52 protein-coding genes, 1 tRNA gene, 1 pseudogene and 1 riboswitch (1 of these 55 running past the window's edge) are annotated in these 57,671 nt (G+C 48.9%); of the genes and pseudogenes, 27 read left to right on the top strand and 27 right to left on the bottom strand.

Going from position 1 to position 57,671, the window contains the following annotated elements; translation table 11 throughout:
* On the bottom strand, window positions 1-929 hold the 5' portion of the coding sequence (locus BUF15_RS20450; RefSeq protein ID WP_073615574.1) for a 3-deoxy-D-manno-octulosonic acid transferase. The gene continues 343 nt to the left of window position 1, outside the view; 929 of the gene's 1,272 nt are visible here — the first part of the coding sequence; it begins with the start codon at window positions 927-929; the stop codon falls past the left edge of the window.
* Window positions 930-1,071: 142 nt separating this feature from the next.
* On the opposite strand from BUF15_RS20450, the gene BUF15_RS20445 reads away from it, so the two are divergent.
* A complete protein-coding gene (locus BUF15_RS20445) occupies window positions 1,072-1,821 on the top strand; it encodes a 16S rRNA (uracil(1498)-N(3))-methyltransferase (protein ID WP_073615573.1) in 750 nt (249 codons plus the stop codon).
* A gap of 17 nt (window positions 1,822-1,838) precedes the next feature.
* Here the strand turns inward: BUF15_RS20445 and uvrC are convergent, their stop codons facing one another.
* Entirely contained in the window at window positions 1,839-3,650 is a 1,812-nt protein-coding gene (uvrC, locus tag BUF15_RS20440; protein WP_073615572.1) for an excinuclease ABC subunit UvrC, read from the bottom strand.
* Between the two features lie 185 nt (window positions 3,651-3,835).
* A riboswitch (cobalamin riboswitch) is annotated at window positions 3,836-4,051 on the top strand.
* A 102-nt stretch (window positions 4,052-4,153) separates the two neighbouring features.
* Between uvrC and thiC the strand changes: the two genes are divergently transcribed.
* A complete protein-coding gene (gene thiC, locus BUF15_RS20435) occupies window positions 4,154-5,488 on the top strand; it encodes a phosphomethylpyrimidine synthase ThiC (RefSeq protein WP_073615571.1) in 1,335 nt (444 codons plus the stop codon).
* 9 nt (window positions 5,489-5,497) lie between these two features.
* Here the strand turns inward: thiC and BUF15_RS20430 are convergent, their stop codons facing one another.
* The 8 genes from BUF15_RS20430 to BUF15_RS20395 form a co-directional block, all read right to left on the bottom strand.
* Window positions 5,498-7,096: an ABC transporter ATP-binding protein gene (locus BUF15_RS20430; RefSeq protein ID WP_073615570.1), complete on the bottom strand. Its 1,599-nt coding sequence runs from the start codon at window positions 7,094-7,096 to the stop codon at window positions 5,498-5,500.
* Between the two features lie 4 nt (window positions 7,097-7,100).
* Complete coding sequence (locus tag BUF15_RS20425; RefSeq protein ID WP_073615587.1) at window positions 7,101-7,379, bottom strand: acylphosphatase; 279 nt, start codon at window positions 7,377-7,379, stop codon at window positions 7,101-7,103.
* Window positions 7,380-7,513: 134 nt separating this feature from the next.
* Window positions 7,514-8,710, bottom strand: a complete 1,197-nt coding sequence (locus tag BUF15_RS20420; protein ID WP_073615569.1) for a diguanylate cyclase — start codon at window positions 8,708-8,710, stop codon at window positions 7,514-7,516.
* 242 nt (window positions 8,711-8,952) lie between these two features.
* Window positions 8,953-9,177, bottom strand: coding sequence for a MoaD/ThiS family protein (locus BUF15_RS20415; RefSeq protein ID WP_073615568.1), 225 nt, complete (start codon window positions 9,175-9,177; stop codon window positions 8,953-8,955).
* Window positions 9,177-10,904: an aldehyde ferredoxin oxidoreductase family protein gene (locus BUF15_RS20410; RefSeq protein WP_073615567.1), complete on the bottom strand. Its 1,728-nt coding sequence runs from the start codon at window positions 10,902-10,904 to the stop codon at window positions 9,177-9,179. The genes BUF15_RS20415 and BUF15_RS20410 overlap by 1 nt, the downstream gene beginning before the upstream one ends.
* Before the next feature lie 83 nt (window positions 10,905-10,987).
* A complete protein-coding gene (locus tag BUF15_RS20405; protein ID WP_234981235.1) occupies window positions 10,988-12,910 on the bottom strand; it encodes a molybdopterin biosynthesis protein in 1,923 nt (640 codons plus the stop codon).
* A gap of 2 nt (window positions 12,911-12,912) precedes the next feature.
* On the bottom strand, window positions 12,913-14,181 hold the full coding sequence (locus BUF15_RS20400; protein WP_084554287.1) for a molybdopterin molybdotransferase MoeA: 1,269 nt from the start codon (window positions 14,179-14,181) through the stop codon (window positions 12,913-12,915).
* A gap of 1 nt (window position 14,182) precedes the next feature.
* Window positions 14,183-14,779, bottom strand: coding sequence for a hypothetical protein (locus tag BUF15_RS20395; protein WP_143170803.1), 597 nt, complete (start codon window positions 14,777-14,779; stop codon window positions 14,183-14,185).
* 631 nt (window positions 14,780-15,410) lie between these two features.
* Between BUF15_RS20395 and gpmI the strand changes: the two genes are divergently transcribed.
* Together gpmI and yjgA are read left to right on the top strand one after the other, a co-directional pair.
* Window positions 15,411-17,042 (top strand): 2,3-bisphosphoglycerate-independent phosphoglycerate mutase, encoded by a 1,632-nt coding sequence (gene gpmI / locus BUF15_RS20390; protein WP_073615564.1) that lies wholly within the window; start codon window positions 15,411-15,413, stop codon window positions 17,040-17,042.
* 62 nt (window positions 17,043-17,104) lie between these two features.
* Window positions 17,105-17,653 (top strand): ribosome biogenesis factor YjgA, encoded by a 549-nt coding sequence (yjgA, locus tag BUF15_RS20385; RefSeq protein ID WP_073615563.1) that lies wholly within the window; start codon window positions 17,105-17,107, stop codon window positions 17,651-17,653.
* 43 nt (window positions 17,654-17,696) lie between these two features.
* Here yjgA and BUF15_RS20380 read toward each other — a convergent pair whose 3' ends face one another.
* Window positions 17,697-18,227 (bottom strand): C40 family peptidase, encoded by a 531-nt coding sequence (locus tag BUF15_RS20380; protein WP_073615585.1) that lies wholly within the window; start codon window positions 18,225-18,227, stop codon window positions 17,697-17,699.
* A gap of 187 nt (window positions 18,228-18,414) precedes the next feature.
* Between BUF15_RS20380 and BUF15_RS20375 the strand changes: the two genes are divergently transcribed.
* Window positions 18,415-18,834 (top strand): gamma-glutamylcyclotransferase family protein, encoded by a 420-nt coding sequence (locus tag BUF15_RS20375; RefSeq protein WP_073615562.1) that lies wholly within the window; start codon window positions 18,415-18,417, stop codon window positions 18,832-18,834.
* 132 nt (window positions 18,835-18,966) lie between these two features.
* Window positions 18,967-19,914 (top strand): NAD(P)-dependent oxidoreductase, encoded by a 948-nt coding sequence (locus tag BUF15_RS20370; protein ID WP_073615561.1) that lies wholly within the window; start codon window positions 18,967-18,969, stop codon window positions 19,912-19,914.
* A 124-nt stretch (window positions 19,915-20,038) separates the two neighbouring features.
* Here the strand turns inward: BUF15_RS20370 and BUF15_RS20365 are convergent, their stop codons facing one another.
* Window positions 20,039-20,728, bottom strand: a complete 690-nt coding sequence (locus BUF15_RS20365) for an SIMPL domain-containing protein (protein WP_073615560.1) — start codon at window positions 20,726-20,728, stop codon at window positions 20,039-20,041.
* Window positions 20,729-20,956: 228 nt separating this feature from the next.
* Between BUF15_RS20365 and BUF15_RS20360 the strand changes: the two genes are divergently transcribed.
* The 6 genes from BUF15_RS20360 (at window position 20,957) to BUF15_RS20335 (ending at window position 27,059) form a co-directional block, all read left to right on the top strand.
* A complete protein-coding gene (locus BUF15_RS20360) occupies window positions 20,957-21,172 on the top strand; it encodes a hypothetical protein (protein ID WP_073615559.1) in 216 nt (71 codons plus the stop codon).
* 22 nt (window positions 21,173-21,194) lie between these two features.
* Window positions 21,195-21,752 carry a cob(I)yrinic acid a,c-diamide adenosyltransferase gene (locus tag BUF15_RS20355; RefSeq protein WP_073615558.1) on the top strand — a complete coding sequence of 186 codons (558 nt, stop codon included), beginning with the start codon at window positions 21,195-21,197 and terminating at the stop codon, window positions 21,750-21,752.
* 70 nt (window positions 21,753-21,822) lie between these two features.
* Complete coding sequence (locus BUF15_RS20350; RefSeq protein ID WP_073615557.1) at window positions 21,823-23,817, top strand: sigma-54-dependent Fis family transcriptional regulator; 1,995 nt, start codon at window positions 21,823-21,825, stop codon at window positions 23,815-23,817.
* 331 nt (window positions 23,818-24,148) lie between these two features.
* On the top strand, window positions 24,149-25,990 hold the full coding sequence (locus BUF15_RS20345; RefSeq protein ID WP_073615556.1) for an aldehyde ferredoxin oxidoreductase family protein: 1,842 nt from the start codon (window positions 24,149-24,151) through the stop codon (window positions 25,988-25,990).
* A gap of 87 nt (window positions 25,991-26,077) precedes the next feature.
* Window positions 26,078-26,350 carry a MoaD/ThiS family protein gene (locus BUF15_RS20340; RefSeq protein ID WP_073615555.1) on the top strand — a complete coding sequence of 91 codons (273 nt, stop codon included), beginning with the start codon at window positions 26,078-26,080 and terminating at the stop codon, window positions 26,348-26,350.
* A 421-nt stretch (window positions 26,351-26,771) separates the two neighbouring features.
* The gene (locus BUF15_RS20335) at window positions 26,772-27,059 is read left to right on the top strand and encodes an integration host factor subunit alpha (protein WP_073615554.1); all 288 of its coding nucleotides are present in this window, start codon (window positions 26,772-26,774) and stop codon (window positions 27,057-27,059) included.
* Window positions 27,060-27,184: 125 nt separating this feature from the next.
* Here the strand turns inward: BUF15_RS20335 and BUF15_RS20330 are convergent, their stop codons facing one another.
* The 9 genes from BUF15_RS20330 to BUF15_RS20295 form a co-directional block, all read right to left on the bottom strand.
* Window positions 27,185-27,700 carry a hypothetical protein gene (locus BUF15_RS20330; RefSeq protein ID WP_073615553.1) on the bottom strand — a complete coding sequence of 172 codons (516 nt, stop codon included), beginning with the start codon at window positions 27,698-27,700 and terminating at the stop codon, window positions 27,185-27,187.
* A 221-nt stretch (window positions 27,701-27,921) separates the two neighbouring features.
* Window positions 27,922-28,152, bottom strand: a complete 231-nt coding sequence (locus BUF15_RS20325; protein WP_073615552.1) for an Rrf2 family transcriptional regulator — start codon at window positions 28,150-28,152, stop codon at window positions 27,922-27,924.
* 59 nt (window positions 28,153-28,211) lie between these two features.
* Complete coding sequence (locus tag BUF15_RS28125; protein ID WP_268753210.1) at window positions 28,212-28,343, bottom strand: hypothetical protein; 132 nt, start codon at window positions 28,341-28,343, stop codon at window positions 28,212-28,214.
* An 80-nt stretch (window positions 28,344-28,423) separates the two neighbouring features.
* Entirely contained in the window at window positions 28,424-30,130 is a 1,707-nt protein-coding gene (locus BUF15_RS20320; RefSeq protein WP_073615551.1) for an aldehyde ferredoxin oxidoreductase C-terminal domain-containing protein, read from the bottom strand.
* Window positions 30,131-30,418: 288 nt separating this feature from the next.
* Window positions 30,419-31,735 carry a TRAP transporter large permease gene (locus BUF15_RS20315; RefSeq protein WP_073615550.1) on the bottom strand — a complete coding sequence of 439 codons (1,317 nt, stop codon included), beginning with the start codon at window positions 31,733-31,735 and terminating at the stop codon, window positions 30,419-30,421.
* A complete protein-coding gene (locus tag BUF15_RS20310) occupies window positions 31,732-32,331 on the bottom strand; it encodes a TRAP transporter small permease (RefSeq protein ID WP_084554293.1) in 600 nt (199 codons plus the stop codon). Before BUF15_RS20310 ends, BUF15_RS20315 begins: the two co-directional genes overlap by 4 nt.
* 95 nt (window positions 32,332-32,426) lie before the next feature.
* A complete protein-coding gene (gene dctP / locus BUF15_RS20305) occupies window positions 32,427-33,440 on the bottom strand; it encodes a TRAP transporter substrate-binding protein DctP (RefSeq protein WP_200802438.1) in 1,014 nt (337 codons plus the stop codon).
* A gap of 196 nt (window positions 33,441-33,636) precedes the next feature.
* Window positions 33,637-34,548: a proline dehydrogenase family protein gene (locus BUF15_RS20300; RefSeq protein WP_073615549.1), complete on the bottom strand. Its 912-nt coding sequence runs from the start codon at window positions 34,546-34,548 to the stop codon at window positions 33,637-33,639.
* A gap of 482 nt (window positions 34,549-35,030) precedes the next feature.
* Window positions 35,031-36,806, bottom strand: coding sequence for a sigma 54-interacting transcriptional regulator (locus BUF15_RS20295; RefSeq protein ID WP_084554281.1), 1,776 nt, complete (start codon window positions 36,804-36,806; stop codon window positions 35,031-35,033).
* Between the two features lie 425 nt (window positions 36,807-37,231).
* On the opposite strand from BUF15_RS20295, the gene BUF15_RS20290 reads away from it, so the two are divergent.
* Window positions 37,232-38,431, top strand: a complete 1,200-nt coding sequence (locus BUF15_RS20290; RefSeq protein ID WP_073615548.1) for an aminotransferase-like domain-containing protein — start codon at window positions 37,232-37,234, stop codon at window positions 38,429-38,431.
* 69 nt (window positions 38,432-38,500) lie between these two features.
* Complete coding sequence (locus tag BUF15_RS20285; protein ID WP_073615547.1) at window positions 38,501-38,701, top strand: DUF2905 domain-containing protein; 201 nt, start codon at window positions 38,501-38,503, stop codon at window positions 38,699-38,701.
* A 105-nt stretch (window positions 38,702-38,806) separates the two neighbouring features.
* On the opposite strand, the gene folE2 is transcribed toward BUF15_RS20285, so the two are convergent.
* Window positions 38,807-39,544, bottom strand: coding sequence for a GTP cyclohydrolase FolE2 (folE2, locus tag BUF15_RS20280; RefSeq protein ID WP_073615546.1), 738 nt, complete (start codon window positions 39,542-39,544; stop codon window positions 38,807-38,809).
* 387 nt (window positions 39,545-39,931) lie between these two features.
* On the opposite strand from folE2, the gene BUF15_RS20270 reads away from it, so the two are divergent.
* The 5 genes and pseudogenes from BUF15_RS20270 (at window position 39,932) to BUF15_RS20250 (ending at window position 44,490) form a co-directional block, all read left to right on the top strand.
* Window positions 39,932-40,324 carry an RNA-binding S4 domain-containing protein gene (locus tag BUF15_RS20270; RefSeq protein ID WP_073615544.1) on the top strand — a complete coding sequence of 131 codons (393 nt, stop codon included), beginning with the start codon at window positions 39,932-39,934 and terminating at the stop codon, window positions 40,322-40,324.
* A 108-nt stretch (window positions 40,325-40,432) separates the two neighbouring features.
* Window positions 40,433-41,008, top strand: a pseudogene (locus BUF15_RS20265) (IMP cyclohydrolase); the annotation flags it as partial.
* A gap of 47 nt (window positions 41,009-41,055) precedes the next feature.
* Entirely contained in the window at window positions 41,056-41,637 is a 582-nt protein-coding gene (locus BUF15_RS20260; RefSeq protein WP_073615542.1) for a formyltransferase family protein, read from the top strand.
* Window positions 41,634-42,170: a bifunctional pyr operon transcriptional regulator/uracil phosphoribosyltransferase PyrR gene (pyrR, locus tag BUF15_RS20255; RefSeq protein ID WP_073615541.1), complete on the top strand. Its 537-nt coding sequence runs from the start codon at window positions 41,634-41,636 to the stop codon at window positions 42,168-42,170. The genes BUF15_RS20260 and pyrR overlap by 4 nt, the downstream gene beginning before the upstream one ends.
* An 85-nt stretch (window positions 42,171-42,255) precedes the next feature.
* The gene (locus BUF15_RS20250) at window positions 42,256-44,490 is read left to right on the top strand and encodes a peptidase U32 family protein (protein WP_073615540.1); all 2,235 of its coding nucleotides are present in this window, start codon (window positions 42,256-42,258) and stop codon (window positions 44,488-44,490) included.
* Window positions 44,491-44,579: 89 nt separating this feature from the next.
* Here the strand turns inward: BUF15_RS20250 and BUF15_RS20245 are convergent, their stop codons facing one another.
* Window positions 44,580-45,680 carry a cyclic nucleotide-binding domain-containing protein gene (locus BUF15_RS20245; RefSeq protein ID WP_073615539.1) on the bottom strand — a complete coding sequence of 367 codons (1,101 nt, stop codon included), beginning with the start codon at window positions 45,678-45,680 and terminating at the stop codon, window positions 44,580-44,582.
* A gap of 424 nt (window positions 45,681-46,104) precedes the next feature.
* Between BUF15_RS20245 and rpsT the strand changes: the two genes are divergently transcribed.
* The 6 genes from rpsT (at window position 46,105) to BUF15_RS20210 (ending at window position 51,346) form a co-directional block, all read left to right on the top strand.
* Window positions 46,105-46,377 (top strand): 30S ribosomal protein S20, encoded by a 273-nt coding sequence (gene rpsT, locus BUF15_RS20235; protein WP_073615537.1) that lies wholly within the window; start codon window positions 46,105-46,107, stop codon window positions 46,375-46,377.
* A gap of 197 nt (window positions 46,378-46,574) precedes the next feature.
* Complete coding sequence (trpE, locus tag BUF15_RS20230) at window positions 46,575-48,080, top strand: anthranilate synthase component I (RefSeq protein WP_073615536.1); 1,506 nt, start codon at window positions 46,575-46,577, stop codon at window positions 48,078-48,080.
* A 3-nt stretch (window positions 48,081-48,083) separates the two neighbouring features.
* Window positions 48,084-48,686 (top strand): anthranilate synthase component II, encoded by a 603-nt coding sequence (locus BUF15_RS20225; protein ID WP_073615535.1) that lies wholly within the window; start codon window positions 48,084-48,086, stop codon window positions 48,684-48,686.
* Between the two features lie 87 nt (window positions 48,687-48,773).
* Window positions 48,774-49,805 carry an anthranilate phosphoribosyltransferase gene (gene trpD / locus BUF15_RS20220; RefSeq protein WP_073615581.1) on the top strand — a complete coding sequence of 344 codons (1,032 nt, stop codon included), beginning with the start codon at window positions 48,774-48,776 and terminating at the stop codon, window positions 49,803-49,805.
* Between the two features lie 44 nt (window positions 49,806-49,849).
* Window positions 49,850-50,620, top strand: coding sequence for an indole-3-glycerol phosphate synthase TrpC (gene trpC, locus BUF15_RS20215; protein ID WP_073615534.1), 771 nt, complete (start codon window positions 49,850-49,852; stop codon window positions 50,618-50,620).
* Between the two features lie 57 nt (window positions 50,621-50,677).
* Entirely contained in the window at window positions 50,678-51,346 is a 669-nt protein-coding gene (locus BUF15_RS20210; protein ID WP_234981234.1) for a phosphoribosylanthranilate isomerase, read from the top strand.
* Window positions 51,347-51,380: 34 nt separating this feature from the next.
* Here BUF15_RS20210 and BUF15_RS20205 read toward each other — a convergent pair whose 3' ends face one another.
* Both BUF15_RS20205 and BUF15_RS20200 read right to left on the bottom strand, forming a co-directional pair.
* Entirely contained in the window at window positions 51,381-52,244 is an 864-nt protein-coding gene (locus tag BUF15_RS20205) for a septal ring lytic transglycosylase RlpA family protein (RefSeq protein WP_073615532.1), read from the bottom strand.
* 101 nt (window positions 52,245-52,345) lie between these two features.
* Window positions 52,346-53,800, bottom strand: a complete 1,455-nt coding sequence (locus BUF15_RS20200; protein ID WP_073615531.1) for a hypothetical protein — start codon at window positions 53,798-53,800, stop codon at window positions 52,346-52,348.
* Between the two features lie 140 nt (window positions 53,801-53,940).
* Here BUF15_RS20200 and BUF15_RS20195 point away from each other — a divergent pair.
* Window positions 53,941-54,016, top strand: a tRNA-Thr gene (locus BUF15_RS20195).
* 248 nt (window positions 54,017-54,264) lie between these two features.
* Here BUF15_RS20195 and BUF15_RS20190 read toward each other — a convergent pair.
* A complete protein-coding gene (locus BUF15_RS20190; RefSeq protein WP_073615530.1) occupies window positions 54,265-54,453 on the bottom strand; it encodes a hypothetical protein in 189 nt (62 codons plus the stop codon).
* A gap of 633 nt (window positions 54,454-55,086) precedes the next feature.
* Window positions 55,087-55,899: a flagellin N-terminal helical domain-containing protein gene (locus BUF15_RS20185; protein ID WP_073615529.1), complete on the bottom strand. Its 813-nt coding sequence runs from the start codon at window positions 55,897-55,899 to the stop codon at window positions 55,087-55,089.
* A 1,530-nt stretch (window positions 55,900-57,429) separates the two neighbouring features.
* On the opposite strand from BUF15_RS20185, the gene BUF15_RS27860 reads away from it, so the two are divergent.
* Window positions 57,430-57,671, top strand: a 242-nt coding sequence (locus tag BUF15_RS27860) for a hypothetical protein (protein WP_234981159.1), incomplete at its 3' end; no start/stop codon positions are given.

The raw sequence follows: 57,671 nt of genomic DNA, 5'->3' as shown, positions 1-57,671 counted from the left end.
GTATCCACAAGCAGATAGTCGTTGGGGATCAAGGTTTTGTCTGTCCGTTTTATGCCGTTGAGGTTGAGACTCTGTCCGAGTTTAAGTATCTCATTTGCTCGTTCGGGTTTCCGAGGGACAATGATGAGATAGAGTTCCGGATGATCTTGACGAATATGCTGATAGGCGGAGAACAGCGATTCCTCTTCACCGGGGTGGGTGGAGCCGGCAATAAAGAGCAATTTATCATTCGGCAGGAGCAGGGTGATGTCAGAGGCCGAAGAGGTCTGATATGGCAGGTCGTATTTCAGGTTGCCGAGGGTCTGCAATTTCTGAGGAGCTATGCCAAGTAACTCGAACTTTGCTTTTTCCTCTTCAGCCTGTAGGCAGATACGGTCAAAACGGCGAAACATCGGCAGGAAGAACCAGGAATGTTTTTTATAGGCTGAAAAGGATTTCTGTGATATACGCCCGTTGACGAGCAGTGCGGGGATGTCGTGACGGTGGAGAGAGGCCATCAAATTGGGCCAGAAATCTGTTTCCACAAGGATAAAGATATCCGGGCGGAGGGCTTGCAGGTACAGCTCTATCACTGGCAGCAGGTCGAGAGGCGAGGCAAGGATATGATCCGCAGTCGATTCCAGCAGGGTGTGAGCGACTTTTTCTCCGGTTGCGGTGGAGGCTGTGACGATTATCCGGCTGTCCGGGTATTGGTTCCGAATGCCGGTAATGAGTGGTACGGCTGAAGTAACTTCGCCTACCGAGAGGGCGTGAACCCAGAAGGTTCTCTTCGTGTTGTCTTTTGCACGCACTATATTTGTCAGCTCGCGACCAAGACGAGCCGAAATCCTGGTGCGGTATTTGGCCTTTGCCGCAACCATGACGAGCAGCGCCGGCCAGAAGAGAAGTAAAGCGGCAAATTGGGCTATATTGTAAAAGAATATGAGCAAACGATAAACCTCCTGAGGTGATGGCGGAACTTACCACACGGTGTATGATAAAAAAAGAGTGTGAAGTGTAGGAAATGGTGAAAGTGTACCACTTGGAGTTAATACATATCATACAGTTACAGAACCGACGCGGAAATCGTCTATGAATATATTACTGGCTGAAGCGGATGAGATAGTCGACGGATGTCTCATTCTGACTGATAGACGTGCCGAACATATCGTCAAGGTCCTACGAGCGGATGTTGGCGACACCGTGAGGGTCGGGGTGGTCAATGGTTCAAAAGGCAGTGGTGTAATTGAGGCGATAACGCCGAAGCATCCACGTTCGGTCCGTTTGCGGATACGTTTGCAGGAAACTGCTCATGTTATGCCGCCCATAGACCTCATCCTGGCGCTTGCTCGGCCCATCATGATGCGGCGGATATTGAGCCAAGCCACCGCGCTTGGGGTTGGCAGATTCTATTGTATTCACGCCAACCGGGTGGAGAAAAGTTTCTGGGAAGCCTCCCTGCTTGATCCTGATGGGTACGGCGAGCATCTGCAGCAAGGACTCGAACAGGCGGTTGATACCCGTATGCCCGAAGTGCATTTTTTTCGGCGGTTCAAGCCGTTTGTCGAGGATTTTCTGCCAACCATCGACAGCGAATATCATAGAAAGATCATCGCCCATCCTGATGGCAATCAGACTCTGGGGCAGGTGATGACCGGTGTCCAGGGGCGGGTGCTGCTGGCCATTGGTCCGGAAGGTGGTTGGGTAGAGTATGAAGTCGACAAGTTTGGAGATGCCGGCTTTGTCAATTGCTCTCTGGGTGAGCGGATTCTCAAGGTAGATACCGCCGTGGTAGCACTGCATGCCAGGATCAGTCAACTGCTTGAATTAGAGAAGAGGTGACGTGAAAGTCGGTGCCCTTAATCCTGTTCGGGCTGAAAGTGCTCGTAGATCTGGCGGGCCAGGTCTGGGCCGATGCCTTCCACTTCAGAGAGTTGATCGAGTGAAGCGAGACGCACCTGTTTGAGGCTGCCAAAATGTTTAAGCAGCCGTTTTTTTCTCTCTCCACCAATGCCTGGAATGCGGTCAAGTTCTGAGTGGAAGGAGGCACTGTTGCGAAGTTTGCGGTGAAAGGTCACTCCGAAGCGGTGAGACTCGTCACGGATGCGCATCAGGTAGAGCAGTACCGGGTTGTGGGCAGGTAAGAGTATCGGATTTTTCCGGCCTGGCTTAAATAGTTTTTCACCTTCCTCTTCGCGCTCTTTGGCGATGCCTATCCAATCAAGTTGCTCACGGATACCGAGTTCGTCGGCAACGCCCAGGGCCATGTTCAGCTGGCCTTTGCCTCCATCAACCACAAAGAGATCGGGCAGATCGTTTTCCTCGAGTCCACGGCTCAGGCGGCGCAGCAGTACTTCCCGCATCATCGAGTAGTCATCTGGGCCTACAACCGTGCGGATTTTATAATGCCTGAACCGATTGCTGGCCGGTTCTCCCTTTTCAAAAGAGACCAGTGAACCTACTGCCTGTTGGCCGCTGATATTGGAGATGTCCAAACACTCAATGCGCTCAGGAGAGCGGGCAAGCTGCAATTTTTTTTGCATCGTGAGGGCGAGTGACTCCCAGGATTTCCGCTTCTTTTCTTTTTCGGCAAAGACCTGTTCACTGTTGGATCTGGCCATGGCCAATAGTTGCATTTTGTCGCCTCGCTGCGGGACCTGCAGGGTGACCCGTGCTTTTCGTATATCCGTGAGGCTTTCCTCCAGAAGTGCCATGTCGTCAGGCTCGAAAGGCAGCAGAATTTCTTTTGGCAGATAGCTGTCCTGATCGTAGAATTGATTAAGGGCCTGAGCCAAAATGAGCTGGTCTTCCCCGTAGGGGTCGTCGAAAAAGAAGGTGCGGCTGCCGCTGATCAAGCCATCGCGGATAAAAAGCAGGGCAATGGCCACTGCTGTGCCCTGTCGGCTGAATCCGAAAACGTCCTGGTCGTTGAGCTGCTGGCTGGCAACTACCTGCTTTTCAAGTGTGCGGTTGAGGGCGTTTATCTGGTCGCGCAAAAGTGCTGCCTGCTCGAAATCAAGGTCTGTTGCAGCCGCCTGCATCTGGGTGGTGAGGCGCTTGACCAGATCTCTGTTGCGACCTTCAAGAATCATGGTCACGCTGCTTACATGTTCGCTGTAGAGTTGGGCGTCGGCTTGTCCAGTGCAGGGTGCAAGACATTTTCCCATCTGGTGATTGAGGCAGGGTCGCTTTCGCGGCCGGAGGATGCCACCTTTGCATTTCCGTAAAGGAAAAAGGGCGGCAATCAATTTCAGGGTGGCCCACATCGCCGATGAGGATGAGTAGGGCCCAAAGTAGCGGGCACCGTCTTTTTTTCGTTTCCTGGCCATCATGACCCGTGGCCATTCCTCCTGGACTGTTACCTTGATGAGCGGGTAGTTTTTATCGTCGCGAAGGATGATATTGTATTTCGGCTTATGCTTCTTGATAAGGGAGGCTTCGAGAATCAGAGCCTCTTTTTCGGTGCGGGTCAGGATGGTGTCGACCTTGGCCACATAGCTCAGCATTATCCTGGTCTTGCTATACTCGGCTCCGTTGTGGCGGGCATAGGAGGAAAGGCGCTTGAATAGATCTTTAGCTTTACCGACATAGAGGACGGTCGATTTTTTATCGAGCATCAGATAGACGCCGGGTGCATGGGGGACTGAGCTGAGGAAATTTTCGGGAAACATGAAACGGTATGACCTCCAGGTGTAGCGGTCCTGGCTTTGTTAAGGCTTGTCAGCTAGACAAATTTGCTGGTGATGTCGGGCGCTGCATATTACTGTATATCGCTTTCGGTGTCATCTCAATCGGTGTCACGTTCAAAGTGACTTTACATAAGGAAATGTTTCGGTTAGGTTCTTGCCGCATGATAGATTGATAGACTCGTTCAGGTGCCCCTTTGTTGATGAATACAACCGAGGAGTGAAAAGGGAATACGGTGAAAATCCGTAACGTTGGGCCGGCGCTGTGTGCGGGGACGACGACTGCAGTATGCCACTGCCGGAATAGAAGAAAAAAATTCTGGTGGGAAGGCGCAGTCGGAGAGTGATCCGCGAGTCAGAAGACCTGCCTGAATGAGATAACGACTTGTTTGTCCAGAAAAAGTCCATGTTGCCGGATAGCCGGCGGCGTGGACTTTTTTTATGCCCGGGGGCAACGTAATACACTGCTTTTCAGGAGAACAGACGTCATGAAAACCCAACTGGAACTTGCACGCGAAGGAATTATCACTCCCCAGATGAAGAAGGCGGCAATTGATGAAGGCGTGGCCGAAACGTTGATCCGCGACGGTATTGCCTATGGTCACATTGTTCTGCCTTGTAGCCCAAGTCGGCCAAATCAGAATGTCGTGGCTATTGGCAGGGGACTGCGCACGAAGGTGAATGCCTCGATTGGTACTTCGTCGGATATCAATTCTATTGAACTTGAGATAAAGAAAGCAAAGGCGGCAGAAGAAGAGAAGGCTGATACCCTGATGGAACTCTCCACCGGCGGAGACCTCAATGCTATCCGTCAGGCTGTATTGGCTGAATGCAATCTTCCTGTTGGTAATGTGCCACTGTATCAGGCTTTTTCTGAGGCGGCAAAAAAATATCGCAATCCGAATAAGCTGGATAGTGAGTACCTGTTCGAGCTGATTGAGCGCCAGCTGGCCGACGGTATTTCTTTTATGGCAATCCATTGCGGAATCAATCGGTTTTCTATAGAGCGGTTGCGCAAGCAGGGGTTTCGCTATGGTGGCCTGGTCTCCAAAGGCGGCACGTTTATGGTTTCCTGGATGGAATATAACCAGAAGGAGAACCCGCTCTATGAACAGTTTGATCGGGTCTGTGCCCTGATGAAAAAATATGATGCGGTACTGTCGCTTGGTAATGGCATTCGCGCCGGAGCAATTCATGACAGCCATGACCGGGCCCAGATGGCTGAGATGATTATCAACTGCGAGCTCGCTGAACTTGGGCGAGAGATGGGCTGCCAGATGATGGTTGAAGGTCCCGGTCACGTGCCGCTTGATGAGATTGCCGGTAATATCATGCTGGAAAAAGCGATGAGCGGCGGCGCCCCCTACTATGTGCTTGGGCCGCTGCCTGCTGATTCCGGTGCCGGTTATGATCATATCACCGCGGCTATTGGTGCGGCTCACTCGGCGCATCATGGTGCCGATTTGATATGCTATATTACCCCAGCCGAGCATCTGGCACTGCCCAACGAGCAGGATGTGCGTGAAGGGGTTCGGGCTACTCGATTGGCTGCAAGAATTGGTGACATCGCCAAGTATCCAGAACGCCGTGAGCAGGAAAAAAGGGTGGCCTTGGCCCGGCGTGACAGTGCCTGGGAAGATCATTTCAAACTGCTCATGTTTCCTGAGCAGGCAAGAGCGATTCGTAAAGAGCGTACTCCTGAAAATGAGAGGACCTGCACCATGTGTGGCGATTTTTGTGCAAATGAGAGAGGCTATGCACTCTTTAAGGACGATATTCGCGGCGATCGCTGTCGGAAAGTTGAGGCGATTATTGAAGAGTGATGTGTAAGCCTATAATGCAGCGTTAAAAAGCGCTTGAGTGTACTCCTGCACGGGAGCGGCGAAAACCTCCTGTGCAGGCCCCGTCTCAACGATCCTGCCATCCTTCATTACGGCCACATAGTCCGAAATGGCCCGTACCACCCGCAGGTCATGGGAAATAAAGAGATAGCTCATATTGTATCGCTGTTGCAGATCGATGAGCAGCTTGATGATCTGGGCCTGGATGGTCACATCGAGGGCCGAGGTTGGCTCGTCGAGAATGAGAAGTTTTGGTTTAAGAATAATCGCACGGGCGATGGCGATACGTTGACGTTGGCCGCCGGAAAACTCATGGGGATAGCGCCAGGCCATTTCCGGTTCCAGGCCAACCTCTTTCAGTGCGCCAAAAACCATTTCGTCCCGTTCCTCACTGGTGGCATGCGAGAAGTGAATAGACAACCCTTCCTCAATGATCTGGTAGACTGAGAGACGAGGAGAGAGAGAGGAAAAAGGGTCCTGAAACACCACCTGGATATTGCTGCGCAAAGGCCGCATCTGACGGTTGGAGAGTTGTTGCAGGTCAATCCCCTCAAACCGGATCTGGCCACTGCTGTGGACGAGCTTGGCAATACTCATGGCAAGAGTGGTTTTGCCTGATCCCGATTCGCCGATAATGCCGCAGGTCATGCCTTGCTGCAAGGTGAGATGGGCGTCATCAACTGCAGCGATAATACGTTTCCTGCGCTTAAAGGGACTGACCCAGCCAGTCTGCAGTTGAAAGTGGCAGTTGAGGTTTCTGGTCTCCAACAGCAACGGGCCGGGCTCTTTAGGGGTCGGGCTGCCCGAAGGGATCGAGGACATGAGATGACGGGTGTAGGGATGTTGCGGGTTGTTCATGATCGTGTCGCAGTCGCCGGACTCGACGATGGCTCCATCTTTCATAATATGCACCGAGTCGGCAACCTTTCTTACCAGGGTCAGGTCGTGGGAAATAAGGAGAACGGCCATGCCGAACTCCTCTCGCAGATCCTGCATCAAGTCGAGAATCTGGGATTGGATAGTGACATCAAGGGCAGTGGTCGGTTCATCGGCAATGAGTAGTTTTGGGCGACAGGCGAGTGCCATGGCAATCATGATACGCTGTCGCTGCCCGCCGGAAAGCTGATGTGGATAGACTTTCAGTCGTGCTTCCGGTTCCTGGATCCCGGTTCGTTCAAGAAGACGGATTGCTTCTCGTCTCGCTTCATCATGCGTCATGGACTGGTGGAGCACGAGTGGCTCTATCATCTGGTTGCCTACCGTGAATACCGGGTTCAACGAGGACATGGGCTCCTGGAAAATCATGGCGATGTCATTGCCGCGAATGGTGCGCATTTTCTCTAGGGGTAGTGTCAGGAGGTCCTGACCGGCAAAGAGGATGGACCCAGTAGTGCGGACGGTGCTACTTTCTTCAAGGAGCCGGAGAATGGAGAGGGCCGTGACCGATTTGCCAGAGCCTGATTCGCCAACCAGGGCAACGGTCTGGCCGATGTCTGCACAAAGTGTTACACCGGAGAGGGCGTGGTTGCTGGCTTCGGCGGATTCGTTGCTTTCGAACCAGAGGCTGAGGTCATGTATTTTAAGCAGCATTATGTCAGGCTTTATAACGGATCTCGAATCGCGGAAGTTTTTCGGTGGGTAGAATTTCCTCGACCTGGAGAGCTGTAACAACCGATCGTGGTGAGCCTGTCTGCAGCCACTCCACCAGGCTGTCCAATTGATGAACGGTGCCAGATGCGACTAGTTCCACCGATCCTTCAGGACGGTTTCTTACCCAACCTTTCAAGTTGAGGCGTTCTGCTTCCCGTTGGGTGTAGTCGCGAAAAAAGACACCCTGAACCCTGCCTTCGACAATGATATGGACTGTTTTCATGGAACGACCTCGGTGTGAGGCTGAGCTTTTGGTGCAAACCTGGTTGGATTTAAAAGTACAATGTACCACCGGAACTGACATGCAGCAGTAGATTTTTTCCAGATTTTTGTTGGTACGGTTGAATCTATGAAAGTTTAATGACTCAGAGGTTCGGCATGAGGCGTTTGGTGAGGTGCTAGCGTATAATCTTTTAAGAAGTTTGCAATGTGGTTGCTCGCTTCTTTTGCCATCTCCTTGAAGGAGAAACTGAGTCCGATGTTGAAGCGTTGGTTCGTTATCTCTTCGACGCGGACGACCTTACCAAGAAGCAGTAATTTGTCATCGTGCCCGTTCACTGCAATACTCATCTCGTGCATGGAGCCGAGTGGCAGGAGGGTATCGTTTTCCAGAAGGATGCCGCCCAGGCCAATATCTTTGCTTTCCGCCGAAAAAACATGATGATCCTCGAACCCAAGTTCTTTTATGAGGATGGGACGGTTGATCTTCACTCGCAAAAAACGTCGTTGCTCTTCCCGGAATTGAGAAATAGTGTTTTTTCCTGATCCTTTTGCAAGATAGACTGCGCTGTCGGCCATAAAAAGCAGGTCTTTGGCGTTGAGCGAATTAAGTGGGTAAGATGCAAGTCCTCCGCTGATGGTCAGCTGAAAGGTGTTGTCGTTTATAGTTATAGAGAGTTCTTCGATTTTGCAGCGAATCCGTTCAGCAAGAATTGCGGCGTCGACGCAAGCTGTATTTGGCATGAGCAGGACGAACTCTTCGCCGCCATAGCGAACGGCTATGTCGCTTTCACGCTTGTTGTTGCGAATCACTTCAGCGACCCGTTGCAAGGCATAGTCACCGGCAAGATGGCCGAAATTATCATTGATATCCTTGAAGTCGTCGATATCAAGAAACAGTATCGACAAGTCGTTGGTGTAACGTCGAGCGAGGGCTATTTGTTGTTCGTAGGTTTCGTCGAAGTATGGGCGGTTATAAAGTCCGGTAAGGTTGTCAAGGATGGTGCCGCTGACTGCCCGCTCGAAAGCGCCAGCGTCAACAACATAGGATTTGTGCAGATGATTCGTGAACGACTGTAGGTAGTCAGCGATGGCGGTGGTGAGGGTTATGTTTCTGCCGAGCTGCTGGATCATCTGCAAGCGATGATTTTGGACATCGAACCAATACTTTTTTGCGACCTTGGGTGGCAGGTCGATGCTGGTGAGCGTGGTGAAAATTATCGGGCAGACCACGTCCCCGTGATCTTTGATCAGCATATTCAGCTGATCGATAAAGTCCTCATCGTTCTTGGCAGTTGACCTGCGGTCGATGATTGCTGCTCGTATGGTTTCCATATGCCCACTTCCTTCGGCAAAAGGCTTTATTGCACTATAGCATGTTTCCATTTTATCAGAAGAATGTTGTTAGGCGCAATGCTTGAGTAAAAAGTAATACAGGGTAAAGTCAGTAGCTATTAAAATAACCAATAATACAAGAGACAAAAGGACTAAATAAAAAAACCGGCTACAGTTTTGAGAAAACTGTAGCCGGGGCTGGCAGAAATGTTGGTTTATTCAGGTATTTCAGGCCTGAGTTCTCAGCCGCCGCCTACCACGGGGAAGATGGCCAGAATGTCGGCTTCGCGTAGCTCGGTTTCAAAGGTGCAGTGTCTTGAATTGATCATTAGCACCCCAACCTCTTCCCGGTCAATACCCAGGCCGTCGACAACTTCGCCGACCTGGGTGTTTACTGGAAGGTCTTTTATCTCCTCCCTGAATCGGTTGTCCCGGAAGTAGGCAAAAAGTTTGACTTTAACTTGCATTAGAAATTCCAGAAGGTGTCAATCTCCTCGCCGGTAAAGTCAAAGACCACATTGTGCGGCGGTACCGGCTCGGTGTAGAAAAACTCCGGCAAACGATCATCAAGATTTGTAAAGCCTGCTTTTTCGTTAAAACCCCTCTCGGTTTTTAGAATATGTTTGCCGAGATTGGTGACGTCGTCAGCGGTGAGGTTGATGCCAAAACGAGCGTTGATCAAGTCGATCAGTGCAGGTAAACATTCGGCGTTGTCCAGGGCGGCAAAGGCGATGAACAGGCACATGCCTGTGGAGTCAATGGCTGCTGTGGCGATCTGCAGATTCCGGGAAAGTTCGACCTGGCCTTCTTTGCTCAGTGGGTCGCAGGAGCCGCCGACGTTGAGAATGTTGGTGGCAATGGTGTACCCCATGGTGTGATCGGCACCCTGTGTGGAGGTAGCATAGGTGATGCCAATACCTTTGATAGCGCGCGGGTCATAGGCTGGGATAGCCTGGTTTTTGACTACCGGTACTCTGGTGAGGCCATAGGTTTTACCGACAGAGCCGGCACCGTTCCCGATGATGCGGCCGAGTGCGGTACCCTTGCCGATTTCCTCTTTTAGAATGCGGCAAACACCGGCGCCGTCTCCAAATTCGAGAACACCTGCTTCCATGGCAACACCAAATGCTACCGAGGTCTCGATGCTGTCGATGCCGATATCATCCATTATTTGGTCGGCCTCTGCTATATGATCAAGGTTGTCCACGCAGCAGTCGGCGCCCATGGCCCAGATTGACTCATACTCAAAGCCGGAGGTGAGCTTGTTGCCCTTGGCATCATTATAGACTTGAGAGCACTGGATAACACAGCCTGCGTGGCAGTTGTGTTTTACCTTGCCACCGCGTTCCTTGATAGTGTCGTGCATGGTTTCGCCGGAAATCTTCTCGTGGCCGTCAAATTGGCCCTGGGTGAAGTTTCTGGTTGGCAGACCACCGGATTCGTTGATGATATTTACAAGGACGTTGGTGCCGTACTGGCCAAGAGCCTGGCTGACCGGATGATCGACCAGCGCTTTGGCGAATCGTCTGTTGGCATCCTTGAACGCATCGGGATTGGCGATTTCCACCTTACCATCACCTGGGTCGATGGAGATGAACTTGACATGCTTCGATCCCATAACAGCACCGAGACCGCCACGACCGTTGGAGCGGATGCCGCCATCAGGGTCCATGACCGAGATGTTGGCAGAAGACATCTTCATCTCGCCGGCTGGGCCGATGGCGATGATGCCACGTTTCCCGTCAAACCTTTTGCTGAGGGTGTCAACTACAGCAAAGTTGCCTTTGCCGATAAGCTCGGACTCTTCGCTGATACTTGCGCCATCCTGGTTGATCGAGATGCTGTACCACGTATCGCCTTGAGGCTGGCCTTCGATAATGAGGGCCTTGCAGCCACAACGAGCGAGCAGCTGAGCAGAAGTGCCACCGGCGTTGGCTTCTTTGATGGTGCCCGTCAGTGGACTTTTGGCGCCGACAGACAGGCGGCCTGAGTTGGCTGCGACAGTGCCGGAGAGGAGGCCGGGGGCGAACACCAGCTTGTTTTTCGGTCCGAGCGGATTGCAGGTCGGATCGACTTCGGCAGCAACAATGGTTGAGGTGAGACCGCGTCCACCATGGCCGGCCCAGGCGGCCGGAACGTCTTCAACACTGGTTGTGAGGGTATTCAGGTTCACCCGGAAAATTCTGTCTTTCATGTGTGTCCTCCTGTTTGATTGGGTTCTGCTTTTCGTCTTCTGAGCAGTCCGGTGCGTGCTTAGCAGCCGCCGCCTGTCATTGGTCAGTTTTGTTGATACATGATTTGGCCTATGTCTCGAAGGTCATAGCCTCCGAGAGCTAAAATCTTCTGGTGAAACATTGTGTTGGTACGAATGAGTTCAAGTACTTTTATGACTTTTGGATCTTTTATAAATAGAGCCGGAATAATGAGGTCGTAGCGTTCCTCGGTGACCGGGACGAAGTCGAGGCCAAGTGCCATGGCGGCTGCCCGGATACCCATTCCGGCGTCAGCGCTGCCACTCGCCACGGCAGCAGCGACGCTCATGTGAGTGTATTCTTCATGGTCGTAGCCAGCTAATTGCTCAGGGGGGATGCCAAGATCTCCCATAACTTTATCGGTTAACAGGCGTGTGCCTGCGCCGCCCTGACGGTTGATGAACATCAGATTTCTGTTCACCATGTCAGAAAAACCTGAAATATTATGAGGATTTCCTTTGGCGAGCATCAGCCCTTGTTCCCGGTAGCAGAGGTTGATTAACTGAAGTGGAACGTTGGGGAGCAGCCGTTTGATAAACGGGATGTTGTATTCACCGGTCGCCTCGTCGAGCAAATGGCAGCCGGCCATATGCGCTTCATTACGGCGGATGGCCATGATGCCGCCCATTGACCCAACATGCGCCGAAGAAATACGAGTAAACGGCTTTTCGCGGTGGAGCTGGTTGGCCATCAGGTCAAGGATGTTGTCATGGCTGCCAATAAAGACAAGGGTTGCATCGACCTCGGCCTTTGGCCGAAGCAGTTCTATGGAGACCTTCTCTCCGGCCCCGACACCTTCATTGCCGGCGGGAATGGTGAGCAGGCCGTCGCCTCGGACTAACGACATAACTGCGCCTGCGCCCTTGCCGGCGGGAGTAGCCATGAGTGTCTGACCCACTCTTCCAAGGGTGATACGAACAAACTCGTCAACACCCATGGCGGAATGGACAGGGCGCGACATCGTCGCTTCGATATGGCCATGCTGGTCGAGGTCGTGGTTGAGGAGTTTGGCAAGCATCTCTTTGACAAAGATGCGCATAGTAAGCACAGCAGAGACCGGGTAACCTGGCAAGCCGACAACCGGGGTGTTGTCGATGATGGCAAGAATGACAGGCTTTCCGGGTTTTATAGCAACTCCATGAACTATTACATCACCTATTTCGGCGAGTACCGAGGCGCTGTAATCCCGAGTTCCGGCTGAGGCTCCGGCATTCAATACTACAAGATCGTTTTCAGCTGCAGCCTTTTTAAGAGCAGCTCGTAACAGGTCGGGATCGTCCTGTACGGGTTTATGTCGATGGGCATCTGCTCCCCAGTCCTGTAGGTAGCCGGCTAAAATTCGGGAGTTGAACTCGATTATCTCGCCGGGTTTTGGGGCTGCATCTGGTTGGATAAGCTCACTGCCGGTGGGAATAACTGTTGCCTTCGGCTTTCGCTGCACAGGAATGGTGGTAACACCTGTAGCCAGCATGGCACCTTGGTCGATAGGTCGGATGCGATGACCTTCTGGCAGGATGAGCTCGGTGGCGACGATATCTTCTCCAATTGTCCGGATGTGCTGCCAGGGGGTTGCCGGCATATGCAGCTGAGCACCGCCGTTATCGAGGAAGTGGACATCCTCAATCATCACAACGGCATTAAATCCTTCAGGGATGGCGTTACCGGTATTGACCTGTTGGAATTTTTCCGGGGGAAGTATTACCGGCGAGGCTTCACTGGCTGCGGCGAGGTCTGCGAAGTTCACACTGATGCCGTCCATGGCGGAGGCATTATGGGCCGGTGATGAGCGATGGGCGAAGATGGGTTCAGCTGTAATACGACCGAGACAGTCATCAACTGAGACGGTTTCGGTGAGAACTTTTGTATAAAAGCCACAGGCAGATAGGGCTGAATGCCATTTCTTGCGGGCCTCTGCGAGCGGAGTATTTTTAACGTAAATATTGCGCATGGTCATCTGTAGAGAAAAACTTCAACTTTGGAGCCTTGGGTTGCGCCCTGGCTGTCTTCATCGATAAGGAAATATCCGTGGGCTCTGGCAAGGGTTGATATGGCTCCTGATCTGCCGAGAACCGGATCGGCCACCGGGCCACTATCGCCCTGTCGCATCTGCACCCGCACCAGGTCAAGTCTGCCTGCCGCTGAATTGATATTGCGGGCAAGGGTCGCAGTAATGGAAGGCTCGGAATAAGGGGCATCGGTGATGCCCGAAATTTTGTCTATCGCGGGTTTGACAAAAAGATCGAAGCAGACCATTGCCGAAACGGGATGGCCGGGTAAGCCGAACACCGGGGTTGAGTCGCTGAAACCAATAATTATGGGTTTGCCGGGTTTGAGTTTTACCCCGTGCACGAGCACACCTGGAGGGCCAAGCGCTTCAATTGCCTGTTCGCCGAGATCACGGACCCCTACGGAACTGCCACCAGAAAATAGAACAATATCATTTTCACTGACGGCGCGCTGCAGGGTGGGGAGAAATATTTCGCGACTGTCGGAGACGATGCCGTAATCGATCACTTCTGTACCGCACTTCCTGGCAAGAGCTCCAAGGGCAATGGAGTTGATATTTCGGATCTGTCCCCCTTGGGGCGTCTCGTAGTGGGGGATTATCTCGTCGCCTGTGGACATGACACCCACTCGAATTTTTCTGAATACCTCTACTTCAACACAACCGAGAGCAGCCAGCAGGCCGAGGTCCTGGGGGCGTAGCAGTCTGCCTGCGGGTACGGCTGTTTCGCCTTGCCTGATATCGTCGCCAATGCCGATAATGTTGGTGCCGCTGCCACAGCTTTTGACAATTTCCACCATGGTATCGTCAACGGGGACGGTATGCTCGTGCATGACAACAGCATCGGATCCGGAAGGCATGAATCCTCCGGTGGCGATGCGATAACAGTTGCCTTTTTCGACGGAGCCTGCTGGCATTTCGCCCATGGCGACACTGCCGCTTATCTGAAGGTAACAGGGCATCGATTCGCTTGCCCCGTAGGTGTCCCGGGCGATAACGGCGAATCCGTCCATGACACTACGTGGGTGAGGAGGAAGGTTTTCGTGTGATTGCAGGGCGGTGGCGAGAATCCGGTCAAGGCCATCAGGCAGGCTGACAATTTCGGTGGAGAGTTTCGTTTCTTCAAGATGCTTGAGCATAATCTCCCGTGCATCACTCACCGAAATAAGTGCGCTTCGGCCCAGCATGTCTTTGGTGGTCGGTCCAGTTGTCATGTTAGTTGCAAAATGTAAGCTTAATCGTGTCGAAAGTCGGGAGTAAGTGCGCAAGTGAGCTGGAAGACGTTTGATTCCCGTTCACCTCAGCATCCAGCAACAGCTGCATAAGCGGTGCACGGTTGGCAAGAAAAGCGGTGACGTTGGCGGCCTTTATTATTACCCCGTTTTGCAGGAGTTGCACCCCACGGTCTCTGGCTATTGCGTTGAATAGTTTCAAGATTACGGTGATCTCGTCAGTGGCAGAGTTGCTCTTCATCGTTTTTTTAACTGTGCGCAGGGCGGCATGAAGGCTGTTTCTGCGAAAAATAGCACCGGCCAATCCCGGCATGGCCGCAGAGATGGCAAGAACAGGGGCATCTCCGTCCAACGGGGTTTCCATATCATCGGTGGCGGTGCCGTTGAGGAAGATTGTCTGTACCTGCTCTGTGATATAGTTGGCTGTAAAGCCTGGAAGTGCTTCAAGAAACGCTCCAATAGAGACACCACGAGCTGCCGGAACTATTATTCCCGTCTGCAGCAATGAGGTGAACCTGTCTATGGCTTCTATCGTGGTGTAAAGTGTAAACGTTGGTGTGTCGCTAAGCTGTGTTTTCATGCAATTGGTTATGCTGTCGAGCCGCATCTCTGTTGAAGATTTATGGGCCCTTCAGGCCTTGTCGTTTGCTAACTCCAGTATATGATACACATGATTACAATAACAGAACAGGTTCTGTTCATAAATAAAAAAACCCGGTGAATATTTCGAAAAATAACCTGTATGGAGTCAAATGGAGAGTTATTACCTGGTTTTGTTGTAAGGCATATCTGTTGAGGGGCAGTGGTATTCTACCAGTATGTCAACGTTATACAGATGTAGGTGGAGTAGCAGGATTTTTTTTACTTTTGATAGGCTGTGAAGTCTTACGGCAATGCTTATAGTTGGGAAAATTTTATGGTTAGAGAGGCCAGAAATGCTTTGGTGCTATGTACAACCGTTGCGCCTGGGGCATTCTATATGGTATCGAATACTGGATACATTTCACACGGTGCGGTATTGCTGTCCTCTGTCAGTTGCATCCTGCCGACCGCATTGTCAGCGACTACTTTTGCCTGAAAATGTTTTTTTATTGCTCGTCAGGAACTTGCACTACTAATGCACCCGTTTCGGGAAAAAGTGGCTTGATAGATGAGGCCCTTTGGGTTGTTTTGCTTTTCCCTGTACAGAATACTAATGAATTGGAGTAGAAATGACCGCTTTACGTTTAAATTCACTTGATGGCTATTCGCGTTTCGATGGTCCTGTTGTCTTGATTATCATGGATGGTGTTGGTGTAGGATCACACGACGAGCGTGACGGGGTCTACGTTGCCAATACTCCGATGCTGGACAGTTTGATGCAGGAACCACTGACGATGACCCTGAATGCTCATGGTAAAGCGGTCGGCCTACCGTCAGATGATGACATGGGGAACTCGGAAGTGGGGCATAATGCTCTGGGAGCTGGGCGAGTCTTTGCCCAGGGGGCAAGGTTGGTAAATGAGGCCCTGGCCACAGGCGAAGTTTTTCGCGGCAAGGCCTGGTCGGAGTTGATGGGAAGAGCCGAGGCAGGCGGAACCTTGCATTTTATCGGGCTGGTGTCCGACGGTAATGTCCATAGTCATATCAAGCAGCTCTATGCATTGCTAGAGGCGTGTGCCGATCAGGAGGTGAAGAGGGTGCGGGTTCATGCACTGCTTGATGGACGAGATGTCGGACCGAAGAGCGCGCTGGATTTCATTTTACCGCTCGAAGAAAAATTGGCTGAGTTATCCCAGGAAGGTCGAGATTATCGGATTGCCTCAGGCGGCGGCCGGATGATCACCACAATGGACCGTTACAACGCCAATTGGGATGTCGTCCGCTATGGCTGGAATGCCCATGTGCTTGGTAAAGGTCGGCAGTTCGGTAGTGCCAGCGAGGCGATCCAAACCTATTACAACGAAGACGCGGCCATTACCGACCAGTACATGGAGAGCTTTGTGGTGGTTGAAGAGGGGGCTCCGGTGGGAACGATTGAGGACGGTGATGGGGTGGTCTTCTTTAATTTTCGTGGCGATCGGGCCATTGAGATTTCACGCGCCTTTGAAGAAGATGATTTTGCCATTTTCGACCGGGTCACACGTCCCAATGTGTTCTATGCCGGATTGATGCAGTATGACGGTGACGCCCAGATTCCTAAGAACTATCTTGTTGAGCCGCCGGCGATTGACAAAACTCTCAGCGAGTATCTCTGTGCGGCAGGCGTAACATCGTATGCCATTTCTGAGACCCAGAAATTTGGCCATGTTACCTATTTCTGGAACGGCAACCGTTCGGGCTATATTGATAAAGATCTGGAGATCTATGAAGAGGTTGGCTCCGACCTGGTGCCGTTTAACGAACGACCATGGATGAAGGCAGCAGAGATTACCGATAAGGTGATCACCCAGCTGCGCGGTGGTAAAGCCAAATTTATCAGGTTGAACTTTGCAAACTGCGATATGGTTGGTCATACCGGGGTTCCTGAGGCTATCCGAATTGCCGTGGAAACAGTAGATATGTGCCTTTCTCGCCTGCTAAAAGAAGTGGAGCGGGCAGGTGGCGTGGCGATAGTCACTGCCGACCATGGTAATGCCGACTGTATGTGGACCGAGAAAAAAGGCAAACGTACCCCCATGGTTGCTCATACCCTCAACCCTGTGCCGTTTATCGTCAAGGATTTTAGCAAGGCCAATGTGCTGGCAAAGACTGGAGTCGAGGGTGCCGGGCTTGCAAATGTGGCAGCCACCATCTGTGTGCTGCTGGGATTTGCCCCGCCGAAAGAATATGAACCGTCGCTTTTGGCAATCTCCAAAAATTAGAGCGAATACTAACTACGAATAGCATTGAATATGCACCTGCATGGTGCGGGAGTTTGTCCATAATGACAGAAAATTTGAGCAGGTCAGAAGTAAAACGGCAGTTTAAACAGACGGAACAGGTCGCGGCGGAGCTTGCCGATTTTACCGACAACGATCTGAAAAAATTGCCGTGCAGTGAGGAAGTTAAGTCGGAGATCCGGGCCATCCGTGGGGTGAAGGGCGGAGCGCGGAAGCGCCAGGTGAAATATCTGGCCAAGCTGATTCGCATGGAACCGTTGACCGAGATCTATGATTTCCTGGCAGAACGCAAAGGCTCCAATCTGAAAACGCAAAAGACCTTTCACGAGGGGGAGAGGATTCGAGACGCCATCATCAACGAGGCTGTGCGCAGTCACGATGCTGCCAGGCAGGAACAAGACGTCTGGGATATGGACTGGTCAAGCCCCGAAATCACTGCTGCCGTAGAGCGTTATCCTGACCTGCCTGAAGGCGATATTCGTAAAATAACCTACAGCTACGTCAAGACCAGGAACAGGGCCCATTATCGGGAGTTGTTCCGAATGATCAAGGCGGCCATCGACCAGGATGAACTACGAGGCAGATTAAGCTAGCCGGCGACGATCGATACTAGGTTGGTAAGTAATCCGGCTATTGTCAGCGCGATGCGGTGTGTTTGTAGTTGTAAATCCGGGTCGCTTTGACAAAGTTGTCCTGCCAGTAGGGCTCGTCCAGGCTGGAAATCATTACGCCTTTGGTGGACGATGCATGAATAAATCGGTTTTTCTCAAAGAAGATCCCAACATGTTTCTGGAAAATTCCGGTTTTGAAAAACAGAAGATCGCCAGGATGGAGAGTATCATTTGGGATTTTTCGGCCATAGCTGGCCTGTTCATCTACCGTGCGCGGCAGTTTTATACCAAAAATATCATTATAGGCAATGGCTGCAAGTCCTGAGCAGTCTACCGCCGCAGGTGACATGCCACCGATCTGATAGGGAATGCCTTGCCAGTTGTGGTAGAATTGCTGCAGTGCTTTTCTGGTGGAGGCTGCATCGACAGGTAAATCGTAACCGGAGCGTGGAATATACCTGACTTCGCGCCTGGCGCATCCTGAAGGAAGAACCAGTGGAACAAGAAGGATGACGGCCGGTAGCAGCCGCAAGAGAATGGTTTTAGGTAATGACATCTTTGAGATCATGGCGGTATATGTTTCGAGAGTTGCCTCAATAAGTTTGTACGGAAAGCTCGGTGTGGGTAGAAAATGGCCATGGTTCTGTTTGGTTGATACCGTAATAAACATGATTTTTCAATGCTGGGAATCTAAAGCCCCCCACGCTTTGCTGACATAATAGCGTTTTCAAAAAAGGATTGTGATGAATCTGTTCACCTACGGAACACTGATGGTTCCGGAAATAATGCATCAGGTTGCCGGGTGTACCCTGCAAAGTGTAGAGGTTTCGCTGGAAGGGTATGTTCGGTATGGGGTTCAGGGGGAGCAATACCCGGGTGTGACCGTACAAGACGGTAGCAGTGTAGATGGAATACTGTATCTCGATGTGGGGCCGGAGGCTTTACGACGGCTTGATGCCTTTGAAGGGAAGATGTATAGCCGTGAGCCGGTAACGGTTATGGGAAAGAACGATCAAAAGAGCCTGGAAGCCATGGTATATGTCTTCAGGCCGGAATATGAGCACCTGCTGACAGGCGAATCCTGGGATTTGCAAAGATTTCTGCAAAATGGCAGAGAGATATTTGAACAGCAATATACGGGATTTGAAGAGCTGCAGAGTTGAGATGTATTGAATGGTACACGCGCAGAAAACGCACGGCAGTGCGAGGTAATGTGCGAAAACGAATCGTTGCCGATCAGGTTGGGTGGTTATCAGGCAACGACGATGAATGTTTGCAAAACGTAAGGAGTAGGGATGGGATCAGTATTCCTTGATGCGGAAGGTCTGGAAAATTGTCAGCTGGATGAGTTGCGCCGGGTATGCGGGGGGCTGAAGATGTATCAGTGGACAGCGTCCAATGAGATAAGCAGTAGAATAGCCGGAGCAGAGCTTGTCATTTTGAACAAGGCTCGGATCACCCGTGAGATTCTCGTCGCAAACCCGACGTTGAGACTGATATGTGTTGTTGCCACCGGTACTGACTGTGTCGATCTGCAGGCGGCACGTGAGCTTGGGGTCACCGTGTGCAACTGCCAGGCATATGGCACCGATTCGGTGGTACAGCATGTTTTTACAAGCATCCTTGCCCTCCACACCAGCCTGTTGCGATATCATGGCGCCGTGCGGGCTGGTCGCTGGCAAAAAGCCGGCCAGTTCTGCTTTCTCGATTTTCCCATCACCGAGTTAAAAGGCAAAACCCTCGGTATTGTCGGTTTCGGTAATCTCGGAAAAGGGGTAGCGGCAATTGCCGAGGCGTTTGGCATGCGGGTGGTCGTGGCGGCGCGCCCCGGCAGCACCGACGATACACGCCCCTCTCTGGTAGAGATCCTGCCTCTGGTCGATGTGCTGACTTTGCACTGTCCCTTAAACGAACATACCCGGGGGCTTATAGGTATTAAGGAGTTGGCGATGATGAAGCCCACGGCGTTTCTGGTCAATGCGGCCCGTGGGGGAATTGTCGATGAGGATGCACTCGTCGAGGCTCTCAAGAATGGCACCATTGGTGGTGCAGCTGTTGATGTACTCACAGTTGAGCCGCCCAAGGACGGCAATCCCTTGCTTGATACTGAACTTCCCAATTTGATCGTTACGCCTCATGTTGCCTGGGCCAGTGAAGAGGCGCGGCAACGTTTGGTTGATCATACGGTGGAAAATATTACTGCGTGGCGAGCGGGGACGGGAGTGCGGGTGGTGAATAACTGATATTCCTGTCGAGACGACTGCGATAGCGTCTCGACAGGGAGTAGGTTTTTTTCGGTGAGGGTATTGTATGTAAAAGGACACATGATTGATGTGTTATCCTGAAAGGCTAGAATCTGAAGGAAGTCTATTGTAACGCAAATTCCACAGAAACGTTGCCAGTGATGGATATTGTGCCAGTGGTGGTCACATCGCCGGGATCGACAGGGGCAGCAGCAAGTTGAACTTCTCTGCTCATTGGGCGAAAAGGCATGGCTTCCGCCTCCTGGATGTGGTGCACTTCACCGAGTTTTGTGCCCAGTGTTTCCGCCATGGCCTGTGCTTTGGCTTTTGCGTCCTGCAGGGCTTGTTGCAAGGCGGTAATCCGCATCTGTGGTTCGTCGTTTCTGCCGTATTCGGTTTCACCGATCATGAGATTCTGGAAGCTGGCAAGTTTTGCGTGGACCCTGAAGGTGTCGCTAATTTGAGGTATTTTGATACCCAGGGTGCAGGCTGAGTAGTAGCCGAGAATTGTCCGGGTGTTGTTCTGCCATCCATATTCCGTTCCCTGAATGATGGTGGATGTTATGAGGTTCTCCTTTTCGATGCCGAGTGGCTGCACAGCTTTAGCAATATCCGTAAGTGTCTGAGTGACTGCGGCGTAGCTCTCCTCCACCGTTGGGCTGATCACTTTCAATTGCGTCTGGATTGTTGCGAGTTCCGCCTTGGCAGTGATGGTTGCTGTTCCGTTCACCAGGATTGTCCGGCTGTCTCCCTTGGAAAAAGAGTTGAGCGGCAACAGTAGGAGAAGGGTAACAGCGAGTATAGTGTAGCGCATGAGCAGTCTCCGTTGAAAAAGTGATTGTTCGTTTGTTGAAATTGAGAATCGTTGTTTGTGCAGTCTGTTGTGTTAAGGTTCTTTTTGTCATGTTATTGACGAAGAGGGGTAATGGCAACATTCTATTCATGCTGGGTATAGGTAAATATTACGTTGGTGTGGTATCGGAAACAAAAGAAGGCCGTAGATTCAACAGGGAAAACGTAAACGACAGCAATAGAGAGGAATATGTCTATTCGAGCAATTGCCCGTGATCTGTACCGGGCACAGCAGCAGGTCGATAAACTGGAAAAGGAAATGGCAGCAGCATCTCTAGCCGATCAGGATCTCTTGCGTGGTGAGTTGCGTCAGGCGAAAAAAGAGATGGAGATGATCAAGCGGATGCTGGATGGCGAGAAGGAATCAGGGAAGTTCAGAAATAAATTTCAGGGGTTTGGGAAGTAAAATAGGGCAAGAGGGGGGAAGAATGGAAATTACCAGGCTGGAACCCAAAAAACGGCAGGGGCTGGTTGTGGTCATTACAGGTAATGGTAAAGGGAAAACCACCAGTGCCATGGGAATGGCGCTGCGCTCCGCCGGCCACGGTTTGAAGGTATGTATCATCCAGTTCATGAAAGGTGACATCTATAGCGGGGAATGGGATGGAGTAAAGTTGCTAGGCGACCTGGTGGAACTGACCGCCACCGGCAAAGGCTTTTGCGGTATTCAGGGTAACCCTTATCCCTATGAAGAACACCGGAAAAACGCACAGGAGGCGCTGTTGCTGGTGGCAGAGAAGATGGCATCCGGAAAGTTTCAGGTGCTGATCCTTGATGAGATTAATAATGCACTTGAATTGAAGCTTGTGGATCTTGACCAGGTGCTCAGCATCTTAGCTCAAAGGCCGCCGGAGCTGCACCTCGTCATGACAGGCCGCAGTGCCCATCCCGATATCATTGCCGCAGCCGATACCGTCAGCGAAGTATGCGAAATCAAGCATGCCTACCGTAAAGATATCGAGCCGCAGCCTGGTATTGACTACTGATAAAATGTGTGAAGGAAGAGGGGAAGTTGGTCCATCAATGAATGGATTGTAATGGAAACACGGAATCGATATGGAATACTCTGGGGAATCTATCTTTACACAATGGCAAAATATGATCTCGGGTAATCCTATAGATCCAGTTCAGGTGCGTCCAGAAATACTCAATTCCTGGGAAGACTGTCTGGCTAAAGGGGTTGACGCTTACGGTGAAATGAGCCGATGTGATGATCTCGAAATGATATTGCAACGCTCAGCCGAACTGATAGCAGTGGCCAAGCCATTTATGGAGATGATTAATGAAGTGATTGCAGGGAGCGGGATGCGAATCGATTGTATAGATTTCGAAGGCTTTTTCCTCTGTTCCTGCGGTGATCCTGTCTTGATGAGAGAGTCTGAAATGAATGGTCTTGTAGCCGGGTGTGATGTGGGGTTGGACACACTTGGTACCAATGCTGCAGGACTGTGTTTGTCTCTCAAGCGTCCAGTTCAGGTTTTGGGGTGTGAGCATTTTAATAGAAACCTGCATAATCTGAACTGCTCGGCTACCCCGATATATGCTCCTGGATCAGTCTTATTAGGAGCGTTGAATATTCTAAGTTATGCTGCTCCTCAAAATCGACAAACGCTTGGGTTAACAAAAAGTGTAGCGATGTCGATAGAAAAGCAAATTGCCCTTTCTCGAACTGTAAAATCACTGAAGATTTCCAATACTCAACTCAATACAATCATGGAATATCTTCCTCAGGGTGTTATTTCTCTGAGCAATTCTGGTGAAATTGATGATTATAATCAGAAAGTGCTCGAAATGTTCAATATTGCGCCGAATATTAAAGGCGGTATCCGTACTGAAAAAATCAAGCAGATTATTCATCAACTTCCAGCACCTGCAGATAATATGCAATTATCTGACAGGGAATGTACAATCACTATTGGAAAACGAAAGAAATCCTTTCTTGTCAATACTCGAAGGATTGGGGGTGGTGAAAAAACACTATTGCTGGTTGAAGAAAGCAGTAGAATAATGAACTTATCCGCTGTTCAATCCAATAGAACAAGTTATACATTTGATGACATTATTGGAAACTGTCCGGAAATACAAAAAGCAATAGAACTCGCTTCCATGGTTGCAAACACGAACTCGAGTGTTTTGCTTGTTGGAGAATCTGGAGCCGGTAAAGAATTGTTTGCCCAGGCAATTCATGCAGCAAGTGATCGTTGCAGGCACCCTTTTGTTGCTATTAACTGTGGGGCAATACCTGCTGATATAATTGAAAGTGAGCTTTTCGGCTATGAGCCTGGTGCCTTTACAGGTGCTCGTGAAGCGGGAAAGGCTGGGCGCCTGGAGGCTGCTTCTGGTGGGACACTGTTCTTAGACGAGGTGGAGGCAATGCCGCTTAGCTTTCAAGTAAAGTTGCTGAGGGCATTTTCATCAAAGAGCATTGTTCGTGTAGGTGGGGTAAATGAAATTCCAGTAGATATCCGAATTATTTCAGCCTCTAAAGTAGACCTTCAAAGTGAGATCAATGCAGGGCGTTTCAGAGAAGATCTCTACTATAGAATTGCAACTTTCCCGTTGGAAATCCCACCTCTACATAAACGTGGCGGTGACATCAAATTGTTAGCAAAACAATTTCTTGGGATGCTGCAGTCTGATTATGTTCTGCCAGAACTCTCTGCCGACGAACCTTTTTTCGAAGCACTGGAGTCGCACTCATGGCGTGGGAATGTCAGAGAATTACGGAACACTATCGAGAGAGCGGTATTGATGTCATTAGGTAAGGAGAAGCTGGCAATAGAACATCTTCCGGAATCGATACAGCACTCATGGATGACGAAAAAACTCAAAAAACGTGCTGAGAGAACGATTCGTCAAGAACCAGATGATCAACGATCGTATCTCAAGATTGTTGAAGATACGGCTATTGCAATGGTGTTGGAAGAAGAGAGAGGCAATATTACTCGATCTGCCAAGCGCCTTGGGATTGCCCGATCCACTCTATACCAGAAGATACATGCCAGTCCACATCTTATCAGTGTAGCAAAATCGAACACCAGCCCAGATTGATCGATTATCGGACAGTTTGCCGGTGGCTGTCATTATTTGTCTGTTTTTGTAAGTTTAGTCTCTTTGATCGTAATTTATACAACCATTTTTCTGTTCGATTTTCGTACAATTCTTCTTCCTTTGGCTTCTGCCTTTATGGCACATATCCTTTTATTCCAATAGTTTGCTATGGTGGCACGATACGTGCTAGCGGTTCCTGAACCATAGAACAACTCTGTTGAAGTCAATGTGTTGGCATTCGTTCTCATTTGGTTAGATGTGCGATCAGGAGCTATCTTTCTTGATCTAATGTCATAATTCTATGAATATAAAGAGATTAGAGGGAGTAATTATGGGCTCGGGCTATTGGGAAAAGGTCTTACGTGTCGATCTATCAACTGCGACTGTTACAGAAGAGGTCGTACCTGTTGACGTTTGGAAGAAATATCTTGGGGGAGGAGGGTATGGCGCGAAGGTTCTATATGATGAGGTAGATGAACAAACAGGGGCGCTTGAGGAAGGTAATAAGCTGATATTTGCACCTGGACCGCTTCAAGCTGCCAAACAGACAGGGGCTGCCAAATTCACCGTTGCAGCAAAGTCTCCGATCACCGGAATTTATGGAGAAAGTGCTGCTGGTGCAGGCTGGGGAATGGCGCTAAAGAGCAGCGGATTTGACGCTTTGATTATTCAAGGCGCTGCGGCACAGCCATCATATCTTGTGATCAATGATAATTCTATTGAGATCCGCGACGCAAAAAAATACTGGGGCCTGGATGCCTTTGATTCTTCAGATCAGATTCTTGCCGATGCTGGAATTGATAAAGCAAGCATCTGCACCATCGGACAGGCCGGAGAAAACAAAGTCGCAATTGCTTGTATTGTGGTTGATAAGCACAGCTTTGCAGGTCGATGCGGCCTTGGTGCGGTAATGGGATCAAAGAATCTAAAAGCTGTGCTTGTTAAGGGTAGCAAGAAGGTTCCGGTTCATGATCAGGACAAATTGACAGAAATCAACAGGGATATTGGAAAAACAGTTCACGAAAATACGAAAGACTGGCTACGAATACACGGCACCCCATTTGTTGAAATAGGATGTGACAGCGATGGCGATACCCCAACCAGGAACTGGCAACAAGCACATTGGCCTGAAGGAGCAGAAAAACTGGGCTGTCCCAACTACACAGATGAGCTCAAGGCGAAGCCACACAGTTGCAATTCCTGTGTGATTGGTTGTCATAGAGATATAGAAATTACAGAGCCTGCGGAATATGCGATGAAGGGGCCGGGCCCGGAGTATGAATCTCTTGGTATGCTGGGCAACAACTGCCTCATGGATGATGTAAAAGCACTCTCTTTCATGAACGACCTTTGTAACCGCTATGGGGTTGATTGCATTTCAATGGGCTCTTTTCTCGGCTTTACCATGGATTGCCTTGAGAAGGGATATATGTCTCCTGATGATATAGGAGGGAGGAATCTGCAATGGGGTGATAAAGACAATATGATTGCTCTGATTCACGACCTTTGCAATGTAAAGCCAGGTTTTGGGGAGTTGTTTGTAAATGGAATAGTTCCAGCAGCTACAAAATTAGGTGATAAGGCCCTGGAATTAGCTCCTCATGTTAAAGGGTTGGATCTTCCTGCCCACGACCCCCGAGCGTTTTTCTCTCTCGCTCTCAATTACGCCACCGGAAGCGTGGGGCCACATCATGAACGCGGCAATCCGCAGGTTGCGACAGCTGGCTTCTTGTTGCCTGAGGCAGGTGTTGACAGCGTTGTAGATCGCTTTGAGATGGAAAACTCGGAATTTGTCGCTGCCAAATACCAGGATTACGGAACACTCACTCAATCTGTCTGTCACTGTAAATTCATGTTGTTTGGTGGCTATTCAATGTCAGTCATGCTTGAGAGTCTCAATGCCATAACCGGGTGGGGCTGGTCAATGGAGGATATGCTCCAGGCAGCCGAGCGGATTTTCACTCTGCAAAGATTAGTCAATGTGAAATACGGGGTTGACCGAAAAGACGATACACTACCAAAAGTGATATTTGAACCGAGCGTTGAAGGAAGTCGTGCCGGAAAGTGTCCGCATGATTTTGAGGCGGCATTGGACAGATATTATGACTTGAGGGGATGGGATGAAAACGGCATACCCAAGTCGGAAAAAATAACGGAACTTGGAATTAGTTAATATTTCACTCGCATTTCTGGATACAGTCCTCTGTTTTGAAGAGCCTACCTTTTACATGCTTAACGGTAGATCAAAACAGAGGACTATATGGTTAAGAAACTTATGCATCAACACAATACAAAATCTATTTCTGTCAAGCTTCACGCATCTTTGGGTCAATATAAACCTATTGATGCTGATTCCTTGACGTTTGACATGAAAATTTCTGAAGAGATGACTGTATTGGAGCTGTTAGTGCTTTTGTCCATCCCTAATGAAATCATCAAGATGATTTCTCTCAATGATAAGTTGGTAAAAAGTACAGCAACATTATCCGACGGTGATCGACTTATTCTTTTTTCAACTATTGCTGGTGGATAATATGGGGACATATTCCCTGGCAGCACGAAAAGCATATGGGTGCATATCACAAACAGCTGGGTGAGCTCAGGATTTTAAGACGAGCTATGATAGAATGGAAAAAAATATTTCATGTACGTGCCCAATTGTCTGCTTAATATTGAATATGTTTATAAAGTAACGATTACTATTTCCCTCTCAAAGATCCGCAACGACCTAGAAATACTTGACCTGCCCTTCCTGCTATCCGCCCATATTTCATGTGAAACGTTCAGTCGACGGTTTTCCTGCCATTGATTTGCTTGTCGATCGGTTCGAGTAGATGTAGTCAATATGACTAATGTTATGTAACGATTTGATATCGGTTGACATGTTTGGTGAAGTACGTATATCGTTAAATGACTAAATTTCATTATTGCATTAATAAATAGGAGGTTACCATATGACCATGACAAAGGCCGATATCGTAAGAGAAATTTACATGCGCTATGATGGAATGACCAAAGCGCAGTCGGTGGAAGCAGTAGAAGCCATATTGCGCCTGGCTAAGGAAACGTTAATCAGTGGAGAGGATCTTCTTTTGAGTGGCTTTGGAAAATTCAATGTCAAGGACAAGCGGGAAAGGAAGGGTCGCAATCCTCAAACCGGAAGTGAACTCATGCTTGCTCCAAGACGTGTGGTAACCTTTAGTCCATCTGGTATACTGCGGGATAAGGTGAACGGAGAGTAGTCAGTTTGTCTTGGTGCTGTAAATACATGTTGATAGTATAGCGTGAAGCGATAGGTTCTGACCTTACTGTGCCAGATTTGGATACTCCCAATGAGAGGCAATTCCTCAGGGAGTTCTTGATTCAATCATCCAAAAGCGTCAGCAAAACGATTTTTAAGTTCTTTTCTTGCCGTCTTCAATTGGGCGATTAAATCGAAAATCTCTTTTCCAGGGTCATTTTTTTGGCGCTTAAGGGCATTTTTCTGGGCTGGACAGATATACCAGGTGCAGATAAACGGTCGTTCACAGCGATTGAGACAGCACCCATGGGAAGTGAGATGCACGCATGTGTGATCTGCATTTTTTGTTATCTGTTGTTTGGGCAGCTGGTTGTCGGCCAGGTGGAGGAAAAGGAGATCTTTCAAGTCATACCAGACTGTTGCCATTGTGCAGCAAACTGTTGTACAGTCGCAGCAGGTAATAGCTCCAAGATCATTCAAAAGACCGTCCAACTCTGTGTACCAGGCTTCAATCTGCCTGGCAGTTACACGTAAATCTTCCACTTCCCAATCAAGACCCCCAACCGCGGTAGTTATCGACACAACTACTCGGGACCACTCTTCTTTGTCTTGCCACGGTATACATTTTCCCGTCGCGCCCATTTCCCTCCTTCTTCATCGTTTTGGTGGACCGATATGGCCCGCTATTCTTGTTGGCTGATCTTGCAATATTTCACCTGACCAGCCAAGCATTTACGAGTATCTCTAAGATGTTTTCGAGACCTGTCAGTGAAAACCATTTGACCTGGTCTCGATTTCTACAGATATCTTTTTTAAACGCCCTGTCGGAAAGGCGAAGATGTCAAGGGCAAGATTTTGGTTAACTATATACCGAGACGCTGCAAACCTGTTTGGGTGATGAGAAGTCGCTCGCACTCCTGATCGCTTTCCACTTCACCCATTTTATCCATTGTCCGAATTATCTGGTTCAATTCTTTAGGGTTGATATTGAGCTTCTCGGCAATCCTTCTCGATTCCATAACCTGTGGCTGGGTGTTGTGGAGGTTTTGTTCAAGAGTTTTCAAAACTTCGATTTTCGTTGCTAAGTAACCCATATGTGGACTCCTCAATAAGCGTTTTGAAATAATGGATCTTTGTCTTCCAGACTGAGTGCCTACCAGCCGGAAATGGCTGGATAGACACTCAGAATATCGTTTGATTCAACCAGAGCCTGACTATGGACTACCTTGCCTGCCCGGATAGCCATCACGAAACCGATCGGTTTATCGGTTGCATCGTTGCACATATCCAATATGGTTTCCAGTTTCTCAGGGCGTTCAATATAGAGTTAAAGTGGTCCTATATCGGCAAGCTTGAAATGTAGAGTTACCAACGCATTGCCTCGGCAACCTCTTCATCGGTAATATCCATCTTTTCCAGGGTATCTTTCTGCGGAGTGGAGTAGAAGGTTTCACTCAACCGATGATCGGCAGCGGTAATTCCCGCATCAGTGTTAAACTGATGCTCCCTGCGCAGGGTGTCTTTTACGAAATCATCAAATTCAGTGCTCGATATCTCGACGTCGTAATACGCTTTAATGAGATTCAGTAGTGGTGACATGTCGTTACGTACTGAGTAGCGAACAAAGTTGCATGTTCCCATCGCATCCATGCGTGATCCGATTACTTGAAACTTTTTCGATAAAGCGACTTTGCCCTCTTTGGTGATTGGGTCTTCCTCATCCCTCAAAGTGAAGCCAAAGGTGTGGTCTCCGCCCATGGGTGAGGAAAGGTAGGTCATCGCCATACCTTTTGTGCCACGAGGCTCGTAGGCAGGTAGAGCCTGGCCAAGCACATGTGGGGCGTGTTGTACACCGAAGACCTGTGCGGCTACCTTGCAGCCGGATGCCAGGATGCGACCCATAGGCGTGATATCCAGCACCTCGTTCATCAGTCCGATAATCGCTTTATCATCACCAAACTCGGCAACTCCGGCTTCCAGGGCTACGCCAATTGCAGCACCGACATCGAGAGTGTCGACTCCAGCATCATTAGCGATTCTGTTCATCTCTGCGATAGTATCAAGATTCTTCAGGCAGAGGTTAGAGCCCATCAGGGCCATTGTCTCATACTCAATAGGGGAGCAGAGCAACTCACCTTTCTCATTTGGATAGACGTTGGAGCATTGGATCGCACAAGGGTTCATGCAGGCATGCTGGGTCAATCCTGCTCCGCCACGAGCCTTGATGGTGTCGTACATTGTCTGGGCGTTTATCTTTTCCGCATCCACCATCGTGCCGCTGGTAAAATTCCTGGTTGGCAATACTTTCACAGCCTGGCAGATATCCACCATGGCAGCGGTGCCGTATTTGGTGAATAATGATGAGACAGGATTTTCTTTAAGGAGATTGATGATTTTTTTGCTGGCATCCCTGAATGCCTGCTGATCAGTGTATTGGGGCTTCTCCTCTCCATCGTTCATGATAACCATGGCAATTATCCGTTTGGAGCCCATTACTGCACCAAGACCACCACGACCAGCATAACGGGAACAAACACCATGTGGGTCAGAGCATGCAAGACCTGAGGCGAATAACAGGTTTTCGCCTGCGGGACCAATTGTTATACATCCAGCCTTTGCACCGAATTTTTCATTCAGCAGCTCAGATTTCTCATACACCCCTTTTCCAACAAGAAAGCTTCCATCGATGAGCTCGGTTTTATCTTTGCTGATAACGACAATTTTCCATGAGGAATCTCTGCTTGGCATATCTTCAAGGATAATGCATCGAAGGCCGTGCTGGGCCATTCTCAGACCAACTATTCCTCCGGCATTACTTTCTTTTATGCCTCCTGTGAGAGGGCTTTTGCCGCCGACACTCAGCCTGTTGGCGCTTGAGACAGTGGTGCCGGCAAGAGCACCGTTGCAAAAGAAGAGCTTGTTGCTCTTGCCAAAAGGGTCACAATCTGCAGGCACCTCTTTGCTGACCAGGTAGGAGGACAGGGTACGCCCACCCAAGAGAAACTCTCGTGAATCATATTGTTCTTTTACTGCTTTTCCTGTGACTGTATTAATGCGTAATGTTGAAAACACCGTGATTCTCCTTGGTTGTCCGTTATCGCAACCGAATAAAACAAATAACTTATATAGTACGTATGATGTGGTACGAATCTTTTACGAAAACGACCCTCAACTCAGCACTGTTATTGCAGGTTTCTCTTAAAATGGATCAGGCCAGCCCCTTTTTCCGGCGGTCCTTGATAAGGCTCCACAAAACATGGCTGCAAGGAAGGCGAAAGGAGCCTGGGTCGTAATACCTGCAAGAAAAAAAGCAAAACAAAGAACGGCAAACATATTCCGGTAAAAAGTCATTTTCATCTCTTACCAAGGTGTACCCAGAAACAGATGGGGTAGCAGTAGTGATATTTTGGGAAAGAAAACCACTAGAGCAAGGACTGGTATCCAGCAAAGCCCGATGAACCACAGGCATGGTTTCATCATCTCATCGATGGGCGCAGAGCCGAGTCTCCCGGATAAATAGAGAACTGGGGCTGCAGGCGGGGTAATGCACCCAAGGCCGGTATTGACGCCGATGATGGCCGCAAAATGAATGGGACTAAAACCCAGCTGCAAAACGATCGGCATCAGGATTGGTGTGGCAAGAACGACGACGCTGATGTCATCCATCAACATGCCCATGATCACGAGAAAAACATTGATCATGAACATAATGACCATGGGGTCACTGGAAACAGCCTGGAAGATACCCAGCAATACTTCAGGAAGATTTTCAAGAAGGTAAAGTCGGCTCAACATGGCAACTGAATAAAGCATGACCATGATAACGCCAGTGGTTATTGCTGACTCAACAAGGACCTCGTAGGTTCCTTTTAAAGTGAGCGCTTTATATACAAATAATCCAATGGGGATAGCATAGAGCACTGCCATGGCCGAGGCCTCTGTGGTGGTCATAAAGCCACCATAGATGCCACCCAGAACGATGAACGGCAGCATCAGCGAAGGCGCGGCTTGCTTTGTTCTCTTTCTGAGAAGCTCCAATTTCTGCGAGCCTGTTCTTTTTTCGGCGACAACGACGGTTTTATTCTTTCGTAAAAGCCATCTGTTGACAATGCACAAAAGCGCTATGACCATGAAACCCGGTACGACAGTGGCCAGGAAACATGCAAGGACCGGTTGGCCGGTAATCCAGGCAAAGATAATAAGCGTTGCATTTGGTGGGATGAGTAGCCCGAGAAGAGAGGCGTTGGCCAAAAGTGCTGCGGCAAGGCCTCTTGGATATCCTTCAGACTTGAATCTTGGAAAGGTAATGGTGCCGACACATGAAAGGGTGGCACAGGCAGCTCCGCAGATTGAACCGACAATAGCACAGGAGATGGTGGCAACGATACCAAGACCACCTTTGAGGTCTCCTACAAAAACATCGACAAAATCAATAAGTTTCTCGCCTATCTTTCCGCGCTCCATTATGCCGCCAGCCGCAATGAAAAGGGCGATAGCGATAAGGGGGACGGAATCCATCTGCTTGTAACCATAGGGCAACAGCTGGCTTGCAGGGTATCCCATTCCGTCTATTCCACCGAAAAAGACCAGCCAGGCACCAGATGCCATAAAACTTACTGGCACGGGGACACCGATAATGAGGCATAAAACGAGGATTATCAGGGCAACATAAATCATCTATCTCTGAGCCTCCGTAGTAGTGTTCGTGTACTCATGAAAAGGTCTCTGAGGAAGTAATATGACATGAATGCGAGTCCTAGAAAGACAGATAAATATCCTGTCCACAGACTTATTCTCCAGACGTTTGTTTTGGGAATGGCAACTCCTGTGCCAAGCGGACCCATGAAACCAAACATGAAGAATTCATAGCCATACCACGTAAAGAGCAGGCAGATGCCGACGGTAACTGCATCTTTCAGAACGACCAGAAAATCTTTTAATATGCCATGAGGAACATATGCCTGGACGAGATCTGCAGAGACATGAGTGCGATTATAGGCGCCGATTGCTGCAGCGGAGAAATAGAGCCAAAAGGCAAAAATCTTTACCCATTCTTCATAGCCAGTAAGGTCACCGTCGAGAATATAACGAAAAAAGGCGGCGGCACAGATGATAACGGTCAGCAGAACGGTTGTGCTGAAAGAGATAATGGAAAAGCCGTTGATGACTATCTTATCGAAGAAATTTTTGGGCGTATCGGCAGTAAGGACGCCCGGCGGTAGAGTGTCACACTTGAAAGAAGGGAAATTTTTTTCATCTTTTTTTCCTGACACGGAAACCTCCTTGGCAACCAAGAGATCCGTGACATAATACAATGTCACGGATCTCTTGGTTTAATGAAAAGAACTCAGTGGAAATAAACCGCGAATCACTTCGGACCCAACTCTTTCCTGAACTCATCCATGAGTTCTTTTGTCATATTCTTTTCAAGTTTTGGCCAAGTTGAAGCGCAGGCTTTCATGATTGGGGCCAACTCTTCTTTGGTGTAGGTGAAGACCTGAATGCCTTTCTGTCTCATGAGTTCCATATGGTGCTCATCAAGCTCTTTGGCATTGTTGATACTGTCGATGGTGGCTTTGGCAAGAATTTCCTGAATGACTTTCTGGTCTTCCGGCTTGATTTTTTCCCAGGTCTTGCCACTGATCATAAAATTGAGGACCTCAACTGAATAGTTGGTCATATACCAGTACTTGATGACATCGCCAAGGGTAGTATACGCAGAGGCAACAGGGTATCCGTTGACACCGTTAGCAACACCGGTCTGGATCGCCTGGTACACATCGGCATACGGGATGCCTACAGAGTTGTATCCCATCGCTTCTGCAGCGAGTTTATACACATCCATGCCGGGAACGCGAATAAGAACACCCTTGTTTACTTCCGGATTGAGTGGCTCGTTTGCTGGCTTGGTAGTACCGGTACCAATCATACCCTCGACGAAAAATCCAAGGAGTTTGACGCCAAGTCTCTCGTTGAATTCGTCCATTTTTTTGAACATCCAGCCGTCTTGAGCGAATACCGTCTTCAAGTCTTCATAGTCACTTGCAAAGCCGTTGATATAAATCAGTTCCATTCTCGGATCAAACTGGCTCGGCACAGATATTGCTGACATATCAATGGTTCCACGAATTTGCTCTTCATAGACCAGGCTATAGTCGCCAAGCTGATTTGCCGGATAGACTTTGACCTCAATTCGGCCATCAGTTTTTTCGCCAATTTCTTTTGCAATTTCTTTCATCAGCAGGGTTGCAGGGTGATCTGCATTATTTTGTCCGGCAAACTTAAGAACCATTTCAGGTGCTGCAAAGGCTGTACTGCCCGCAAACATAACAAACAGATAGGCTAGGGTGACACCAATGATAGTTTTGCTTGATTTGTACACTTTTAAATCTCCTTTTGAAGTGTGTTGCAAAGTAATTGTGAAAAATTCAAGACAACGAAAGCTGTATCTTATCCTCCTTTGTGGTTGAAATTGCTGTCAGCTGACAACCGCAAGATTTCTCAAGGAAACCTTGCGGTTAACGGCTTGTAATTGGAACAGGTATAGTCAGATTTTTTGTTGAATCCTTCAGTTATCGCTATCCTTTAAAGAAGATGGCCTTGAGTATTACACTGGCCATTGCCGGATTCTCTTTAACACGGCGCGTACAATATCCAAACCAATGTTTTCCGAATGGTACGTACACACGCAGCCTGTGTCCGGCGTCGACAATAGATTGTCGAAGTGCTGGGGTAACCCCATAGAGCATCTGAAATTCGTAATTTTCTTTAGGATAATTGTATTTTTCAAGAAGCTTGTAGGCGCCATCAATGACAGGCTTGTCGTGGGTTGCAATCGCCGGATACATCTTCTCTTTGAGCATGAGTTCGATGTCTTCAAGGAAGTGGGTATTTATTTCGTCATACTTCTTATAAGCAAGCGATGCGGGTTCGACATAAATTCCTTTGCAGAGTCGGAAATTAATTGGAACCTCCTCGCTATGTATATCTTTGAAATTTTTTATATCCTGGTGTGTTCGCTTGAGATAGGATTGTAAAACAAGACCAACATTTGCAGGAAATTCCTCTTTCAACCTTCTGAAAAGCTCGATTTCCATGTCCGTACAGGGAGTATCCTCCATGTCGATCCTGACGAAATTGTTGTATGAAGCAGCTTTTGCAACAATCTCACGTATGTGCTGGTAGGCCACTTCCTTATCTATGAGTAAGCCAAAAAATGTCGGCTTGAGACTGTAGTTGCCATTCACTTTAGCCTTTTCTGCCACTTCAATAACTTCGAGGTATTCGTTTTTATTGGCCTCGGCTTCATCGAGGTTTTTAATAAACTCACCCAGGACATCAATGGTGGTGAGAATGCCTTGCTCGTTGAGCTTCAAGGCAGCATTCACCGCATCTTCAATTGTTTCTCCGGCAATATAGTCCTTTGAAAACTGCCAGACCAATTTCTCTGGCATGTATGGCAATATGTTTGATATCAATTTGTTCAGCATCTTCGTCCTTTATCTTGAGAGAGAATCTTGCAACAGGTTCAGTGTCTGAAACCAAATTTCCAAAGATGCGTGACCAATGGTTCTCGTTCACCTTTGTTTGACTTCTTTGATGAATCCTGTCACTTCAACTGGATGACCTGCTTGCCGTAGAGCAAAAAAGGTGCCAATGACTTTTGATCTCTCGAAGGTACTGTATTTGTAATGTGTATCTTGCCACCATTACTTGCCAGCTAATGGCGGACCGTGGGATGGAGTAATATAAAACAATGCTATTAATATCTGTAAATTATGTCTATTGCCTGTCGGATTGAATGATCGGTTTGTCTAAGGGGTGACAACGCAAGGGGGGGAGAAGGATGCAAAGTCTGCGTACTGAATTCGCATGATGAGGAGGGCTGGCTAAAAGGAGTTTATGAGGATTTGCTGAATGAATTATTCAAAAATGAATAAAACTGGATGGAATATCATGAGATATCGGAATGTTATTTAATATTGAGCTTCTTGATTCGTCGGGCAATGGTAGGCTGGCTCACGCCGAGTACTGCTGCGACGGCACCTTGGTTTTTGTATGTTTGAAGCGTTTGAAGTATAACTTTTCGCTCTACGTTTTCCAGGATCTGTTTTAATGACAGCCCCTTCGGCCACCCGGCTTCCAGAATTGATGGACCTGGACTGTCATTACGGACATCTTTGGGAAGGTCCATTTGGTCAATTATGTCTGTGTCTGACATGACTATTGCATGTTCGCAAATATTCATTAATTCTCGAACATTTCCTGGATACGAGTAGGATAGCAAGGCATCGAGGGCTGCTCTGCTTACCCGTTTGCGAGTTTTGGTTATATCGCCAAAATAATCAAAATAGTATCGTACAAGGGGCAAAATGCAGTCCTTTCGCTCACGTAAGGCCGGTACATGTAGAGGAATAACGCTGAGACGGTAATAAAGGTCCTGCCTGAAGGTTCCTTTTGCGACCATGTCCTGAAGATTACGATGGGTAGCAACCAGAATTCGTGCATTGACGTTTATAACCTTTGTTCCACCAACTCTGGTCAGGCGACCTTTCTCGAGAAAACGGAGCAATTTTACCTGGGAAGATAACGGTAACTCACCAATTTCGTCGAGGAACAGGCTGCCACCGTCTGCCAGTTCCAGAGAGCCCGGCTTGCCACCAACTTTGGCTCCGGTAAAGGCTCCCTCTTCGTATCCGAAAAGCTCTGATTCGATAAGCGATTCGGGTATGGCGCCACAGTTGATTCTGATTAACGGTTTTTGTGCACGGCTTGAGTTTTTGTGAATGAGGTTGGTAATAAGCCCCTTCCCGACGCCTGATTCGCCAGTGATTAAAACTGTTGAATTCGCTGTGCTTACCTTGAGTGCTTTTTCGAGTACCTTGATCATGGAAGGGCTTCGAGCGATTATTTTATGTGTTTTCAGGTCAGCCAACTGCATCTGCAACAGCTGAGACTGCAACTGGTCTGTAAGTGATCCCTGCTCTTCCAATTCACGATGTAAATTGTCGATTTCAGTAATATCCCGCTCACTCACAACTACAGAAATGAGAGAGCCATTGTTGTCAAATACGGGGGTGCCTATAGAGATGATTTTGCGGTTATCTTTTTCCTGCAAAAGGCTTACGGTTTTTTTCTTCTCAATTGCCTGTAAAGCAGCGGATTTATCAATGAATCCTTCGGCAATGAGGTCTACCATATTTTTCCCAATCAACTGCGTAGCCGAGATTTTATGGATTCGCTCAGAAGCTGGATTGACACGAATGACATTGGCATTGGCATCGCAGACGAACAGCCCATCGGATGAGGAATCAATTATAGCTTCCAATTCGCTGGTAAGATGCTGAAAAAAGCGCATCTGCTTGGCAACTTCTTCAAATTCTGTGCTTTCCTCTAATAGGCAAATTGCACCAACCAGTTCAGCCTGCAGCTTTAATGGGTTAACAACAATTCGATACTCGTTGGATCCGACCTGCATGGAGGGTACAACCCGGCGTCTACCATCCATAAGGGTCTTGTCGACCAGATTCATCAAGCTCGGGATGATGTCTTTCAGTAACTTCCTGACTGCAGCGCCAAATTTTTCGTTGGCGATCGCATTGGCGACAAAAATACACCCACGTCGATCAACTGCTAATACGCAATTTCTCGAGACGTCGACTATTGCTTGGCATAGCACCTGCCAGTGGGGTGGTGGGTTGGAGATAAGTGCTTCGATTTCAGAGGTTAAACTGTTATTTTTATGCATGATGTTTCTTGTTTAGCCAGGTCAGGTTGTTGTTTTGAGCCAGGTATGCAGCAAATCACTCCTTCTGAATATACAGAAATGAATAAATATTCACATTAGAATAATGGGCCAGTATGAGGAGCGTGCAAGTGGAGGTGGCCAGGTCCACTTTGAGATAACCTGATACCTCCAAACCTTCGTGGGTAGTAAACTCCGATGAATATTGTGAGACATTCATAGCAATTGCTCAGATCAAAGATCTCTTGTGATGAACGGTGCGGAGGAGGGTGATGCATCGTTAACGAATAATAGTCTCTCTATGTTCAAAGTAGCTGGTTGGATAGCCATTTCTTTGTTAGAATCCCGTGGAAAATGCTATGCCAGGATACTGGCCTTTCGGTAACATCGCTTTTGTCTCCCCAAAAGCAGTATAACAGGAACAGGTTATGGAAAAACATTATGCCGAGCGGATAGTCTCGGTACCACGATCATTTATCCGGGAAATATTGAAAGTCTCCATTGACCCGGAGATTATCTCTTTTGCCGGTGGTTTGCCGAATAAGGAGTATTTCCCGGTAAAGGAAATACAGGCCGCAGCAGAGAAGGTTTTTGCAAGTGTCGGTGCCGATGCTCTGCAATACAGTAATTCCGAGGGACTTATCGAGCTGCGTGAGTTGATCGCCAGGCGCTATCATGAAAAGCAGGGACTTGATATCTCGCCCAACTCTATCCTTATTACCAACGGCTCTCAGCAGGGTTTGGATTTGCTGGCTAAAGCGCTCTTGAACGAGGGTGATGCGGTGCTGATTGAGGAGCCGGGTTATCTGGGAGCGATTCAGTCCTTGTCGTTGTATCGTCCCCGATTTTGTCCGGTCGAGGTAGGCACCGAGGGGTTGGATGTGGCGATGTTGGATAGGGTAAGTACAGCGTCTGGCGCGAAGTTGCTCTATACCGTACCGAATTTCCAGAATCCTTCCGGCGTGACCTATAGTGAAGCAACCAGACGGAGCGTTGCTGAAATAGCAAAAAAGAACGATTTTCTGATTGTTGAAGATGATCCCTATGGCGAATTGCGTTTTGCCGGCAAAATGAAAACTCCGCTTTACGCGTATGCGCCCGAGAAAACTGTTCTTCTTGGTTCTTTCTCCAAAGTGGTGGCTCCAGGATTTCGTCTTGGCTGGCTTGTGGCGCCTGAAGGACTCTACGGGAAGCTGCTGGTGGCCAAGCAGGCTGCGGATCTGCATACCGCAAGCGTCAATCAGTATATCGTGAGCCGATTCCTGACCGACAACAATCTTGACGACCATATCAGCAAGATCATTGATGCTTATGGAGGACAATGCAAGGCAATGGTGGAAGCTGCACACCGTTGGCTTCCGCCACAAGTGACTCTCTGGGAGCCTGAAGGCGGGATGTTTCTCTGGGGGCAGTTGCCAGCGGGGATGGACGCGATGGAACTGTTTGACTTCGCTGTACGCGAGAAAGTTGTGTATGTGCCGGGGGCGCCATTTTTTACAAACGGAAAAGGCGGATCTACCTTTCGGCTCAACTTCTCATGTAGCGGTGCGGCGGAAATCGAAGAGGGAATGCAAAGGCTGGCAAGAGCCTTTGCCGCCTACGCAGCGAGCGGCAAGATACGATGTTGAAGCAACAACCGCCGGCGACAATTGCCGGCGGTTGTTGGGAACTCATTTCAGAATTAAGCGGGTGGTGAAATGGGCAGAAACCTGATCATCCTCGGAATCGTCCTGGTTGTCGTCGGCCTTTGTTGGCCCTGGCTGCAAAAGATACCCCTGGGCCGTTTGCCCGGGGATATTATGATTAAGCGCGAGGGGTTCCGATTCTTTCTGCCGATTACTTCATGTTTATTGGTAAGCGGTATCGTCTCGCTGATTCTCTGGCTGTTCAGGAAGTAGCGGAGTGGGTGGATTCTGACGATTATCCAGCCAGGTTGTGCGTTCCATTAGATTCAAGGTATGTTTGTTACGTCGTTGTTGTTCTAATGTAATTGTATAATTTTTTTAGCGAATCTCGTCACTGTCAACATAGGCATAGGCGCTGTGCTTATGGATCGATTCAAAGCTTTCCACCCCTGCAGAGAACCAGCCGATATCGGGATGGGCCAAGGCTGATTCTGCAACTTTTCGTACTACGTCCTCAACAAACATCGGGTTTTCGAAGGCACGCTCGGTGACATACTTCTCGTCGGGGCGTTTTAGGAGCGCGTATACCTCACAGGAAGCACATGCCTCGACCATGGTGATGAGATCCTCCACCCAGAGGAACTTTTTCATCTGCACATTGAGGCTTATTTCGGCGCGCTGGTTGTGGGCGCCGTCAGAGCTGATCTCTTTCGAGCAGGGGCAGAGAGTGGTGACGGGCACAACCACGCTGAGGATGAAGTCCTGATCTTCGCCGATACCTCCGGAGAAGGTGCAATTGTATTCCATCAGACTCCGGGTTTGGGTCACCGGGGATGTCTTTTCGATAAAATAGGGGAACGTCATTTCCAGTCGGGCGCTTCGTGAGTTGAGCGATTCCTGCACGTCTTTCAAGATCTGGTGAAAGCTCGCCACGCTCAGTTTATCGAGAGAGCGATTGAGTACGCTGGTGAAGGTGTCAACGCAACTTTCCCGGTTGGCTCGCGGCAGATTGGCCTGAAGATTGATGGTGGCGATAGTGTGCTGCAGTCCCCCACCTTTTTCGAGCACCTTTACTGGAGTATGAATGTTTTTGATACCGACGACGTGGATATGCATAACCTTCTCGCTGCAGGGATTGCCTGGACGGCATTGGTGTTGCCTGGGCCTGTGCAGGGCAGGACAGGACAAGTGGTGCAGATATCAGTGATTCCTGTAGGAAGTTTACTTACCCTTTTTCCCGGCTATCGACAATATTCTTTTCGTGTGGATAGTGATGTAAGGGCAACGATGTGGACTTATACGAGTGATGTTGGCAATGAAGCTTTAGGAGGTGGTTGCAGAATGTTCGGGTGTGCTTGGGGAAATATGTAGATAATTCGGACGAATACCTCTGGTGCCTTTTTGTCGTAACGGAAAATTTCAAGCGTTTAAGGGAAAATCAGTGTAACCTGAACGATTCAAGGATTTCCGGTTCTTTGTATGTCAAAATCCACAGGTTAACCTATGAATGACTCCACTGATGGCATTCGACTGGACAAATGGCTCTGGGCCGCACGCTTTTTCAAGACAAGATCGCTTGCATCTCAGGCTGTCACTGGAGGCAAAGTGCATCTCAATGGTGCCAGAATTAAGCCGTCTCGAATCGTCAAGGTAAATGATAAGCTGGACATAAGTAAAGGACCCTATACCTTTAAGGTGCAGGTGTTGGCCATTTCCGCCTACAGGCGGCCTGCAGCGGAAGCTCGTTTGCTCTATGATGAATCTGAGGAGAGTATCAGGGATCGCGAGCAGCAGCGGGAATTGAACCGACTGATGAATGCCGGCCATTCCGCCCCCGTCACGAGACCTGGCAAGCGGGATAGGCGAAAGATCAAGGCCTTTATTCGTAAAGACTAGAGTTGTAGATCGGATTGGCTGGATGAATTGATTGTCTCAAGTATTGTTTAAATTTTTTTTAAAATTGTCGTTATAGCGAAATACGTAACAGTCTTACTGGAGGGAATAATGCAGAAAATCGAACGTGCACTGATCAGTCTTACTGACAAGTCCGGAATTGAGGGTTTTGCCCGTGAACTTGCAGCCCTTGGGGTTGAAATTCTATCGACGGGCGGAACCGCCAAGAAAATTCGTGAGGCGGGAATCAAGGTGAAAGACGTATCTGAGTTCACCGGTTTTCCTGAGATGCTCGACGGTCGGGTCAAGACCCTGCATCCGAAGGTGCATGGTGGGATTTTAAATCAGCGGGCCAATGAAGACCATCGCCGCCAATGTGCTGAGCATGGTATAGGAAATATCGACCTTATTGCCGTTAATCTGTATGCATTTGAAAAGACTGTGGCAGACCCTGACTGCTCCCTGGCCGACGCCATCGAAAATATCGATATTGGCGGACCGACAATGCTGCGTTCATCCGCCAAGAATTTTCATGACGTGACCGTGATTGTCGATCCTGCTGATTACCCGCAGGTGCTGTCTGAAATCAAGGCTACTGGCAACACTACTCTGAAAACGCGGTTTAGGCTGGCGCGCAAGGTTTTTGCGTTGACCGCTCAGTATGATACGGTCATTTCGGCCTGGCTTGAAAAGGTTGATGTCGACAATAATCCATATTTTGCCGGAGAATAACCATGTTGAAGATGGCAGTCCTGCTTTCAGGCAGCGGCAGAACCCTTGATAATTTTCATGCACGTATTGAGGCGGGGACTCTTGCCGCCCAGATTCAGGTAGTCGTCTCCAATGTTGCCGGCGTGCTGGGTCTGGCAAAGGCGGAAAAGTATGGTTATCCTGCTTTTCATGCCGCTACCAATGACGAAATAAATACTATCCTCCAGAATTACGATGTGGATGTGATTTGCCTGGCTGGCTATTTGAAGTTGTATACTGCCCCGCCTTCTTTGGCCCGGGCAGTGATCAATATTCATCCTTCGCTTATTCCGTCGTTTTGTGGGGATGGATTTTATGGGCATCATGTCCATCAGGCCGTCAAGGACCGCGGCTGTACCTTGAGCGGCTGTACGGTGCATTTCGCTAACGAGCGATATGATGAAGGGCCAATTATTTTGCAGAAATCTGTCGAACTGGGTTACGACGATGATGTGGATACCATCGCTGCCAAGGTGTTTGAGGTAGAGTGTGAGGCCTTTCCCGAGGCGATCAATCGAGTTGCCGAGAAAGGTGTTGAGTTCTTCTGGAGGCGGGTGAAAGCGTGAGCGAACAGAAACGTACGATAATGACTTCTCAGGATATCGACCTGGCCCTCAAACGAGTTGGCTTGCAGATTCTGGAGCGGAATCAGGGGGCTAAGAGCCTTGCCATTGTTGGGATTCATACCTGCGGTGTATTTCTTGCCAAGCGCCTCTGCAGGATTCTTGAAGAGCAGGGCGGGCGACAAGTCGAATACGGCAGTCTGGATATCAATCTCTATCGGGATGACTGGAGCCTTATTTCCCAGAATCCGGTGGTGAAGACGACAGATATCTCTTTTGATGTGAACAATACCAATCTGGTGCTGGTGGATGATGTGGTTTTTACCGGCAGAACGATCCGGGCCGCCATGGAAGCGATCATGGATTATGGGAGGCCACACACTATTCAGCTTGCGGCCTTGGTGGATCGGGGCGGTAGGGAATTGCCTATTCAGCCAGATTATGTAGGTATGCAGGCAACCATTCTGCCTAAGGAGCGCATTCAGGTGTTGCTCGAAGAGAATGCTGATTGTAACGAAGTTGTTGTTGAGTGTTGAGGGTAATTGAAAGATTTTATGGCATTTCTGGTAGACGTAATATCGCGGAATATTGAAGTGCTGAATACAAAAGATGAAGTGATTTATGGAATTGCTGGCTCCTGCCGGAAATGTTGAGAATTTTCATGCCGCTCTGGAAGCTGGGGCGGATGCTGTCTATGTCGGGGTTCCTGGTTTTAATGCCAGAAACCTTGCCCGTGATCTGAAGCTTGAAGAGATCGGGGCCATGATCGGCTACTGCCGTGAACATGGTAAACGAATCTATGTTGCCGCCAACAGCCTGCTGCTTGAGCAGGAGTTGCCGGAGGTGATTGATACCCTTGGGGTACTTGAACAGTTGCAGCCGGACGCTCTGATCGTTCAGGATCTTGGGCTGATCAACCTCATCCGCCGTTTTTTTCCGGACGTGAAGATGCATGCCTCGACTCTTGCCGCGGCTCACAATCTGCAAGGAGTGGAGATGTTTTCCCGTCTGGGCTGTGAGCGGGTGGTCTTGGCGCGGGAGTTGACCCTTCCGGAGATTCAGGCGATTGCCGCCAGGACCAAGGTTGAGTTAGAGGTTTTTGTTCATGGAGCCATGTGCTTTTCCTATTCCGGCCTCTGTCTTTTTTCTTCCTATTTAGGCGGTAAAAGTGGTCTGCGTGGCAGATGCGTGCAGCCTTGTCGTCGTGGCTACACCTCTTCTGCGCCTGGCAAGAAAGCTCCAAAGGCGGGAGGACGGGGTAGCTATCTGTTTTCCATGAATGATCTGGACGGCCTTGAGGCTGTGCAGGATCTGAAAGACGCTGGCATTGCTTCTCTTAAAATCGAAGGGCGGCTTCGATCTGCCCGATATGTGGAAAAGGTCGTGAGTGCATATCGGCTGATGATTGATTCCACGCCCAAGACCCATGGGGAAGCACTGGCAGGAGCGCGGTTGTTGATTGAAGAAGCCTTAAGCCGAAAAACCAGCCCGGGCTATTTCTTTTCTTCGCAACCACAAGATGCCATATCTCCACTGCATTCCGGTAATATGGGCCTGCATCTCGGTCGGGGCGGAAATCCTGCCCAAAAAGAGGGCCGGCAGTGGCTCCATTTGAAGCTCAAAGAGCCGATTGTTGTCGGCGATCGGCTGCGGCTCCATCTTGAGCCGTCCGGGGAGCGGGTGGCGTTTTCTTTGAAAAGTCTGGAATCGAAGAGTGGGGTGGTTGATCGTGCCGGCGCGGCAGAGGTTGTCAATATCCTGTTGCCCGATGAAATTTCCGGATCAACATGGCAACATGTCGACTGTTACAAGGTCGATTTGGCGAAAGATGGCGGAGCACAGAACCGTGTTGCCCTGCCTGTAGAAATGGTGCGTGAGCAAATTGTAAAAGCGCAGCGCCGGAACGCTCGTCAGATCCAGGAAATTAGATGGAAGGCATGGGAGTGCTGTCACACCGTTGACGGGGCTGGCAAGGCTGCGACGTCTAAGCCGGGAGGAATGCGTCCTCAGCCTGGTGGCAAGAAGGGTGCACCCGCTAAGGTGCCGCTAGACTGGTGGCTGAAGCTTGACTCTGTTAAGCCGCTTCTTGGCAAAATGGAACTTCGCCCAGATCGGTATTTACTTTCGCTTGACCGTCAAAATGTCAACCAGGCCGGAGAGTTGAAGCGGCTGCTCGGTAAAAATATACGAAATGTTACCTGGGTATTGCCGCCAATCATGGTTGATCGCGATCTGGGACGGTTGAAAAAACAGATTGCTACCCTTATTCGTGCCGGTTTTCGCTGCTATCAGCTTGGCCATTTCAGTCAGCTCGATTTCTTTCGCGGCGAGAAGGTCTTTTTGTCCGCCGATTATACCTTGAATCTGATGAATAACCAGGCGCTATTGATGGCTGCTGAGGCTGGATTTGAGTGCGGCCAGCTGGCAATCGAGGCAGACAGGGAAGGATTGCGGGAAGCTATTCAAGGATATAAGCAGACCGGTGTGCCGGCAACAAAGCGAATTGGCGGCAAACGAAATATGCGACTTGGTCTCACAGTCTATGGGGTGCCGCCTCTGTTTACGTCGCGTATTGCTGCCCCGTTTTTCCCTTACGAGCGGCCCGTAGTCAGTCCGAAGCAGGAAAGCTTTGTCATCACCAAGAAGGATGGCTTGACCCAGACCCGTGCTCTTCGTCCGTTTTCGTTACTGCCCTATCTTCATGAGTTGAAAGGGATTGGTCTCGATTATGTGGTGGTGGATCTGAGTGGAGGACTATCCGGTAAAAAGGATATGCAGGAGCTGGCGGATCGACTTGCAGGCGCGGGAAGGTTGGGGAAATTGTCTACCTTTAACTATCTCGGTAAGCTGGAGTAGATCATAGCGATTTTTGATGAAAGAAAAAGAGGCGCATGGCTATCAAATGATGGCCATGCGCCTCTCTTTTTTTATTTGGAATTATTTGGTTAATTGGCCTTTTTGCTCCGACCTTCGTCGAGTTTTCGCATTCCTTCCATCAGTAATTTCATGAAGAAGCCAACCTCCGGAATCTCAAAATCTTCCGGCGGGATGCCCGGGGTGAAGCGGAACCGGCCGGTACTCTCCTTGAGAACTTCATAAAAGGCGCTGTCACCCATATGCTTGTCATATTTGGCTTTGATGAGCGATCCCTGGCGAAATGAGAATCTTGCGGTACCATTACTGAGGCCGGTTATGGTCAGGATGCCGGTCTTGCTGTTGGCATTGAGAGTCTGGAACAGGGCCTCTGGCGGGATCTCTGAGAGATTGCCGATCATGCCCGAAGAGAGGTCTTCAGCTCTGATCTGGTTAGAGATTTTGAGACGTTCTGCCATCAGCCGCGAGAAAAACAGCTGGATCGAGGGGTAACGATCGAGAATTTTTCTGAAATTATGCTGATCTATCTGAAGAATAGAGGTCGGTTCAACTACCTGTATAGTGGCGTTGACGGTATCGTTGCAGATAAGGCTCATTTCACCGAAAACATCACCACGGCCAAGGGTCGAGATGATGATGCCGGCGTTATTCAAAACATTGACGCTGCCGGAGACAATGATGTAGAAGTTACCGCCCGGGTCGCCCTTCCTGATGATGATATCGCCTTTTTGATGTTTGATCAGCTTGAAAAAGCCGACCACTTTGCTCATGTTTTTTTCGTCAATGTTCTTGAAAAAGGCGAAATCGCTGAGGACATGCAAGATAGAGCCAATCTCGTTGGAAAGTTGCTGATCTCCGCCAGAAATCTGCACCTTGTCGTCTAGGGTATGCTCGAGTTTGATTGAGCCGGTGCAGCCGCTGCAGCTGATCATGCAGACCGGAACTTTGTCGCCACGTTCATACTGAATAATGATTTTCGCAAGGTCGCCATTTAGTATCTTACAGGTATGCTTGCCTAAAGGGTAGTTGACGATAGCAGTCGTGACAAACGTGTTTTCACTGTTACTGCTGATCGGGATGGCTATACCCGTAAGATTGAATGAGTCACCGTACTCATAGAGTGGGCAGCTTCTGTTTTCAACGATACGAAATGAGATTTTCGGAAAGCCCATTGTGTAATGATACCTGCTATTCGAAGAGTTTGAAGAGATTATCGTAATAAAAAAGGTAGAAAAGTTTCTCTACTAGAGTATCGCAGCTTGGGGCATCGTGTCAAATCATCAGGTGGAAAGGCGTTGTCTCTTTATGGTATACTCTGAAGGAATAACGGATGGCCTGCTCTTGCCGGACCGGTTGGGCAGGCTGAACGGTCATGAAAACAGCTATCGACAACAACATCCGGTTTTTCACAGCTTTTGCAAAACCAACAAACGATAGCTGTTGACTTGGCTTGGTTTCTATATTATAAACCATTGTTTTGCGATATTGAGATTGTACGGTTGACTCCCCGATAGCCGGGGCGGATGTCGTATGTACAGGATGATACCGGGAAGCCGGTTGGAATATACGAGAGTTAATCACAGGAGGAATTCATACGTGGCTAATCATAAATCAGCTGAAAAGAGAAATCGCCAGGCTCAGGAACAACGTCTTCGCAATAGAGTTAACAAGTCGAAGATGAAAACAGAGGTTCGCAAAGTCAATGAGGCCGTCGTCGCCGGTGTTGAGGACGATGCGAAATCTGCCTTGAAAGCTGCAATTTCTGTTATCGCCAAGACCGCATCAAAAGGCACCATTCACAAGAAGACTGCTTCACGCAAAATTTCCCGCCTCACCAAGCGCGTGAATAAAATGGAGCCGGCTGCCTGATTCCGCCTGCTTCGTTTGACCGTTCTTCGGTAATGTGGTGTAGAGCCGAGAAAAGCCGTGAAATCTTAGATTTCACGGCTTTTTTTGTCTTTTACGCCAAGATGCTGGACAATAGTCGCAACTTGCTGGTAAGTTAGCATTCTTACAGACAAGAAGCCTTTCATTGCCAGTGAAGTATTTGACCATTCCGTATTCCCATGCCACCACGAGATTACTATCCCGACCTTGCCGGTTTTTCCAGTTTGCTGGAAACATCCCGACTGATCCCGGTCTATACTGAAATAGTTGCCGACCTCGATACACCGCTGACCATCTTTGCCAAGGTTGCCGAGAATCATAAGCATATCTTTTTGTTCGAGAGTATGGAGGGCGGCGAGAAATGGGGAAGATACTCCTTTATCGGTTTTGATCCCCTCCTCACCTTTGTCTCGAGAGATGATGCAATCACCATTACGGAAATGACCGATAATGGCCCAGTGGCAAGGGTCAGTTGCGGGAATCCGCTGGAAGCGCTACGGGCATTGGTAGGAGAATTTGAGACCCCTGATTATGAGGGGTTACCGAGATTCTGTGGCGGTGCTGTAGGTTTTCTAGGTTATGATATGGTTCGGTTCATGGAAGAGTTACCGGACAACCGACAACCCCTGGACCTGCCAGACTCCTCATTTATCATTCCACGGGTGGTGCTCGCCTATGACAGTCTGAAGCAGAAGGTTACCATCGTCTGCTGGGTGCGGCAGGAAAAAGGGTGTGCAGCCGAAAAATTATATGGTTCAGCAAAGGAAACGATTGATCGGGTTATCACTCGCTTGAGAGGTCCGGTGCCCGAATCGTTTATGCAAAGTGGTAGTGGGGCAATGTCGACGCCCCATGAGTTTCGCTCAAATATGGAGGAAGCGCAGTTTAGAGAAATGGTGGAACGAGCTAAGGAATATATCCGGGCTGGTGACATCATTCAGGTGGTGCTGTCACAACGCTTTCATACCACCACAGATCTTTCACCGACCCTGTTGTACCGGGCGCTCAGGCATATCAATCCCAGTCCATATCTCTTTTATCTCAAACTGGACGATGTGGTCCAGATTGGTTCATCACCTGAGATCCTCGTCAGAAAATCCGATGAGCATATCGAACTCCGCCCCATCGCCGGCACCAGAAAACGTGGCGCTTCTGATGAAGAAGATCTGGCGCTTGAAGAGGAGCTGCTGGCTGATCCCAAGGAGAGGGCAGAGCACCTGATGCTTGTCGATCTTGGTCGTAACGATGTGGGCCGGGTCGCCAAGGGTGGATCAGTTGAAGTGCGTGATCTGCTGGTGATTGAGCGTTACAGCCATGTGATGCATATCGTATCCGGTGTACATGGGGTCATTGCTGATGGTAAGGATCAGTTCGATGTGATGTCTGCCTGTTTCCCGGCTGGCACTGTGAGCGGCGCCCCGAAAATCCGGGCTATGGAAATCATTGACGAACTTGAGACTGAGCGACGTGGACCTTACGCTGGTTCAATTGGTTATTTCGGGTTCTCAGGCAATATGGACTTCTGCATCACTATCCGTACGTTCATTATGAAGGGCAACAATTTGTGGGTACAGGCCGGCGCTGGCATTGTGGCGGATTCGGATCCGCAAATGGAATACGAAGAAACTATTAACAAATCCATGGGATTGCGCAGAGCACTTGAGCTTGCTGAGAAAGGATTCTAGGCCATGCTGGTACTCATCGATAACTACGACTCCTTTACCTATAATATCGTCCAGACCATCGCCGGCAACATGCGTGCAGACGGCGTTGATGAAGAAATTCAGGTTTATCGTAACGATAAGATAACGGTCCAGGAGATTGCTGAGCTGAACCCGCGTCGACTTCTCATTTCTCCCGGTCCATGTACGCCGAAAGAGGCGGGAATCTCCATTGAAACTATCGTCACTTTTGCCGGAAAGATCCCTATTCTTGGGGTCTGCCTCGGGCATCAGTCAATGGGAGAGGCGTTCGGTGGCCAAACTGTCCGGGCCTCGCGGATCATGCACGGTAAAACCAGCCCTATGCACCATGACGGCAAGGGAGTCTTTACCGGATTGCCCAGCCCTTTTGACGGAATGCGATACCATTCATTAGTGGTGGAGGAAGCAACTTTACCCGATTGTTTTATGGTTACATGTCGCACCGATGAGGGCGAATTGATGGGGCTCCGGCACAAAACGCTACCACTTGAAGGAGTGCAGTTTCATCCCGAATCGATCATGACCCCTGCCGGTATCCAATTGCTTAGGAATTTCATGGATCCTGGTTACCCCGATATGTTGCGATGAATGGTCAGGGTCGTACCAGTGACGAATGGCGAAAAATATGCAGAAACAACATTATTAATAACGGTATCAGAAGAGGGCGCAAACAGAATGGATATACGCCAGGCAATCAACCGAGTGGTGAACAAGGAGCATCTGAGCGAAAAGGAAATGCAGCAGGTGATGCAGGTGATCATGGAAGGGGAGGCAACTCCCGCCCAGATCGGCGCCTTTATCACCGGGCTCAGGATGAAAGGGGAAACCATTGATGAGATTGTCGGTGCTGTCCGGGTGATGCGTGACAAGGCGACTTTTGTCGATACCGGTGTCAGCACTGCCGATGGTCAGATTCTGATGGATATTGTCGGCACTGGCGGTGACGGTTCGGGTACCTTTAATGTTTCTACCACCACAGCCTTTGTGGTTGCTGCGGCAGGGGTTACGGTGGCAAAGCATGGTAACCGTGCTGTATCTTCCAAATGCGGTTCTGCCGATGTCCTGGAAGCGTTGGGTGTTGATCTTGCCATGCCGGCGGAAAAGGTTGGTGAGTGTGTGCGCTCTGTTGGCATTGGTTTTCTGTTTGCCCCAATGCTGCATGGCGCCATGAAGCATGCTATCGGTCCGCGCCGCGAGATTGGTATCCGTACTATTTTCAACATTCTCGGCCCGATGACCAATCCGGCCGGGGCCAACGTGCAACTGACTGGTGTTTTCAGCAAAACCCTTGTGCCCGTTTTGGCGGAAGTGCTTGTTCGTCTCGGTATGAAAAAAACTTTGGTGGTGTGGGGTGAGGGAAATCTCGATGAGATGACCGTCACCGGTACAACGCATATCTCTGAGGGTTGCAATGGTGAGGTGAAATCGTACACCATTGAGCCGGAAGATTTTGGACTGACCCGGGCGAATATGGACGCGATTCGCGGTGGTGCCACTGCCGAAGAGGCCGCGATGCAGGTGAGGTCGGTACTTGGGGGTGAAGTGGGAGCCAAGCGTGATATGGTACTTTTGAATGCTGCTGGTGCGCTTTTTGCCGCAGACCTGGTGAAGTCGCTGCAGGAAGGGGTTGATATGGCAAGGGACTTGATTGATTCTGGCAAGGCTTTGGCCAAGCTGGACCAGCTAGCGGCTTTTTGCCGAAAATAAGTGCAAAAAGTGTTGCCGTTATCTGGCAGAGCTTAAGGGAAAGAATGATTTTAGATACAATAGTTGCACGTAAGAAAGAAGAAGTTGTCCGGCTCCGCCGGGAGGGAATCTTCCTGCCGCTTGAGTTCCGAGAGAAAAATATCGAACCTCCGCGCGGATTTATTCGAGCGCTGCTTGATTTTTCAGGGGTTTCCATCATTGCAGAAGTGAAAAAGGCCTCACCGTCAAAAGGGGTGATCTGTCATGATTTCGATCCGGTACGAATAGCCCTTAATTATGAAAAGATGGGTGCGCAGGCTGTATCGGTGCTGACCGATGTCGACTTTTTCCAGGGGAGCCTGCTCTATCTCATGCAGGTACGGGACGCGATCAAGCTACCTGTGATTCGAAAAGATTTCATCATCGATCCCTTGCAGATAGAAGAGGCAAGAGTACATGGTGCTGACGCCATTCTCCTGATTGCCGCTATACTTGATGAACACCAGCTGCGCGATTATCGCCAGCAGGCGGAGCAGTATGGCATGGATGCCTTAGTTGAGGTTCATGACGAACAGGAATTAGATGTCGCCCTTGCCGCCGGAAGTGGACTTATAGGTGTAAATAACAGAAATCTTAAAGATTTCACTATGGATTTAGGGACAACACTACGGCTGAAAAAACTGATGCCGCCCGGAATCCCCGTGGTGAGTGAGTCAGGCCTGACTTGCCGTGAAGATATTGAGACCCTCGCCAGTGCAGGAATTGCTGCTGCACTCATCGGTGAATCACTGATGCGGGCTGGAAACAACGGCACCCTTTTGCAGGAATTACGTTAGTACCTTTGTGGAGCGTTAGTTCATAACGAAAACAGGAATTCATTACCAACAGGAGAAATGATGCACAGCAGAACGCGGATCAAGGTGTGTGGCATCACCACCGTTGAAGACGCAAAAGAAGCTATTCGAGCTGGAGTCGATGCAATAGGGTTTATTTTTGCGGAGAAGAGCCCGCGATACATTTCCCCGGAGAAAGTGAAGGAAATTGTGGCCCAGCTGCCCCCTTTTGTTCATCTGGTCGGGGTCTTTGTCGACAGTGACCCGGTAGAGGTGCAGGAAATTATCGATTACTGCGGCCTTACCCACGTTCAGCTGCATGGAAGCGAAGATGCGGAATATTGTCAGAAACTTGCTCAGGCGGCAACACCCTGCAGGTTGTTGAAGGCTTTTCGGGTTGGGTCGCAAACCATGGCTGCTGATTTCACACCCTATGAGGATTCGGTCAAGGGATACCTGCTGGACACCTTTGTTCAGGGGCAGGAGGGTGGCACTGGGAAGGCTTTCGATTGGTCGATGATAGAGTCCCTTGGGTTGAAGCTGCCCATTCTGCTGGCGGGAGGAATTTCGGTCGAGAATGTGGCTGCAGCTATAAAAACTGTTCGGCCGTTTGCTGTTGACGTCAATTCAGGTGTGGAAGAAGAACCGGGGAAAAAAGATCATGCGAAACTGCAGCAATTTGTCGAACTGGTGAGAAGCGTTGACAGAGAATTGGCATCTGCAGTCTGAATCGGTACTTTAATCCTCGTTTTTTTGTCTGTCATTATCGAACCACCAGAGAAGCGCCACTGTAGCCGTTCTGCAATAGAGCGGCTTCTGCTTTTTTGGCGATAGCCAGTTCTCTTCCCGCAAAGACATGCACCTGGTAGCTGGGCTGGGTTGGATCGCCTTCTGTCTGTATGAATGCGGCATGGCCGGAGTCGGTGAAACGTTTTTTGAGTTTTAAGGCGTTTTCCAGCTGATTGTATTTACCAACTTGCACATAAAATTGTTTTTCAGTCACGTTTTCAGCCTGCCGTTGTGTCTTGATGGGCTGACGTAACGATTTGATTGTTTGAGGTTGTGACTTGGTGGTCTGAGGCTGCGGTTCGGGTTTGGAAGCAGCTGCCATCAGTTGCAGATCATTCTGATTGTTCGCAGGAATTGCGATAATTTCCACACGCGACGTGCCAGGTCCGACAATATCCAGCTCCTCTGCGGCGGTATAACTCAGATCGATAATACGGCCATCGACGAATGGCCCTCTGTCATTGACTCGCACAATCGTTTCCTTGCCATTGTTGAGATTGCGCACCCGTAACAAGGTGTTCATTGGCAGGATTTTGTGAGCAGCAGTCATTCCATACATATCATACCGCTCACCGTTGGAGGTGGGGCGGCCATGAAAATAATCACCATACCATGAGGCGAGACCTTTCTCCTTAAACCCCGTAGCGTCCGGAATGGGATAATATGTTTTGTTTTTTATGACATATGGTGCCTGGGTTGGGTCAGACCATTTGCTTTTCCCGCTTTTACTGTAGGTCGGGGATTTTGAGGCGCAGCCGGAAAGAAGTGTCGCCGCAAGGCTGGCGCAGATGAGGAAGGTAGCAACCTTTCCTGTCGTTTTAAGGCGTGTGATCTGCATCGTTACCAATCCATGACTGTTGTTAAATTTGTTTTGAAATATCCAACAATCCGTATAAAAAACAATCAAGTGCAACGAACTTGTCGTGATACAAATTTGGGCTATTCTTCCGCTTTGCGGAAGGAACGGATGCGCTGTTCGTAGAAAACTCCTGCCGGGCCAGTAGTGTGCGGAGTGTAGGGCAGGAGACCGTGATTAGCGGCTGCCGCGTTGTGTCCGTCAAACCTGACCGTCTCGTCCTCGTCGATCCATGAGAGGGAAAGGTTGAGTTCTGGCCGCATAACAGAAATGATGCCGTTTTCCGTTCGCCCAAGCGGGATTGATTCCCAGCGTCGCATGCTATACCCCTTATACCATATTCCGAGCCGTTTTTTGTAGGTAATTGTATCGGTTGCCATGGGTGGAAGTTCTTCTTTATCAAAATCCAGGTTGTTTTCCAGGAGCCACTCAAGCTCGGAGCTGCCCTGAACTGTCAACCTTGACCAGCTCTCATATTCCTCGATATCGGCTCGGAGCAGATGGGTTTTGACATCATCGAAGCTCCACTGGGCGTGACAGGCCTGGCAACTCACGTCGGTTTCTGTGAAGTGAGCGGGGTGCTGAAGAAGGGGGATAGGATGTTGTTTGCCATCACCTTTTGCCAGGAGATTGTAACCATCAGAACTTTTCTGTACCCCTGCAGGCAGTTTGTCGTCTAATCTCTTGGTATCATGGCAGTCAGCGCAGGCGGTAACGTTTTCCGGATCTCTGGCGTTCATCAACTCGTTTCCGCTATGGCAATCGATACAGCCGAGTCCCTTCTGTTGATGGATGTCCGGCGTAAGGTCGTGATAATCTACTCCGTAAGGACGATCTGTTGTTGGCGCGGCAGTGTATGGGGTGCGATACTCGACGTTGAAATCGTGTTCGAAACGGCCAAAGTAATCAAATCCGACCCTGTTGCCGTAATGGCAGGCCAGGCATTGCTCATCGGCAGGGTGGGAATTGAAGGTGTGGTTGGTCAGTTTACCTTCCTTGTATTGCATATGGCAGGCAGCGCAGCCGATGCCACGTCTGGTCGCAGTATAATCATCCCCAGGTGAGAAAAGGTGACAGCGCAAACAGCGCCGTCGCAGCATATCGTCGGCGAGTTGAGTTATGTTTTCAGGATCTTCTGATATCGGGATGTCAATGAGCGTGTCAATCTGGTCTGTTGCGCCGAATGCGGTTCTGACCAAGTTCACCGCATTGTTGAGCGTGTAATGGCTTGCATGGGCAAGCTGTTCAGTTTGATAGGTGTGACAGTTGCCGCAGGTGGTGGCAAAGTTGTCAGGGTGGGCTGGGCGAGCAAGCATATTGGCATGGGCTTTGTCCTTGTCTTTTGCCTCCGGATCGCCTTGATGGCAGACGGTACACGATAGCTGATGGTTGGTGTCGGGGGTTGTGGTATGGCAGGAACCACAGGTGCCGGCCAGTTTCTCTGTCTCGCTGCTGCAGCTGATGAGTAAGATTATGGCTGCTGCAAAACAAGAAATTGAAACAAAAGCGAGAAGAGATTTGCGTACCGAGTGCGACATGTTATGAGGGAAGTGATCAGTAAATTATTGAAATTATATTGTAACGTTCCAATTGGCAGATTTATCAGATTAGACTTTCTTATATGTCATAGGAGTTGAATTTTCAATAATTACCTGCTATATAGGCACAACAATGCTAAGCCAGCATAGCTCAGTTGGTAGAGCGGCGCTCTCGTAAAGCGCAGGCCAGCGGTTCGATCCCGCTTGCTGGCTCCAATTATAACGGCCACTTAGAGAAGACTCTCTCAGTGGCCGTTTTTTTTGTGTGGCTAAAATGGTCCCATAAATCTTTCAGTAACCATTAAGGGTGCGGCAGGAAGCGTGTCAACGGTGAAGAGTATGCTTGGATGAATGAACCAGGAACTCGCTGAATTTTTTAGATCAATCTGAAATAAAAAAAGCCCCACTCCAAAATGGAGGGGGCTCGTATCTTTCTTCTGACACCCGAATAAGACGGTATCGCGTTAATTATATACCGGTGGGTTTGAATAAACAGGCACGCTTTCGTCAAATTCATCCACTAAAGCGTTGAGCTTGCTGCGGGTAACGACAAACCGCATGTCTGTGGTAAATATATCGTTATCTTTGTGGAGCGACTCAGGTTGAGTTGGATTCGGTTGTTTTCGCTTTTTCGGTTTAGTGGTGCGATCCATATGGTTCCTCACTAGATAGTGTGAAATAACGGGAATGGAGACAGAATCTCCTGCATCCAATCCTGATGAACCATATTATAGCCTCTGTGAATGATTGTAAATAATGATATTCACGTAAAGCAGAGGTTGACTGTAATGACTATCGTAAAGAATGACAGAAAAATAGATGTATAGGTCGCTCGAGAAAGGTGAAAAAAGGTGTTGCTTTGATTGGCGAACCCATGGTTTCGGTTTTTCTCGGATACGAAATGGCCGAGTGAGGAGGGAAATTCTCAGAGGGTGGTGTCAGTCTCGAGCATATTTCTGACGTGGCGGATCGATCCTGGCACAATGTACACTAAGAGAGCAGGAAAAGAGTTCGTCGATTGCCCCAATACGTAATCATTAAAAAATCTACCTTGAGAAAAAACGTCGAAACAATGCGCGGGCAATTCGGTATGGCAAGTTAAAGATGGTTGCCGGCAATCCTTGGGTGGGAGTTTCACGGACCCCACCCAGCCGGAAGTCTGTTCCAAACGTGTGGCCACAGGATGGGCATTCCATGAGCATGCCGCCAATATTTCTGGGAAGGCGGAGTTGCTGGCCGCATTTGGAGCATGTCGTGATGTTGTCCTTTTTCATAATGTGGTGTGTTTATTTCAGTAATCCTAGCATGCTTTCTGCCTGATGATTTGCCTGGGCCTGAATAGAAACCCCTGCTTGTTGGAGAATCCTGTTTTTCAACTTATTAGATACTTCCATCGCGACATCAGCATCACCAATTCTCGACTCAGAGGCTGCCACATTTTCGGAAATATTTCCAAGGTTGGAAGCGGTCGATTCAAAACGATTAAGAACAGACCCCAGTGCCCCTCTGGATTCTGAAACACTGGTCAGGGCTTCGTCAATGGCGCTGAGGGCGTTCTGGGCATTTTCTCCGGTGAGAATATTAAGTGATTCTGTGCCCAGGTCTTTCTGGGTTGCACCGTTGATGGATACGTTAATAAACTCGCCGCCATTGGCTCCGACCTGGAAATTTGCACCGCTTTCCATGCTGCCATCAAGAACATTTTTACCATTGAAACTGGTTGTCCCGGCTATACGGTCTAATTCTGATTGGAGCTGAGAAAATTCGGCATTCATCGATTGCCTGTCATTGCCGTTGTAGATGCCGTTGCTCGACTGAACGGCCAGTTCACGCATTCGCTGAAGAATACCGGACGACTCATTCAGTGCGCCATCTGCAGTCTGGGCTAGCGAGATGCCATCATTGGTATTTCTGATTGCCTGGTTAACTCCTCGCACCTGGGAGTTCATTCTGTCGGAAATTGCCAGTCCGGCGGCATCGTCTTTGGCACTAGTGATCCTGCGACCACTGCTTAGGCGGGATGCTGATTTGTCTATCCCTGCCTGGGTGTTGGAAAGCTGGTGAGAAACGTTCACATTGCTATTGATTGAGCTTACCATTAAATGCCTCCGTATCTTGTCACGTTTTTTTCAAGGTACCTTCTATATCCATGGAAAAGCGTGAAATCTCGTCATGTCAGTAAGATAATGACATGTCTTCATGCTTGCTCTTGTATATCGAAGCCAAGATATACTACATCTTACCATTCATTGGCCTAATCCTCAAAAAGGATATGTATATTGTGCCATTCACCTCGAAACGAATGTCAGTATTGAAAGCCGTATTGCATAATTGAAATCGTTAACGATCGTCCTGATTAACAACTCTTAAGTGGAGCGAAGAGCTTCAGTCAGGAAGAAAGTTGTAATTATATAAGATAACATGGGAAAAAATACCTATTACTGTAGAAGCTGAAATGGATTGTCTACAGTTTTTCGACTGTGTCAGCCCTTAACTTTATATCTGCAAGATTAGCGCCTGGTGATGTGTCTCGTGTAATACTAATAATACACAGAGGTCATGCAGGACTGCGCATTACCTCCTGCTGTTGCGAAACAGTGCTTTTGTCATCTCATTTAAGGGTGTGAAGTAGCAATCATTGAAATAACAAAAGGGCTTTCCGGAATAATCCGAAAAGCCCTTTTATTTACTGGTTGGGGCGGGAGCCAAACATGATGATATAAATCATGTATAAACAGTATCATACATTTAAATTGCTTATCTAATAAAAAATATACCCTCATTTGTACCCGCATTTGGCAAATGTGTCTGGGTTGAAAAGTCAAATGGTGCAGTTTGGTAATGACGGTGAGCTGTGGACGATATCATAAGTTCTGCATAGATTTCTATAATAAATGGTCTCAAGATTGCACTTGGTGTCAGGTGATTCTGTTCTCAAATATTTGCACAAAAAATCTGAGAGCACTTAAGGAGAGGCTTTGTTACGTATACTCAGGAAACACCTCAAACTGCCAGGCCTGAGAAGTTACTGGGACTGCCGATACTAATCTTAAAGATAGATCTAAATCATTGATATGAGATTTGGTTTAGCTATGTGTCCACGCTTTTACAGCAAGAAGACTATTGGGCAGGGTTGGTTGGGATAGGGAAAAAGCAGCTTAGCAAAATCTCCATTGTATAGGTGCCAGGTCCTCCTGTCACTTTCGCCTCTTTGAATCTCCCAATCTACTCGGTCTGCCTTGCGGAAGTAGCCTTTTGAGTCAGTTTTTCCTCAACTGATCGCTGTATTGTTGTGAAACCCTTGGGCTCAATCATGTTTGGTTGAATTACAGCTTTTGTAATGGCAAATATCCAGCGCATCCGTTTTGTTGAAAAAAGGTTTTCTGAGAAAGCGAGAGAAAAACCTGGTAGATAACCATCTCGCATTTGTAATCTGTTGCTTGCCGGGTATATTGATGTTTTGTAGGATCTTTTCCATACTATGGATATCCTGGGCATTTAGGCTTAGTGTAAATGATTGGTATATCTGGTGGCTTGTCGCTCTGTTGCGCCAGGATGCCGTTACTTGAACGATCAGGGCATATCAGTCTGCCCCTTGGGTGAACTCTTCTTAGGTATAGTATCCAGTAATGCCATCAAGCAAAATTCTTATCACCAAGTTGCAGAGACCGCGAGACGCGGTAGGCACGATAGCCCGACCACGGCTGCATGATCTGCTCAACCGTGGGCAAAAACAATCATGCACCCTGATTTCCGCCCCAGCTGGTTATGGTAAGAGTACGCTGGTCAGCAGCTGGATGGAGTGCTGTCAGTATCCGGGAATATGGGTATCTCTTGATGAAAAGGATAGCGAACTGCATACATTCTTCTG

Source organism: Desulfopila aestuarii DSM 18488 (genome assembly GCF_900143695.1).
Taxonomy (GTDB): domain Bacteria; phylum Desulfobacterota; class Desulfobulbia; order Desulfobulbales; family Desulfocapsaceae; genus Desulfopila; species Desulfopila aestuarii.
Note: the sequence above shows the minus strand (reverse complement) of the source record. Positions and strands in the feature narration are given on the sequence as shown.

Coding starts and splice junctions, on each gene's coding strand:
- BUF15_RS20445 (WP_073615573.1), top strand. CDS start 1,072: ATGAATATATTACTGGCTGAAGCGGATGAGATAGTCGACGGATGTCTC.
- uvrC (WP_073615572.1), bottom strand. CDS start 3,650: ATGTTTCCCGAAAATTTCCTCAGCTCAGTCCCCCATGCACCCGGCGTC.
- thiC (WP_073615571.1), top strand. CDS start 4,154: ATGAAAACCCAACTGGAACTTGCACGCGAAGGAATTATCACTCCCCAG.
- BUF15_RS20430 (WP_073615570.1), bottom strand. CDS start 7,096: ATGCTGCTTAAAATACATGACCTCAGCCTCTGGTTCGAAAGCAACGAA.
- BUF15_RS20425 (WP_073615587.1), bottom strand. CDS start 7,379: ATGAAAACAGTCCATATCATTGTCGAAGGCAGGGTTCAGGGTGTCTTT.
- BUF15_RS20420 (WP_073615569.1), bottom strand. CDS start 8,710: ATGGAAACCATACGAGCAGCAATCATCGACCGCAGGTCAACTGCCAAG.
- BUF15_RS20415 (WP_073615568.1), bottom strand. CDS start 9,177: ATGCAAGTTAAAGTCAAACTTTTTGCCTACTTCCGGGACAACCGATTC.
- BUF15_RS20410 (WP_073615567.1), bottom strand. CDS start 10,904: ATGAAAGACAGAATTTTCCGGGTGAACCTGAATACCCTCACAACCAGT.
- BUF15_RS20405 (WP_234981235.1), bottom strand. CDS start 12,910: ATGCGCAATATTTACGTTAAAAATACTCCGCTCGCAGAGGCCCGCAAG.
- BUF15_RS20400 (WP_084554287.1), bottom strand. CDS start 14,181: ATGACAACTGGACCGACCACCAAAGACATGCTGGGCCGAAGCGCACTT.
- BUF15_RS20395 (WP_143170803.1), bottom strand. CDS start 14,779: ATGAAAACACAGCTTAGCGACACACCAACGTTTACACTTTACACCACG.
- gpmI (WP_073615564.1), top strand. CDS start 15,411: ATGACCGCTTTACGTTTAAATTCACTTGATGGCTATTCGCGTTTCGAT.
- yjgA (WP_073615563.1), top strand. CDS start 17,105: ATGACAGAAAATTTGAGCAGGTCAGAAGTAAAACGGCAGTTTAAACAG.
- BUF15_RS20380 (WP_073615585.1), bottom strand. CDS start 18,227: ATGTCATTACCTAAAACCATTCTCTTGCGGCTGCTACCGGCCGTCATC.
- BUF15_RS20375 (WP_073615562.1), top strand. CDS start 18,415: ATGAATCTGTTCACCTACGGAACACTGATGGTTCCGGAAATAATGCAT.
- BUF15_RS20370 (WP_073615561.1), top strand. CDS start 18,967: ATGGGATCAGTATTCCTTGATGCGGAAGGTCTGGAAAATTGTCAGCTG.
- BUF15_RS20365 (WP_073615560.1), bottom strand. CDS start 20,728: ATGCGCTACACTATACTCGCTGTTACCCTTCTCCTACTGTTGCCGCTC.
- BUF15_RS20360 (WP_073615559.1), top strand. CDS start 20,957: ATGTCTATTCGAGCAATTGCCCGTGATCTGTACCGGGCACAGCAGCAG.
- BUF15_RS20355 (WP_073615558.1), top strand. CDS start 21,195: ATGGAAATTACCAGGCTGGAACCCAAAAAACGGCAGGGGCTGGTTGTG.
- BUF15_RS20350 (WP_073615557.1), top strand. CDS start 21,823: ATGGAATACTCTGGGGAATCTATCTTTACACAATGGCAAAATATGATC.
- BUF15_RS20345 (WP_073615556.1), top strand. CDS start 24,149: ATGGGCTCGGGCTATTGGGAAAAGGTCTTACGTGTCGATCTATCAACT.
- BUF15_RS20340 (WP_073615555.1), top strand. CDS start 26,078: ATGGTTAAGAAACTTATGCATCAACACAATACAAAATCTATTTCTGTC.
- BUF15_RS20335 (WP_073615554.1), top strand. CDS start 26,772: ATGACCATGACAAAGGCCGATATCGTAAGAGAAATTTACATGCGCTAT.
- BUF15_RS20330 (WP_073615553.1), bottom strand. CDS start 27,700: ATGGGCGCGACGGGAAAATGTATACCGTGGCAAGACAAAGAAGAGTGG.
- BUF15_RS20325 (WP_073615552.1), bottom strand. CDS start 28,152: ATGGGTTACTTAGCAACGAAAATCGAAGTTTTGAAAACTCTTGAACAA.
- BUF15_RS28125 (WP_268753210.1), bottom strand. CDS start 28,343: ATGTGCAACGATGCAACCGATAAACCGATCGGTTTCGTGATGGCTATC.
- BUF15_RS20315 (WP_073615550.1), bottom strand. CDS start 31,735: ATGATTTATGTTGCCCTGATAATCCTCGTTTTATGCCTCATTATCGGT.
- BUF15_RS20300 (WP_073615549.1), bottom strand. CDS start 34,548: ATGCTGAACAAATTGATATCAAACATATTGCCATACATGCCAGAGAAA.
- BUF15_RS20295 (WP_084554281.1), bottom strand. CDS start 36,806: ATGCATAAAAATAACAGTTTAACCTCTGAAATCGAAGCACTTATCTCC.
- BUF15_RS20290 (WP_073615548.1), top strand. CDS start 37,232: ATGGAAAAACATTATGCCGAGCGGATAGTCTCGGTACCACGATCATTT.
- BUF15_RS20285 (WP_073615547.1), top strand. CDS start 38,501: ATGGGCAGAAACCTGATCATCCTCGGAATCGTCCTGGTTGTCGTCGGC.
- folE2 (WP_073615546.1), bottom strand. CDS start 39,544: ATGCATATCCACGTCGTCGGTATCAAAAACATTCATACTCCAGTAAAG.
- BUF15_RS20270 (WP_073615544.1), top strand. CDS start 39,932: ATGAATGACTCCACTGATGGCATTCGACTGGACAAATGGCTCTGGGCC.
- BUF15_RS20260 (WP_073615542.1), top strand. CDS start 41,056: ATGTTGAAGATGGCAGTCCTGCTTTCAGGCAGCGGCAGAACCCTTGAT.
- BUF15_RS20250 (WP_073615540.1), top strand. CDS start 42,256: ATGGAATTGCTGGCTCCTGCCGGAAATGTTGAGAATTTTCATGCCGCT.
- BUF15_RS20245 (WP_073615539.1), bottom strand. CDS start 45,680: ATGGGCTTTCCGAAAATCTCATTTCGTATCGTTGAAAACAGAAGCTGC.
- trpE (WP_073615536.1), top strand. CDS start 46,575: ATGCCACCACGAGATTACTATCCCGACCTTGCCGGTTTTTCCAGTTTG.
- BUF15_RS20225 (WP_073615535.1), top strand. CDS start 48,084: ATGCTGGTACTCATCGATAACTACGACTCCTTTACCTATAATATCGTC.
- trpD (WP_073615581.1), top strand. CDS start 48,774: ATGGATATACGCCAGGCAATCAACCGAGTGGTGAACAAGGAGCATCTG.
- trpC (WP_073615534.1), top strand. CDS start 49,850: ATGATTTTAGATACAATAGTTGCACGTAAGAAAGAAGAAGTTGTCCGG.
- BUF15_RS20210 (WP_234981234.1), top strand. CDS start 50,678: ATGATGCACAGCAGAACGCGGATCAAGGTGTGTGGCATCACCACCGTT.
- BUF15_RS20205 (WP_073615532.1), bottom strand. CDS start 52,244: ATGCAGATCACACGCCTTAAAACGACAGGAAAGGTTGCTACCTTCCTC.
- BUF15_RS20200 (WP_073615531.1), bottom strand. CDS start 53,800: ATGTCGCACTCGGTACGCAAATCTCTTCTCGCTTTTGTTTCAATTTCT.
- BUF15_RS20190 (WP_073615530.1), bottom strand. CDS start 54,453: ATGGATCGCACCACTAAACCGAAAAAGCGAAAACAACCGAATCCAACT.
- BUF15_RS20185 (WP_073615529.1), bottom strand. CDS start 55,899: ATGGTAAGCTCAATCAATAGCAATGTGAACGTTTCTCACCAGCTTTCC.